This window comes from Rhizobium chutanense (assembly GCF_002531935.1).
Lineage (GTDB): Bacteria > Pseudomonadota > Alphaproteobacteria > Rhizobiales > Rhizobiaceae > Rhizobium > Rhizobium chutanense.
Genome location: NZ_NWSV01000005.1, coordinates 1 through 57,421, shown reverse-complemented (window position 1 = coordinate 57,421; position 57,421 = coordinate 1). Strand labels below are relative to the sequence as shown.

50 protein-coding genes, 1 pseudogene and 1 riboswitch (1 of these 52 cut by a window edge) are annotated in these 57,421 nt (G+C 61.3%); of the genes and pseudogenes, 27 read left to right on the top strand and 24 right to left on the bottom strand.

Annotated elements, in window-relative coordinates; all coding sequences use genetic code 11:
• From CO666_RS09780 to CO666_RS35145, 4 genes are all read left to right on the top strand, one after another.
• Positions 1-499 carry the 3' portion of an efflux transporter outer membrane subunit gene (locus CO666_RS09780; protein ID WP_097611882.1) on the top strand. Its footprint begins 956 nt before the window's first position, so 499 of the gene's 1,455 nt are visible here — the last part of the coding sequence; its start codon lies off the left edge, out of view; it ends in the stop codon at positions 497-499.
• Between the two features lie 153 nt (positions 500-652).
• Positions 653-1,495 carry a DUF3313 domain-containing protein gene (locus tag CO666_RS09775; RefSeq protein WP_097611881.1) on the top strand — a complete coding sequence of 281 codons (843 nt, stop codon included), beginning with the start codon at positions 653-655 and terminating at the stop codon, positions 1,493-1,495.
• Between the two features lie 62 nt (positions 1,496-1,557).
• Positions 1,558-1,914: a hypothetical protein gene (locus CO666_RS09770; protein ID WP_097612215.1), complete on the top strand. Its 357-nt coding sequence runs from the start codon at positions 1,558-1,560 to the stop codon at positions 1,912-1,914.
• A 28-nt stretch (positions 1,915-1,942) separates the two neighbouring features.
• Positions 1,943-2,239, top strand: a complete 297-nt coding sequence (locus tag CO666_RS35145) for a BA14K family protein (RefSeq protein WP_097611880.1) — start codon at positions 1,943-1,945, stop codon at positions 2,237-2,239.
• Positions 2,240-2,261: 22 nt separating this feature from the next.
• On the opposite strand, the gene CO666_RS09760 is transcribed toward CO666_RS35145, so the two are convergent.
• From CO666_RS09760 to CO666_RS09735, 6 genes are all read right to left on the bottom strand, one after another.
• On the bottom strand, positions 2,262-3,098 hold the full coding sequence (locus CO666_RS09760; protein ID WP_097611879.1) for an HpcH/HpaI aldolase/citrate lyase family protein: 837 nt from the start codon (positions 3,096-3,098) through the stop codon (positions 2,262-2,264).
• The gene (locus CO666_RS09755) at positions 3,095-3,547 is read right to left on the bottom strand and encodes a MaoC family dehydratase (protein WP_097611878.1); all 453 of its coding nucleotides are present in this window, start codon (positions 3,545-3,547) and stop codon (positions 3,095-3,097) included. The genes CO666_RS09760 and CO666_RS09755 overlap by 4 nt, the downstream gene beginning before the upstream one ends.
• Positions 3,547-5,412, bottom strand: a complete 1,866-nt coding sequence (locus tag CO666_RS09750; protein ID WP_097611877.1) for an acetyl/propionyl/methylcrotonyl-CoA carboxylase subunit alpha — start codon at positions 5,410-5,412, stop codon at positions 3,547-3,549. The genes CO666_RS09755 and CO666_RS09750 overlap by 1 nt, the downstream gene beginning before the upstream one ends.
• Before the next feature lie 7 nt (positions 5,413-5,419).
• Positions 5,420-7,030, bottom strand: coding sequence for a carboxyl transferase domain-containing protein (locus tag CO666_RS09745; protein ID WP_097611876.1), 1,611 nt, complete (start codon positions 7,028-7,030; stop codon positions 5,420-5,422).
• On the bottom strand, positions 7,027-8,172 hold the full coding sequence (locus tag CO666_RS09740; RefSeq protein ID WP_097611875.1) for an isovaleryl-CoA dehydrogenase: 1,146 nt from the start codon (positions 8,170-8,172) through the stop codon (positions 7,027-7,029). The genes CO666_RS09745 and CO666_RS09740 overlap by 4 nt, the downstream gene beginning before the upstream one ends.
• Before the next feature lie 448 nt (positions 8,173-8,620).
• Positions 8,621-9,634: an AraC family transcriptional regulator gene (locus CO666_RS09735; RefSeq protein ID WP_097611874.1), complete on the bottom strand. Its 1,014-nt coding sequence runs from the start codon at positions 9,632-9,634 to the stop codon at positions 8,621-8,623.
• Between the two features lie 132 nt (positions 9,635-9,766).
• On the opposite strand from CO666_RS09735, the gene CO666_RS09730 reads away from it, so the two are divergent.
• The 7 genes from CO666_RS09730 (at position 9,767) to lpdA (ending at position 17,849) form a co-directional block, all read left to right on the top strand.
• Complete coding sequence (locus CO666_RS09730) at positions 9,767-10,534, top strand: 3-hydroxyacyl-CoA dehydrogenase (RefSeq protein WP_097611873.1); 768 nt, start codon at positions 9,767-9,769, stop codon at positions 10,532-10,534.
• Between the two features lie 23 nt (positions 10,535-10,557).
• On the top strand, positions 10,558-11,745 hold the full coding sequence (locus tag CO666_RS09725; protein ID WP_097611872.1) for an acetyl-CoA C-acyltransferase: 1,188 nt from the start codon (positions 10,558-10,560) through the stop codon (positions 11,743-11,745).
• Between the two features lie 17 nt (positions 11,746-11,762).
• Positions 11,763-12,890, top strand: coding sequence for an acyl-CoA dehydrogenase family protein (locus tag CO666_RS09720; RefSeq protein ID WP_097611871.1), 1,128 nt, complete (start codon positions 11,763-11,765; stop codon positions 12,888-12,890).
• Between the two features lie 62 nt (positions 12,891-12,952).
• Positions 12,953-14,185, top strand: a complete 1,233-nt coding sequence (locus CO666_RS09715) for a 3-methyl-2-oxobutanoate dehydrogenase (2-methylpropanoyl-transferring) subunit alpha (RefSeq protein ID WP_097611870.1) — start codon at positions 12,953-12,955, stop codon at positions 14,183-14,185.
• 1 nt (position 14,186) lies between these two features.
• On the top strand, positions 14,187-15,200 hold the full coding sequence (locus tag CO666_RS09710; RefSeq protein ID WP_097611869.1) for an alpha-ketoacid dehydrogenase subunit beta: 1,014 nt from the start codon (positions 14,187-14,189) through the stop codon (positions 15,198-15,200).
• Positions 15,201-15,203: 3 nt separating this feature from the next.
• Positions 15,204-16,448 carry a dihydrolipoamide acetyltransferase family protein gene (locus CO666_RS09705; RefSeq protein WP_097611868.1) on the top strand — a complete coding sequence of 415 codons (1,245 nt, stop codon included), beginning with the start codon at positions 15,204-15,206 and terminating at the stop codon, positions 16,446-16,448.
• Between the two features lie 3 nt (positions 16,449-16,451).
• Positions 16,452-17,849 (top strand): dihydrolipoyl dehydrogenase, encoded by a 1,398-nt coding sequence (lpdA, locus tag CO666_RS09700; protein WP_097611867.1) that lies wholly within the window; start codon positions 16,452-16,454, stop codon positions 17,847-17,849.
• A 169-nt stretch (positions 17,850-18,018) separates the two neighbouring features.
• On the opposite strand, the gene CO666_RS09695 is transcribed toward lpdA, so the two are convergent.
• From CO666_RS09695 to CO666_RS09685, 3 genes are read right to left on the bottom strand one after another with little or no spacing between them, the layout of a single operon-like run.
• Positions 18,019-19,014 (bottom strand): HupE/UreJ family protein, encoded by a 996-nt coding sequence (locus CO666_RS09695; protein WP_097611866.1) that lies wholly within the window; start codon positions 19,012-19,014, stop codon positions 18,019-18,021.
• Positions 19,011-19,940 carry a peptidyl-prolyl cis-trans isomerase gene (locus CO666_RS09690; RefSeq protein ID WP_179869649.1) on the bottom strand — a complete coding sequence of 310 codons (930 nt, stop codon included), beginning with the start codon at positions 19,938-19,940 and terminating at the stop codon, positions 19,011-19,013. Before CO666_RS09690 ends, CO666_RS09695 begins: the two co-directional genes overlap by 4 nt.
• Positions 19,937-21,877, bottom strand: a complete 1,941-nt coding sequence (locus tag CO666_RS09685) for a DUF3604 domain-containing protein (RefSeq protein ID WP_097611865.1) — start codon at positions 21,875-21,877, stop codon at positions 19,937-19,939. Before CO666_RS09685 ends, CO666_RS09690 begins: the two co-directional genes overlap by 4 nt.
• 352 nt (positions 21,878-22,229) lie before the next feature.
• On the opposite strand from CO666_RS09685, the gene CO666_RS09680 reads away from it, so the two are divergent.
• Positions 22,230-22,664, top strand: a complete 435-nt coding sequence (locus CO666_RS09680) for a hypothetical protein (RefSeq protein WP_097611864.1) — start codon at positions 22,230-22,232, stop codon at positions 22,662-22,664.
• Between the two features lie 235 nt (positions 22,665-22,899).
• On the opposite strand, the gene CO666_RS09675 is transcribed toward CO666_RS09680, so the two are convergent.
• The 5 genes from CO666_RS09675 to thiC are packed head-to-tail and all read right to left on the bottom strand — an operon-like array spanning position 22,900 to position 27,283.
• On the bottom strand, positions 22,900-23,514 hold the full coding sequence (locus CO666_RS09675; protein ID WP_097611863.1) for a thiamine phosphate synthase: 615 nt from the start codon (positions 23,512-23,514) through the stop codon (positions 22,900-22,902).
• Positions 23,511-24,284, bottom strand: coding sequence for a thiazole synthase (locus CO666_RS09670; protein ID WP_097611862.1), 774 nt, complete (start codon positions 24,282-24,284; stop codon positions 23,511-23,513). Before CO666_RS09670 ends, CO666_RS09675 begins: the two co-directional genes overlap by 4 nt.
• Positions 24,285-24,286: 2 nt before the next feature.
• The gene (thiS, locus tag CO666_RS09665) at positions 24,287-24,484 is read right to left on the bottom strand and encodes a sulfur carrier protein ThiS (RefSeq protein ID WP_097611861.1); all 198 of its coding nucleotides are present in this window, start codon (positions 24,482-24,484) and stop codon (positions 24,287-24,289) included.
• Positions 24,485-24,503: 19 nt separating this feature from the next.
• The gene (thiO, locus tag CO666_RS09660; RefSeq protein WP_097611860.1) at positions 24,504-25,454 is read right to left on the bottom strand and encodes a glycine oxidase ThiO; all 951 of its coding nucleotides are present in this window, start codon (positions 25,452-25,454) and stop codon (positions 24,504-24,506) included.
• Between the two features lie 2 nt (positions 25,455-25,456).
• Positions 25,457-27,283 carry a phosphomethylpyrimidine synthase ThiC gene (thiC, locus tag CO666_RS09655; RefSeq protein ID WP_097612212.1) on the bottom strand — a complete coding sequence of 609 codons (1,827 nt, stop codon included), beginning with the start codon at positions 27,281-27,283 and terminating at the stop codon, positions 25,457-25,459.
• Positions 27,284-27,375: 92 nt separating this feature from the next.
• Positions 27,376-27,507, bottom strand: a riboswitch (TPP riboswitch).
• Between the two features lie 494 nt (positions 27,508-28,001).
• Here thiC and CO666_RS09650 point away from each other — a divergent pair.
• The 3 genes from CO666_RS09650 to CO666_RS09640 all read left to right on the top strand — a co-directional run bounded on the left by CO666_RS09650 (position 28,002) and on the right by CO666_RS09640 (position 31,771).
• Positions 28,002-29,645, top strand: coding sequence for an arylsulfatase (locus tag CO666_RS09650; RefSeq protein ID WP_097611859.1), 1,644 nt, complete (start codon positions 28,002-28,004; stop codon positions 29,643-29,645).
• Between the two features lie 141 nt (positions 29,646-29,786).
• Positions 29,787-30,767 (top strand): formylglycine-generating enzyme family protein, encoded by a 981-nt coding sequence (locus CO666_RS09645; protein WP_097611858.1) that lies wholly within the window; start codon positions 29,787-29,789, stop codon positions 30,765-30,767.
• 14 nt (positions 30,768-30,781) lie between these two features.
• The gene (locus CO666_RS09640) at positions 30,782-31,771 is read left to right on the top strand and encodes an HAD family hydrolase (RefSeq protein WP_097612211.1); all 990 of its coding nucleotides are present in this window, start codon (positions 30,782-30,784) and stop codon (positions 31,769-31,771) included.
• 34 nt (positions 31,772-31,805) lie between these two features.
• Here CO666_RS09640 and CO666_RS09635 read toward each other — a convergent pair whose 3' ends face one another.
• The 3 genes from CO666_RS09635 to CO666_RS09625 form a co-directional block, all read right to left on the bottom strand.
• Positions 31,806-32,588, bottom strand: coding sequence for a hypothetical protein (locus CO666_RS09635; RefSeq protein WP_097611857.1), 783 nt, complete (start codon positions 32,586-32,588; stop codon positions 31,806-31,808).
• A 154-nt stretch (positions 32,589-32,742) separates the two neighbouring features.
• Positions 32,743-34,476 carry a tetratricopeptide repeat protein gene (locus CO666_RS09630; protein WP_097611856.1) on the bottom strand — a complete coding sequence of 578 codons (1,734 nt, stop codon included), beginning with the start codon at positions 34,474-34,476 and terminating at the stop codon, positions 32,743-32,745.
• Positions 34,477-34,602: 126 nt separating this feature from the next.
• Complete coding sequence (locus tag CO666_RS09625; RefSeq protein WP_097611855.1) at positions 34,603-34,902, bottom strand: hypothetical protein; 300 nt, start codon at positions 34,900-34,902, stop codon at positions 34,603-34,605.
• Between the two features lie 289 nt (positions 34,903-35,191).
• Here CO666_RS09625 and CO666_RS09620 point away from each other — a divergent pair.
• Positions 35,192-35,416, top strand: a pseudogene (locus tag CO666_RS09620) (helix-turn-helix domain-containing protein); the annotation flags it as partial.
• A 158-nt stretch (positions 35,417-35,574) separates the two neighbouring features.
• Here CO666_RS09620 and CO666_RS09615 read toward each other — a convergent pair.
• The 5 genes from CO666_RS09615 to CO666_RS09595 form a co-directional block, all read right to left on the bottom strand.
• Entirely contained in the window at positions 35,575-35,823 is a 249-nt protein-coding gene (locus tag CO666_RS09615; RefSeq protein WP_143540280.1) for a hypothetical protein, read from the bottom strand.
• Positions 35,824-36,001: 178 nt separating this feature from the next.
• Positions 36,002-36,871, bottom strand: a complete 870-nt coding sequence (locus tag CO666_RS09610) for a carbohydrate ABC transporter permease (protein ID WP_097611853.1) — start codon at positions 36,869-36,871, stop codon at positions 36,002-36,004.
• A 47-nt stretch (positions 36,872-36,918) separates the two neighbouring features.
• Entirely contained in the window at positions 36,919-37,878 is a 960-nt protein-coding gene (locus CO666_RS09605) for a carbohydrate ABC transporter permease (protein WP_097611852.1), read from the bottom strand.
• Positions 37,875-39,311, bottom strand: coding sequence for an extracellular solute-binding protein (locus CO666_RS09600; protein ID WP_097611851.1), 1,437 nt, complete (start codon positions 39,309-39,311; stop codon positions 37,875-37,877). The genes CO666_RS09605 and CO666_RS09600 overlap by 4 nt, the downstream gene beginning before the upstream one ends.
• A gap of 34 nt (positions 39,312-39,345) precedes the next feature.
• Positions 39,346-40,458: an ABC transporter ATP-binding protein gene (locus tag CO666_RS09595; protein ID WP_097611850.1), complete on the bottom strand. Its 1,113-nt coding sequence runs from the start codon at positions 40,456-40,458 to the stop codon at positions 39,346-39,348.
• 678 nt (positions 40,459-41,136) lie between these two features.
• On the opposite strand from CO666_RS09595, the gene gloA reads away from it, so the two are divergent.
• From gloA to CO666_RS09580, 3 genes are all read left to right on the top strand, one after another.
• Entirely contained in the window at positions 41,137-41,547 is a 411-nt protein-coding gene (gene gloA / locus CO666_RS09590) for a lactoylglutathione lyase (protein WP_097611849.1), read from the top strand.
• A 64-nt stretch (positions 41,548-41,611) separates the two neighbouring features.
• Positions 41,612-42,565, top strand: a complete 954-nt coding sequence (locus CO666_RS09585; protein WP_097611848.1) for a C-terminal binding protein — start codon at positions 41,612-41,614, stop codon at positions 42,563-42,565.
• Between the two features lie 198 nt (positions 42,566-42,763).
• Positions 42,764-44,173: an FAD-binding oxidoreductase gene (locus tag CO666_RS09580; protein ID WP_097611847.1), complete on the top strand. Its 1,410-nt coding sequence runs from the start codon at positions 42,764-42,766 to the stop codon at positions 44,171-44,173.
• Positions 44,174-44,317: 144 nt separating this feature from the next.
• Here CO666_RS09580 and CO666_RS09575 read toward each other — a convergent pair whose 3' ends face one another.
• On the bottom strand, positions 44,318-44,743 hold the full coding sequence (locus tag CO666_RS09575) for a hypothetical protein (protein WP_097611846.1): 426 nt from the start codon (positions 44,741-44,743) through the stop codon (positions 44,318-44,320).
• Positions 44,744-44,746: 3 nt separating this feature from the next.
• Positions 44,747-46,405: a GMC family oxidoreductase gene (locus CO666_RS09570; RefSeq protein ID WP_097611845.1), complete on the bottom strand. Its 1,659-nt coding sequence runs from the start codon at positions 46,403-46,405 to the stop codon at positions 44,747-44,749.
• Between the two features lie 532 nt (positions 46,406-46,937).
• On the opposite strand from CO666_RS09570, the gene CO666_RS09560 reads away from it, so the two are divergent.
• The 8 genes from CO666_RS09560 to CO666_RS09525 form a co-directional block, all read left to right on the top strand.
• Complete coding sequence (locus tag CO666_RS09560; protein WP_097611843.1) at positions 46,938-48,305, top strand: aspartate aminotransferase family protein; 1,368 nt, start codon at positions 46,938-46,940, stop codon at positions 48,303-48,305.
• A 53-nt stretch (positions 48,306-48,358) separates the two neighbouring features.
• On the top strand, positions 48,359-50,449 hold the full coding sequence (locus tag CO666_RS09555; protein ID WP_245436763.1) for a hydantoinase/oxoprolinase family protein: 2,091 nt from the start codon (positions 48,359-48,361) through the stop codon (positions 50,447-50,449).
• Between the two features lie 100 nt (positions 50,450-50,549).
• Positions 50,550-52,289, top strand: coding sequence for a hydantoinase B/oxoprolinase family protein (locus CO666_RS09550; protein WP_097611842.1), 1,740 nt, complete (start codon positions 50,550-50,552; stop codon positions 52,287-52,289).
• 56 nt (positions 52,290-52,345) lie between these two features.
• On the top strand, positions 52,346-52,765 hold the full coding sequence (locus CO666_RS09545; RefSeq protein WP_097611841.1) for a nuclear transport factor 2 family protein: 420 nt from the start codon (positions 52,346-52,348) through the stop codon (positions 52,763-52,765).
• 77 nt (positions 52,766-52,842) lie between these two features.
• Positions 52,843-54,429, top strand: a complete 1,587-nt coding sequence (locus CO666_RS09540) for a GMC family oxidoreductase (RefSeq protein WP_097611840.1) — start codon at positions 52,843-52,845, stop codon at positions 54,427-54,429.
• Positions 54,430-54,564: 135 nt separating this feature from the next.
• Positions 54,565-55,443 carry a fumarylacetoacetate hydrolase family protein gene (locus tag CO666_RS09535; protein ID WP_097611839.1) on the top strand — a complete coding sequence of 293 codons (879 nt, stop codon included), beginning with the start codon at positions 54,565-54,567 and terminating at the stop codon, positions 55,441-55,443.
• A gap of 131 nt (positions 55,444-55,574) precedes the next feature.
• A complete protein-coding gene (locus tag CO666_RS09530) occupies positions 55,575-56,558 on the top strand; it encodes a MurR/RpiR family transcriptional regulator (RefSeq protein ID WP_245436762.1) in 984 nt (327 codons plus the stop codon).
• Positions 56,559-56,897: 339 nt separating this feature from the next.
• A partial coding sequence (locus tag CO666_RS09525; protein WP_097611838.1) for an electron transfer flavoprotein subunit beta/FixA family protein occupies positions 56,898-57,421 on the top strand: 524 nt, incomplete at its 3' end.

Below are 57,421 nucleotides of genomic sequence, written 5' to 3'. Positions count from 1 at the left end.
GCTCTCCGGCTCGATTTCGCCGAGTTGGGTCAAATCGTCAGGCGCCCGCGGCGCGAGCCTGACAAGCTGGTCCTTCGGACCGACGCTCAACCTGCCGATCTTCGATGGCGGCAAATTGCGGGCGAATGTCGATATCGAGAAATCCGATGCCAGAACACAGTATCTGGCCTGGAAAGCGGCGGTGCTGAACGGGGTCGAAGAGGTCGAAAACGCGCTGTCGGCGGTTCGCCACGACACCCAGACGCTGGAGCCGCTGCGCAGGCAGGTGCAGACGGCGCAGGAATCGCTGGCACTGTCGACCACCAGCTACAAGAACGGCGCCTCGTCGCTGCTCGATGTCCTCGACGCGCAGCGCTCCGTCTCGGATGCTGAGGCAAGCCTTGCCGCCACCGTGCAGCAGGTCGCCAAGGATTATGTTGATCTCTACGTCGCCGTCGGCGCCGGTTACCTCACGGGAGAAGAGCCGATCGCCTCGAAACAAGGGGCGAAACCGGGCTGATCGGCCGCCCGGCTATCTGCGGCGGCGCTGGTCAAACGGTGCCCGCGGGCCTTATATTTCAAGATTTTACCCAACTTTACACTGGCTTTACCGCCATTAACGCTGGTCTCGCTAAAAGCTGAACCCATGATCTCTGGTTCAGAAGACTCGCCGATGACCCCCAACGTTCAACCCGTGAAAATGCCAACGCAGGCAGCACTCTGTGCCGTCCTCCTCGCTTTGCTCTCCTCCTGCACGAACGTACCTCTGCAGCAGGGCAGTTCGCTTGGCTCCTATGCGGGAATGACGGCGTCGGGCGGCTCTCTGACCAAGGCAAAATTGCGGGTGAATTCGCCAGCCGTCCTTGCCGCGCAGACGGTACACATTGCTCCGACGAGGGTGGAGAATGCCGGCGGCGGTTCTTTCGAACCGAAAGACCTGGCGCTCCTGACCAACGCCATCGACCGATCGCTGTGCAGGGGGCTCAGCGACCGTTTCAAGGTCGTGGGTCCAGACCAGCCGGCAGATCTCGTTATACACGCGACCGTTACCGACATCGTCGCCACGAACCGTGCGGTTGCCGCGACCTCCACTGTCGCCACGCTCGGCGCTTCGGTGGCGATGGTTCCAATCCCCCGGATTCCGATCGGTCTCGGCGGCTTGTCGGCGGAAGCCGAAGCCGTCGGCCCAGACGGCTCGCAGCAGGCGGCGATGATCTGGTCGCGCGGCGCAAACATGCTGACGACAAAGGCGCGGATATCCTCGGTCGGAGATGCCTATTCGCTCTCATCCGCATTCGGCGCCGATTTCAGCCGGATGCTGGTCAAGGGGCAGGACCCGTTCAAGGCAAGGTCGTCCATCCAACTGGCAAAGACGATCAAGGCGTCCTTCGGCAGCGATCCGGAAGACGACGCCTGCAAGGCATTCGGACCCGCTCCCGGCATCAAAGGGGCGGTCGCCGGTCAGCTCGGCCTGCCGCCGAGCTGGAGTGACAAGGGCGCGGCAGCCTCTCAATGAGTTCTCAACCGCGCGCCGTGTGGCGGCTGCGGCATTTCAAAACCAAGAGAAAGGACATCGACATGAAGACATATATACGGCTTGCGGGGGCAGTGATCGCAGCGCTTGCGGGAAGCCCGGCATTCTCAGCGCAGGAACCGTTTCTGCCGGCCGAAAAAGCGGCCGCAATCCTCGCCGATGGGGCGCCGTGGTCGGCGCTGGCACCCGATGGCAAGGCCCTCAAAGTCACCCTGGCGAAGGACGGCACCGGAAGCATTCGCGGTCCGATGCCGTTTGCGCTCTCCATCAGCTGGACGGTCAAGAACGATGCGATGTGCATATCCGGCAAGATGGGTACGCACTGCCTTCGATTCCGCTCGGTTCCCGGAGGACTGCAGGGCTGGGACGGCGACAAGCCGGATCTGAAGTTCAGCCGTTGACGATGCGCCGCAACATGAGGAGTTCCCGATGAAATATTTGCTGACCTTCGCCACGGTCTTGTTGCTTCTGGCAGCGCAATCGGCTGCCATGGCGCAAGTTCCGCCGCCCATCCCCTTGCTTCCCGGCCCTCCGGGGCCGCCTCCCGTCGTTGTGCCACCACCGCCACCGCCCGAGGCTGCTCCGCCGTCGGAGGAATATTCGAATGAATATGACGGGAGACACTATGCCTGGTGCGCGCGCCGGTACCGGTCGTATTCAGCCTATGACAACAGCTTTCAGCCCTCCAGGGGGCCGCGCAGGGAATGTTACTCCCCCTACGATTGAGCGGGCTCGCCGGAGCGGTTGGCTAACGTCCGGCGGCGTTGAGGAGGCGCAGCGCAAGCTTGAGATGCGGCATGTCAAGCATGCGCCCCTCAAGCTGGATGACGCCCGCCTCCGGCCTGGCGGCAAAGGCGGCGGCGACTTTCTTGGCCCAGGCAATCTCTGAAGCGTCCGGCGTGAAGGCGTGGTTGATCGTTTCGACCTGGCTCGGATGGATGGCCATCATGCCGGAAAAGCCGTCGCGCCGGGCGCGGCCGACATAGGCCCTGAGACCATTGAGATCGCGAAAATCGGGATAGACGGTGTCGATGGCCGGAATGGCGGCGGCGTGCGCCGCAAATAGCGTCAGCGAGCGGGCAAGTTCGTACGGCGGCGTGTAACGACCATCCGTCCTGCGCGCCGTCGCAGCCCCCATCGCGGCGGACAGATCCTCGGCACCCCAGGTCAGGCCGCAGAGGCTCGCTGCGACCTCCCGGTAGCTGCCGATCTCGAAGATCGCGGCTGGTGTTTCGGTTGCGATCGGCAGGATGGGGATTTCAGATGCAAGCAGGCCCGCAAGCTTCAGCACCGAAGCCGCGCCCTCGGCCTTCGGCAGCATGATCGCGAAAGGGTGAAGGCCGTTCAATGCGGCCAGGTCGTCATCGAATTCGGGCGAGGCAAGGGGATTGATGCGGATCAGCAGAGCGTTCTCACCGGCATGGCGCAGGGCGAATTCGTGCACGGCCTCGTGGGCGCGCGGTTTGTTGGCCGGCGCAACCGAATCCTCCAGATCGAGAATGACGGCATCGGCGCCGGAGGCGAGCGCCTTGTCGAAGCGCTCCGGCCGGTCGCCGGGTACGAAGAGCAGCGAGCGCAGCCTCATGACGGCTTCACCTTCAGCATCGCCATGCGCAGGCACTGGCAGACGATCTCGTCACGCTGGTTCAGCGTCACGTGCCGGAAGGTGACGATGCCGGTATCGGGGCGGGAGTTCGAGCGGCGGAGTTCCGTCACCTCCGTTTCCACCCGCAGCGTATCGCCGATGAAGACCGGCTTCGGCATCGTCACCTTGTCGTAGCCGAGATTGGCGATGAGCGTGCCGAGCGTGGTGTCGCCGACCGAAAGGCCGACGGTCAGCGCAAAGGTGAAGGTGCCGTTGACGACGATCCGGCCGAATTCGGTGCCGGCCGCATAATCGGCATCGAGATGCAGCGGCTGCGGATTGTGGGACAGCGTCGTAAACAGCAGGTTGTCGGTCTCGGTGACCGTGCGGCGGATTTCGTGGGCGATGCGGTCGCCGACCGTCCATTCGTCGAAATAACGGCCAGCCATCACGCCTCCTCCTTGATGACGGTAACGACCAGCTGGTTTTCCGAGACCCTGGCGCCGGCGGAAACCTGCAGCTTTCCGACGATGCCGTCGAAGGGCGCGCGCAGCGCATGTTCCATCTTCATCGCTTCCACAGTCAGCAGACGGTCCCCCTTGGTGACATGATCGCCTTCGGCGACCTCCACCGAAATGACGAGGCCGGGCATAGGCGACAGGATCGCACCGTCGCCCGGCCCATGGTTTGCTTCGATTTCGCTTGCGGCGGGTAGGCCGACCGGCCAGGCATTGCCGACATCGAAAAGCACCGTCGTTTCACCTGTTGTGACGGTATTTGCCTCAAGCTCCGGACGTGATTGCCCCCAATAGAGGTGACCGTCGATGCGCACGCGCACCCGGCCGTCACTTGGTCCGGCGATGCGAAAACCGGAAAGCGCCGACCAGGGATCATCGCCGGTTTTCTTCGAAAGAACCGTGGCGGCTCGGTCGATTGCCGTTTGATCCGGTTCCTTCGTCACAAGGCTATCGCCGTGGCGGTCGAGGAAGCCGGTATCGATCCGGACCGCGCGGAAATCCGGGTCGGCGGCGATGCGGGCGAGAAGGCCGGCATTGGAGTGGACCGGCCAGACCTCGATCTCCGCACAGGCGGCTGCGAGCTTCGAAAGTGCAGCCGTGCGGTCCGGCCCATGGGCGATGATCTTGGCGATCATCGGATCGTAGAAGGCGGTGATCTCATCGCCCTGTTCGACGCCGCTGTCGACGCGGACGGTTTGCGGCAGGCTGAGATGGTCGAGCCGGCCGATCGAGGGCAGGTAGCCGGCGGCGGGATTTTCGGCATAGAGCCGGGCTTCGAAGGCCCAACCCTTCATGGCGATCTCGTCCTGGCTTTTCGGCAGCGGCTCGCCGCTCGCGACCTCCAACTGCCAGAGCACCAGATCCTCGCCGGTAATTGCTTCGGTGACGGGGTGTTCCACCTGCAGCCGCGTATTCATCTCCATGAACCAGATGCGGTCGGGATGAAGGCCTTGCGAGGCATCGGCGATGAATTCGATGGTGCCGGCGCCGACATAGCTGACCGCTCTTGCAGCCTTCACCGCCGCATCGCAGATCGCCGCCCGGGTGGCGGCATCGAGGCCGGGAGCAGGGGCCTCCTCGATGACCTTCTGGTGGCGGCGCTGCAGCGAGCAGTCGCGTTCGAAGAGGTGGACGCAGTTCCCGAACTGATCGGCGAAGATCTGCACCTCGATATGGCGCGGATTGGCGATATAGCGTTCGATCAGAACGCGGTCGTCGCCGAAGGCGGCGGACGCCTCGCGGCGGCAGGAAGCGAGAAGTTCGGCGAAATCCTCACGCCGGTCGACACGGCGCATGCCCTTGCCGCCACCGCCGGCAACGGCCTTGATGAGGACGGGATAGCCGATGGCATCAGCCTCGGCCAGAAGCCTTGCTTCGCTCTGGTCCGGCCCGAGATAGCCGGGGGTCACAGGCACGCCTGATGCCTGCATCAATTCCTTGGCGGCGTCCTTGAGCCCCATCGCCCGGATGGCCGCCGGTGGCGCGCCCACCCAGAGGATGCCGGCTTTCTCCACCGCTTCTGCGAATTCGGCATTTTCCGAGAGGAAACCGTAGCCCGGATGGATCGCAGCGGCTCCGCTATTGCGGGCCGCCTCCAGGATACGCTCCGGCGAGAGATAGCTTTCGCGGGCCGGCGGCGGGCCGATGGCGACCGCTTCGTCCGCCTCCCGCACGAAGGGCAGGCCGGCATCGGCTTCGGAATAGACGGCGATCGTGCGGATGCTGAGCGACTTTGCGGTGCGGATGATGCGGCGGGCGATTTCGCCCCGGTTGGCGATGAGAAGGCTTTCCATCATCGCCGCCTCACATCCGGAACAGGCCGAAGCGCGTCCCTTTCGGGATCGGCGCGTTCAGGCAGGTGGAAAAGGCAAGGCCGAGCACATCGCGTGTCTGGCGAGGGTCGATGATGCCGTCGTCCCAGAGGCGGGCGGTGGCATAATAGGGATTGCCTTCGGTCTCGTAGCCGGCGCGGATCGGCGCTTTGAAGGCCTCCTCCTCATCGACAGGCCAGTCCTCGCCGCGCGCCTCCAGCGCGTCGCGGCGGATGGTGGCGAGCACCGAGGCCGCTTGTTCGCCGCCCATGACGCTGATGCGGCTGTTCGGCCAGGTGAAGAGGAAACGTGGACGATAGGCGCGGCCGCACATGCCGTAATTGCCGGCGCCGAAGCTGCCGCCGATAATGACGGTGACCTTCGGCACGGTGGCGGTCGCGACCGCCGTCACCAGCTTTGCCCCGTCCTTGGCGATGCCGCCGGCCTCATAACGGCCGCCGACCATGAAGCCGGAGATATTCTGCAGGAAGAGCAGCGGCACGCGGCGCTGGCAGGCAAGCTCGATGAAATGCGCGCCCTTCAGCGCGCTTTCGGAGAAGAGCACGCCATTGTTGGCGATGACGGCGACCGGCATGCCCCAGATGCGAGCGAAGCCGCAGATGAGTGTAGTGCCGTAGAGAGGCTTGAACTCATGCAGTTCGGAGCCGTCGACAATGCGGCCGATGACCTCGCGCACGTCATAGGGCGAGCGCACGTCCTCAGGGATAATGCCGCAGAGATCTTCCGGATCAAGTTTCGGCGGTCGTGGAGGCTGGATGTCGATATCGACCGATTTGACGCTGTTGAGGCTGGCGACGATATCGCGCACGAGCAGCAGCGCATGTTCATCATTTTCCGCGACATGATCGACGACGCCGGAGCGGCGGCCATGGGTCTCGGCGCCGCCGAGCTCTTCGGCCGAGATGATCTCGCCTGTGGCGGCCTTTACCAGCGGCGGGCCGGCGAGGAAGATCGTGCCCTGATTGCGCACGATCACCGTCTCGTCGGACATGGCGGGCACATAGGCGCCGCCGGCGGTGCAGCTTCCCATCACGCAGGCGATCTGTGGAATTCCCTCGGCCGACATTTGCGCCTGATTGTAGAAGATCCCGCCGAAATGATCGCGGTCGGGAAAGACCTCAGCCTGATGCGGCAGATTGGCGCCGCCGCTATCGACCAGGTAGACGCAGGGCAGGCGGTTTTGCAGGGCGATCTCCTGCGCCCTGAGATGCTTCTTCACCGTCAGGGGATAGTAGGCGCCGCCCTTCACCGTCGCGTCATTGGCGACGATCATCACCTCTCGGCCGGAAACCCGGCCGATGCCGGATATGATGCCCGCTCCCGGCGCCTCGTCGCCATACATGCCGTTCGCCGCCAATGCACCGATCTCCAGGAAGGGGCTGCCGGCATCGAGCAGAAGCTGAATGCGGTCGCGTGGCAGCAGTTTGCCCTTGCCGATGTGGCGTTCGCGCGCTGCTTGCGAACCGCCTTCGCGGGTCTTTGCCGAGCGCTCATAGAGCTCGTCGATGAGCGCTCTGTTCTTGCTGGCATTGGCCTTGAAAATCTCGCTGTCGCGATCGATCGCCGAGGAAATCACCGTCATGATGCGATGAGCTCCCGGCCGATCAGGTAGCGGCGGATCTCGTTGGTGCCGGCGCCGATATCGTAGAGCTTGGCGTCACGCAGGAAGCGTTCGACCGGCCATTCCTTGGTATAGCCTGCGCCGCCGAGCGCCTGGATCGCCTCCAGCGAAACCTTCACGGCATTCTCGCTGGCAAAGAGGATCGCGGCCGCCGCATCGGTGCGCGTCGCGCGCCCGGCATCGCAGGCCCGGGCGACGGAATAGACATAGGCGCGGGCCGAATTCAGCGCGACATACATGTCGGCGATTTTGCCCTGCATCAGCTGGAAGTCGCCGATCGGCTTACCGAACTGCTTGCGGTCCCTAACATAGGGCAGCACCACATCGAGGCAGGCCTGCATGATGCCGAGCGGCCCGGCGGCGAGCACCGCACGCTCGTAATCGAGGCCGGACATCAGGATTTTCACGCCTTCGCCTTCCTGGCCCATCAGCGCCTCAGCCGGCACCTCGCAATCCTGAAAAACCAGTTCGGCCGTATCGCTTCCGCGCATGCCGAGCTTGGAGAGTTTCTTGGAGACGCTGAAGCCGGGCAGGCTCTTTTCGATGATGAAGGCGGAAATGCCTTTCGGGCCGGCTGCAGGATCGGTCTTGGCATAGACGACGAGCACGTCGGCATGCGGCGCGTTGGTGATCCAGAATTTGGTGCCGTTCAGGATGTAGCGATCGCCCTTTTTCTCGGCACGTAAGCGCATCGAGACGACATCGGAACCGGAGCCCACTTCGGACATCGCAAGCGCGCCGACATGTTCGCCGGAGATCAGCTTCGGCAGATGGCGGTGCTTCTGCTCCGGCGAGGCCCAGCGGCGGATCTGGTTGACGCATAGATTGGAATGGGCGCCGTAGCTCAGGCCGACCGAGGCCGAGGCGCGCGAAATCTCCTCCATGGCGACGACATGCTCGAGATAACCGAGACCGGCGCCGCCGAATTCTTCTTCGACGGTGATACCATGCAGGCCGAGCGCACCCATCTCAGGCCAGAGCTGGCGCGGAAATGTATTGCTTTCGTCGATCTCCGCGGCGAGCGGAGCAATATGACCGGCGGCAAATCGCGCCGTCGTTTCGCGGATCGCATCCGCGGTTTCGCCGAGCGAGAAATCAAACATGGCACTCCTCCCGCTAAAATATGTAGCGCGGGTTGCGGCAGGTTCAAATAGGCACGTCCATGTCTCCCATGCCTGTGACAAGCACAGGCGTGAGGGAGGTGAGATGATGCCTACCAGCTTGATGGAGCGCCCGACGCGCTGGCGGCGAGTTCGGTTGGAACGCCAACCCCACTCTCCGTCATCCCGGGCCCCCGAGCCTGGGATCCATGCCGCAGGTGCTGATGGATGCGGTGTGGATGCTCGGCTCAAGGCCGAGCAGGACGGAGTATGGGTTGGCTGAAAGAGCCAATCAGGGCACAGATGCGCGTGTCAGAAGCACCACCCGCCAGCGAAAACAGACAATGCCGGCCGCAGGCTGAGCTGACTCAATTGTGAGGGAAGGTGTTGAACGACCAGCGCCAAATAGCAGCGTGAAGTCTATGACACTGCTGATGATCGCGGGTCTTGGCTACGGCTCGCGGTCTTCCCCATCTCCCTCCCGCCGGAAAGCCTCGGGGCTCTTGCCCATCCATTTCCGAAAGGCGCGGAAGAAGGCACTCGGTTCGGAATAGCCGAGCTGAACGGCAATCTCGCCGATGGTCTTCGTCGTGTTCAGTAACAGCTCGACGGCGAGATCCCGGCGGATGTCGTCCTTGATGGCGGCATAACTTTGTCCCTCGTCGTGCAGCCGGTGGCGCAGCGTGGAGGGCGGCATGCGCATGTCGGCGGCGAACTCGGCGAAGCTCCGCCATAGGGCGGGCGTTGCCTGGCTCAAGCGCCGGCGCACGGCGGCGGCGATGCCGGCATCGTAGCGATATCGCACCAGAATATTGGCCGGCGCTCCGCGCAGGAACTGTTTGAGCGCCTGATCGCTGCGCGAAATCGGAAGGTCGAGCAGGGCGCTGTCGAAACCCAGCCGGCTGATGGCTTGCGAGAAACGCACCGGTGCACCGAAGAACAGCCGGTAGTCGGCGCCTTGTTTGGGCTCGGCGCAGCGGAAATCGACGAGCCGGATCGGGATGCGCCGGCCGACCAGCCAGCAGATGATGCCGTGCAGGATGATCCAGTAGGTCCGGTAGGCGAAGGCCGAACGCGGGCCGCCGGCATCCCTGAGCTCGACCTCGGCGAGACCGTCGCAGATGACGAGCTGTCCCCTGGGGTCATCCAGCACGACATCGAGGAAGCGCAGCGCCCGGCGAAGCGCGTGACCCAGCGTCGGCGCGTGCAGCACAGAGTGGCAGAGCAGCGTGAAGCTGCCGCTGCGCATCGGCCGCCCACCCATGCCGAAGAATTCATCGTCGAGTTCGGCGGCGATGGCAAGCCACAGCGCACCATAGGTCTCGGCCGACACCGGTTGATCGACCCGCGGCGGCAGCCCGACGCTCGTAAGAATAGCCTCTGTCGGCTTATCCAGCCGCCGCAGGCTGTCGAGGGCTTCCTCGACAAAGGCCGGCGCAATCATCCGTCGCTCGATTTCGGCCATCGCACTCTCTATGGCAAAACTGGCCGAAATAATGGAGCAGTTCTGTCATCGCTTGCAATAGGTGGAGCGCATAGAATCGTATCCGTCGGTTGCGCTTGGAGGAGGATGCGGCCGGCAGGGAGGAACCGATTCATGTTGATCCATGGAGCAAGCTTCATCGTAACCGGCGGCGGCTCCGGTCTCGGGGCTGCGACGGTGCGCATGCTCGTCGAGGCCGGCGGGCGCGTGACGATCGCCGATTTGAATGCCGAAGCGGGCGGACATATTGCCCGGGAGTTCGGCAGCGATGTGCAGTTCGTCAAGGCCGACGTGACGGATGGCAACGACGGAGCTGCGGTGATTGCAGCAGCCGTCGAAGCCTTCGGCGGCTTGCGGGGATTGGTCAATTGCGCCGGCGTGGCGCCGGCCGAAAAGGTGATCGGCCGCGACGGGCCGCACCGTTTGGAGAGTTTCGCGCGCACGATTTCCATCAATCTCATTGGCACGTTCAACATGATCCGGCTTGCCGCCGCGGCGATCGAGAAGACGGAGCCGGACGGCGAAGGCGAGCGCGGCGTGATCATCAATACGGCCTCGGTCGCCGCCTTCGACGGCCAGATCGGCCAGGCCGCCTATGCCGCCTCCAAGGGCGGTGTGGCGGCGATGACGCTGCCGATTGCCCGCGAGCTCGCCCGCCACGGCATTCGCGTCGTCGCGATCGCGCCCGGCATTTTCGAGACACCGATGATGGCCGGCATGCCGACGGAGGTGCGGGAAGCGCTTGGCAAGAGCGTGCCGTTTCCGCCGCGGCTCGGACGTCCGGCGGAATTTGCCGGGCTGGTGCGCCATATCTTTGAAAACAACATGCTGAACGGCGAGGTGATCCGCCTCGACGGCGCATTGCGGATGGGCGCGCGGTAAACGCGTCGCCCTAAGGAGGAAAGATGGTTTTGCAGGATCCCATCGTCATCGTCGGTGCGGCGCGCACCCCGATCGGCAGCTTTCAAGGCGAGCTGAAGGACGCCGCCGCACCCGAGCTTGGAGCGGCGGCAATCCGCGCAGCACTTGAGCGCAGCCGCGTCGAGGTCGAGGCGATCGAGGAGGTCGTCTTCGGCTGCGTGCTGCCGGCGGGCCAAGGCCAGGCGCCGGCGCGACAGGCGGCGATCCATGCCGGCTTGCCGTTTGCGACCGGGGCCAGCACCGTCAACAAGATGTGCGGCTCGGGCATGAAGGCTGTTATGATGGCCCATGACCAGATCGCCGCCGGCAGCGCTTCGATCGCGATCGCAGGCGGCATGGAAAGCATGACCAATGCGCCCTATCTCCTGGACAAGGCCCGCGGCGGCTACAGGCTCGGCCATGGGCGTGTCGTGGATCACATGTTCCTCGACGGGCTGGAGGATGCTTATGACAAGGGGCGCTTGATGGGCAGCTTCGCGGAGGATTGCGCCGAGGCCTATCAGTTCACGCGCGAGGCGCAGGATGCCTACGCCATCGCCTCGCTGACGCGGGCGCAGAAGGCGATCGCTGAAGGCTGTTTCGACAGCGAGATCGTCCCGGTTACGGTCAAATCAGGCAAATCAGAGCAGGTGGCGAGCCGCGACGAACAGCCGGGCAGGGCGAAGCCCGACAAAATTCCGACGCTGAAGCCCGCCTTCCGTGACGGCGGCACGGTGACCGCCGCCAATTCCAGCTCGATTTCCGATGGCGCAGCAGCGCTCGTGCTGATGCGTCGCTCGGAGGCGGAGCATCGCGGCCTCACCCCGCTCGCCACCATCCTCGGCCATGCCACCCATTCGCAGGCACCCAATCTCTTCGCCACCGCGCCAATCGGCGCATTGCAGAAACTGTCCGATCGCACCGGCCTGCCGCTTTCGGATGTCGATCTCTTCGAAATCAACGAGGCTTTCGCCGTCGTCGCCATGGCCGCGATGCGCGATCTCAACCTGCCGCATGAAAAGGTGAATGTGCATGGCGGCGCCTGCGCGCTCGGCCACCCGATCGGCGCTTCGGGAGCGCGGATTCTGGTGACGCTGCTTGCGGCGCTGGAACGCTACAACCTCAAGCGCGGCATGGCCGCGCTCTGCATCGGCGGCGGCGAGGCGACGGCCGTCGCCATTGAGCGGCACTAGGAGGAGGGAGAGAACAGATGATCCTTTCCGAACTCCAGCAGCAGATCTCGGATCTCGCCCGCGACTTTGCCCGCGATCGGCTGGCGCCGGGGGCGGCCAAGCGCGACCGCGAGCATCTCTTCCCGCGCGAGGAGCTGAAGGAAATGGGCGAACTCGGGCTGCTCGGCATGCTGGTGCCGGAAGCCTATGGTGGCTCGGATACCGGCGTGGTCGCCTATGCCGCGGCACTCGAGGAGATTGCCGCCGGCGACGGGCCCTGTTCGACGATCATGAGCGTGCACAGCTCCGTCGGCTGCGTGCCGATCCTGAAATTCGGCACCGAAGAGCAGCGGCAGCGCTTCCTGCCGAAGCTTGCCAGCGGCGAATGGATCGGCGGCTTTGCGCTGACCGAGCCGCAGGCCGGTTCCGACGCTTCGAACCTGAAGACAAGGGCGCGGCGTGATGGCGACCACTATGTGATCGACGGCGCCAAGCAGTTCATCACCTCGGGAAAGAACGGCAATGTCATCATCGTCTTTGCCGTCACCGATCCCGACGCCGGCAAGAAGGGCATCACCGCCTTCATCGTGCCGACGGAGACGCCGGGTTACGAGGTGATCCGCGTCGAGGAAAAGCTTGGGCTGCATTCCACCGATACGTGCCAGATCGCCTTCAACGCCATGCGCATTCCGGCGGATTTGAGGCTGGGTGCCGAAGGCGAAGGCTATCGCATCGCGCTCGCCAATCTCGAGGGCGGGCGGATCGGCATTGCGGCGCAGGCGGTCGGCATGGCGCGAGCAGCTTTCGAGGCGGCGCGCGACTACGCCAAGGAGCGTACCGCCTTCGGCAAGCCGATCTTCGAACATCAGGCCGTTGCCTTCCGCCTTGCGGATATGGCGGTTCGGATCGAAGCGGCGCGCCAGCTCGTCTTTCACGCCGCTTCGCTGCGGGAAGCAGAGCTTCCCTGCCTGTCGGAAGCTTCGATGGCCAAGCTCTTTGCCTCGGAGATGGCCGAGAGCGTCTGCTCCGATGCGATCCAGATCCATGGCGGCTACGGCTACATGGCCGATTATCCGGTCGAGCGCATCTATCGCGATGTGCGCATCTGCCAGATCTACGAAGGCACGAGTGACGTGCAGCGCATGGTGATCGCCCGCAATCTATAAGAACGACATCCGGCCCGCTTCCGGGGAGGGAGGCAGGGCCGGCAAAGGGAGGAAAGAAAAATATGGTGGATTCCGCTCGTTTGAGCCTGCATGTCCCCGAACCCGCCGTCCGCCCGGGCGGCCAGCCCGATTTTTCCAACGTCAAGATCGCCAAGGCCGGCGCGGTGCCGCGGCCGGAAGTGGATGTCGCATCAGAAGACATCCGCGATCTCGCCTATTCGATCATCCGGGTGTTGAACCGCGACGGCGAGGCAGTCGGCCCCTGGGCAGGGTCGCTCTCCGATGAGGAGCTGCTGACCGGGCTTCGCAACATGATGAAGCTGCGCGCCTTCGACGCCCGCATGCTGATGGCTCAGCGCCAGGGCAAGACCTCCTTCTACATGCAGCATCTCGGCGAAGAAGCCGTCAGCTGCGCCTTCCGCAAGGCACTTGCGAAGGGCGACATGAATTTCCCGACCTATCGCCAGGCAGGCCTCTTGATTGCCGACGACTACCCGATGGTCGAGATGATGAACCAGATCTATTCGAACGAGAGCGATCCGCTGCACGGCCGGCAGCTGCCGATCATGTATTCCTCCAAGGAACATGGCTTCTTCACCATCTCAGGCAATCTCGCCACCCAATATGTGCAGGCCGTCGGCTGGGCGATGGCCTCGGCGATCAAGAACGACAGCCGCATTGCCGCGGCCTGGATCGGCGATGGATCGACGGCGGAATCGGATTTTCACTCGGCTCTCGTCTTCGCCTCGACCTACAAGGCGCCCGTCATCCTCAACATCGTCAACAATCAATGGGCGATCTCGACCTTCCAGGGCATCGCCCGCGGTGGTTCCGGCACGTTTGCTGCCCGCGGCCTCGGCTTCGGCATTCCGGCGTTGCGGGTCGACGGAAACGATTATCTCGCCGTCCATGCCGTCGCCCGCTGGGCGGCCGAGCGCGCGCGGCGCAATCTCGGGCCGACCTTGATCGAACATGTCACCTATCGCGTCGGCGCGCATTCGACCTCCGACGATCCGAGCGCCTACCGCCCGAAGACGGAATCGGAGGCCTGGCCGCTCGGCGATCCCGTGCTGCGGCTGAAGAAACATCTGATCGTCAAGGGCGTCTGGTCGGAGGAGCGGCATGTGCAGGCCGAAGCCGAAATCATGGACGAGGTGATCGAGGCACAGCGACAGGCGGAGACGCACGGCACGCTGCATGCCGGCGGCAAGCCTTCGGTGCGCGACATTTTCGAAGGCGTCTATGCCGAGATGCCGGCGCATATCCGTCGCCAGCGGCAGAAGGCGGGGTACTGACATGGCCAGGATGACGATGATCGAGGCCGTGCGCAGCGCCATGGATGTCTCGATGGCGAAGGACGACAATGTCGTGGTCTTCGGCGAGGATGTCGGCTATTTCGGCGGCGTCTTCCGCTCGACGCAGGGCCTGCAGGCAAAATACGGCAGGACGCGCTGCTTCGACACGCCGATCAGCGAATCCGGCATCGTCGGCACAGCGATCGGGATGGCGGCCTATGGGCTGAAGCCTTGTGTCGAGATCCAGTTCGCCGATTATATGTACCCGGCCTATGACCAGCTGACACAGGAGGCGGCGCGCATCCGCTACCGGTCCAACGGCGATTTCACCTGCCCGATCGTCGTGCGCATGCCGACAGGCGGCGGCATCTTCGGTGGCCAGACGCACAGCCAGAGCCCGGAGGCGCTGTTTACCCATGTCTGCGGGCTGAAGGTGATCGTGCCGTCCAATCCCTATGACGCCAAGGGCCTGCTGATCGCGGCGATCGAGGACCCCGATCCCGTCATGTTCCTGGAACCGAAGCGGCTCTATAACGGCCCCTTCGACGGTCATCACGAGCGGCCGGTGACGCCCTGGTCGAAACATGATCTCGGCGAAGTGCCCGACGGCCATTACACCATCCCGATCGGCAAGGCCGAGGTGCGGCGCGTGGGATCGGCGGTCACGGTGATCGCCTACGGTACCATGGTGCATGTTGCGCTGGCCGCGGCCGAAGATGCCGGCATCGACGCTGAGGTGATCGATCTCCGAAGCCTGCTGCCGCTCGATCTCGATACGATCGTCCAATCGGTATCGAAGACCGGGCGCTGCGTCGTGGTTCATGAGGCGACGCTAACCTCGGGCTTCGGCGCCGAGGTCGTGTCGCTGGTGCAGGAACATTGCTTCTATCATCTCGAAGCGCCGGTCGTGCGCGTTGCCGGCTGGGACACGCCCTATCCGCATGCGCAGGAGTGGGATTATTTCCCCGGTCCCGGCCGGGTCGGGCGGGCGCTTGCCGAAGTCATGGAGGCCTGAGCCATGGGCGAATTCATCATCAAGATGCCCGATGTCGGGGAAGGGGTCGCCGAGGCCGAACTGGTGGAATGGCACGTGAAGCCGGGAGATCCCGTCCGTGAGGACATGGTGATCGCCGCCGTGATGACCGACAAGGCGACGGTGGAAATTCCCTCTCCCGTCGAAGGCACCGTCATCTGGCTCGCCGGCGAGATCGGAGACCGTATCGCGGTCAAGGCGCCGCTGGTGCGGATCGAAACGGCCGGAGGTGCCAGCGAGGCCCAGCCGATGCAGACCTCGCAGGCGCCGGTTGCCGAAGTGGTCAAAGCGGAAATCGCCAAGCCCGCCCCGGCAGCGCCGGTCTCCACGGCGCCGGCTGCTGCCGCGCCGCCCACCGAAAAACCGCTTGCCGCCCCTTCCGTTCGGCTCTTTGCCAGGGAAAGCGGCGTTGATTTGAGGCAGGTGCAGGGGAGTGGACCGGCCGGGCGCATCCTGCGCGAGGATATCGAGCAGTTCCTCGCCCAAGGCACCGCTCCTACGACGGCAAAGAACGGTCTCGCCAGGAAGACGGCGACGGAGGAGATCAAGCTGACCGGCTTGCGCCGCCGCATCGCCGAAAAGATGGTGCTGTCCACCTCGCGCATTCCCCACATCACCTATGTGGAGGAGGTGGATATGACCGCGCTCGAGGAGTTGCGCGCCACGATGAACAGCGACCGCAGGCCGGGTCACCCGAAGCTGACCGTCCTGCCGTTCCTGATGCGGGCGCTGGTGAAAGCCATTGCCGGGCAGCCGGAGGTCAATGCCACCTTCGACGACGATGCCGGCATCATCACCCGCCATAGCGCCGTCCATATCGGCATCGCCACGCAGACGCCGGCCGGGCTCACCGTGCCTGTGGTGCGGCATGCGGAAGCGCGCGGCATCTGGGATTGCGCCGCCGAAATCGGCCGGCTGGCGGAAGCGGCGCGCTCGGGCACGGCGACGCGCGACGAGCTATCCGGCTCCACCATCACCATCAGTTCGCTCGGCGCACTCGGCGGCATCGTTTCGACGCCCGTGATCAATCATCCCGAAGTGGCGATCATCGGCGTCAACAAGATCGCCACGCGGCCGGTCTGGGACGGCACGCAGTTCGTGCCGCGCAAGATGATGAACCTCTCCTCCAGTTTCGATCATCGCATCATCGACGGCTGGGATGCGGCGACCTTCGTCCAGCGCATCCGCACGCTCCTCGAAACACCGGCGCTTATTTTCATCGAAGGCTGATCCATGAAAGAGATTGTCTGCAAGCTCCTCGTCATCGGCGCCGGCCCGGGCGGTTATGTCTGCGCCATCCGCGCCGGCCAGCTCGGCATCGATACCGTCATCGTCGAGGCCGGTAAGCCAGGCGGCACCTGCCTGACGGTCGGCTGCATTCCTTCCAAGGCGTTGATTCACGCGGCCGAAGAATTCGACGCCACGCAGAAGATGCTCGCCGGCAAGAACCCGATGGGCATCCGCGTCGAAGGCGCGTCGATCGATTTCGCAAGGACGATCGCCTGGAAGGACGGCATTGTCGGCCGGCTGACGGGCGGCGTCTCAGGGCTGCTGCAGAAAGCGCGGGTCAAGATCGTCCACGGCCGGGCCCGCTTCCGCGATGGCAAGACGGTGGAGGTCGAGACCGAAACCGGCCAGCAGATCATCCGTGCCGAAACCGTTGTCATTGCCACGGGTTCCGATCCGGTGGAGCTCGCCAGCCTCCCCTTCGGCGGTCGTGTTATCTCCTCGACGGAGGCGCTGTCGCTGACGGCACTGCCGAAGAAGCTCGTCGTGGTCGGCGGCGGTTACATCGGGCTGGAACTCGGGATGGCTTTTTCAAAGATGGGCTCCGAGGTGACTGTCGTCGAGGCGACGCTGCAGGTGTTGCCGCTTTATGATGCAGAGCTGGTGCGACCCGTCATGCGAAAGCTGACCGAGAGCGGCATCCGGGTCTTGACGGGCGCGAAGGCGATAGGCCTCGCCGACAATGGCGAGGCATTGATCGTCGAAACGTCGGATAGCCGGCGTGAAACCCTGCCGGCCGACCGCATCCTCGTCACCGTCGGCCGCCGCCCGCGAACGGCAGGCTCCGGTCTCGAAGAACTCGACCTCGATCGCGCCGGGCCCTATCTCAGGATCGACGACCGATGCCGCACGTCGATGCGCGGTATCTACGCGATCGGCGACGTGACCGGCGAACCGATGCTGGCCCATCGGGCCATGGCACAAGGGGAGATGGTGGCGGAAATCATCGCCGGAAAGAAGCGCGCCTGGGACAAGCGCTGCATCCCCGCCATCTGCTTTACCGATCCGGAAATCGTCAGCGCCGGCCTGTCGCCGGCGGAGGCGCGGGCTCAGGGCTATGAAATCCGCACCGGCCAGTTTCCCTTCAGCGCCAACGGACGGGCGATGACGATGCTGTCGGAAGAGGGCTTCGTGCGGGTCGTCGCCCGCGCCGACACCAATCTCGTCCTCGGTCTGCAGGCGGTCGGAGCCGGCGTCTCCGAACTGTCGGCGGCATTTGTGCTGGCCATCGAGATGGGTGCGCGCCTCGAAGACATCGCCGGCACGATCCATGCACATCCCACGCGTAGCGAAGCGGTGATGGAGGCGGCGCTGAAAGCTTTGGGAAGCGCGTTGCACGTTTGAGCTGAGGCGGATTCTAGGTAAGGCATTCAATTTACGGGATAAATGCGAAAATTCGGGAGAATCATCACTTCGCGACGCCGCTATTTCGCTCAAGCTTCTCCAGATGCTCGGAGTTCAGCTGATGTCCGATATGGCTGAACCACCCTGCTGCCTCACCAGATCGGGGTGCTCACGCGACCAATCCTGCGATGCGCGGAATAAGCCATAACATCGCGGCGGTTCCGATCATGTAGGCGCCGGCCTTGCGCGCTTGAGCGAGTGGGACCGTCACCAGTGCCCCCGCCACCCTCAGCAAGACCGAGGCCGCGGCGACGAAGATCAGCTGTCCTGCCTCGACGCCGAGGTTGAAAGTCAGCAGACCCAGAGGCACGTCGGATTGCGGCAATCCAATTTCCTTCAGGGCGCCCGCAAAGCCGAAACCGTGCAGGAGCCCAAATGCGAAGGCCACGACCCATGGGACGCTTTCGGAAAGCCGCATCTCGCCCGGCTTCATCCGAACCAGTTCGCTCGCCACGAAAGCAATGCTGAGAGCAATCGTCGCTTCGACCGGCTTTTGCGGCAGACTGAAATATCCGAGCGAGGCTCCCGCCAAGGTGATGCTGTGGGCGATCGTGAAGGCCGTGATGGTCTTGATCAGCATTCGGCGATCTCGAATGAGCAGCAGAAGGGCGAGAACGAAGAGCAAGTGATCGAATCCCGAGAGTATGTGGTCGACGCCCAGCAGGAAATAGGTGCGTGCAACGTCGAGGAAGCTCTTCGCGCCCGCGACGGTGAAAGAGGGGGCGTCCGGCATGACGCGTACGACCTCTGTGTCCCCGCTTCGATATTCGATGCGAACGAGCGCTTCCGTCAGGGTCGACCTGAGGCCCTCAATGGTGATCTCGCCGCCTGTCAGTCCGCCCGGGCAGCCGACCGTCCACTGCTCCAGATAGGCGCTGCCGTCGATCGATCTTGCTCGTCCGGCTTTTTCGACGCATGGCGCCGGCAGAACTGCATTGAGACTGAGGCGCATATCGCCCTGCGCCGGCACTTTCCAGATGACCGCGAATTCATCGCGCGTCGTTTCGCGCAAGTCGAGATAGGCAGGCCTGATCTCATGAGCCCTGCCTGATGTGGCTGGGAATAGCGGGATAAGCACCGCCAGCAATGCGCCGTACCGCATCATGGGCCGGCTTCCGCGCTGGCCGGGAATTCGATGCTGACCGTATAGTGCTTGAACAGCTCGGCAAATCGCTGGCCTTCCAGCTCCTCGCGCTTGGTGTTCGTCCATTCGCGCGCGACGGCGCTCCGCACCTCCTCGAGCGCCGGCACCCGGCCAGGCACTCGCTTCGACACTCGGATCAAATGGAGGCCGAAACCGCTGGCGATAGGCCCCGTCCATCGATCCAGGGGTGTCTTGTCAAGCTCCTCGGTGAACTCGGCGCCGAAGGTTTGCCCGATCGATGTCTTGCTCGCAAGCGGCAGGTCGGGCGGAAGCAGGGTGGGGTCGCCCAAAAAGGCGAGATTCGCGGCGGGATCGGCCTGCAGCGCCTCGAGGGCGGAGCCCGCGTCCCGAGCGGTTGCGTCGCCGTGCCGTTGGGGGTTGAAAAACACTTGCTGGAAGGCAAGCATCGGATCAATTTCGAACATGGCTGCATTGACCTGCAGATAGGCTTGGAGATCCGCATCGGTCGGCGTCAGAACTTCAGCGGCGGCGGCGTCGAGAAATTCCATTTTCTGGCGCAAGCGGCGACGAACGACCGTGTCGTCTCTATCGAGCCCGAGCGCCAGCGCCCCGCGCACAAGGACTTCTTCTTTCACATAGTCGTCGATCAGGGCTTTCAGCTCCTCCGCGGTCGGTGGGCGCTGCCGGCTCTTCGTGAATACGGTCGCCATCTGCTCGATCTTCGGCGCCGTAACGACAATGTTGCCCGGCTTGTCTCCTAAACCGGCGCCCAGGACCCTGTAACCGACGAAGATCGCCAATGCGAGCAGCAGAAAATGAACCAGCGGCTCGCTCAGCACGCGCTTCAAGACAATCACGCTCGTTTGTCGGCGGGACGATGGACCCGACGGTACGGCGGCCGGTTCAGCCACCTGCGAGGCGATCATGGCGTGTACCAGATCGGCGAGGTATAAGCGCGTTCGGTCACGGTCATCCGCGTACCTTCAAGCGGCTTCGTTCCGTACCGCTTGGCATCGTAGGCGGTCCACCGCGGTGTCGGTATTTCGATGACGCGCCCATAATAGAATGCCCTCTGCTTGGGATCGAAGCCGGGATCTTTCCAGACCGCGATCAGTTCCGGAGCGCCGATCGTGTTGGTCCACGTGGCGTCCTGAAGGTTCACAGTGCTGCCGACCGGCGGCAGCTTGCCATCGGCGCCCGGCTTGCGGTCGCCGCTCCAGGCGACGTCGTAGACCTGCTCGTGGGTTTCGCCCTTGTCGTCCAGCCAGCCCTTGACGATCTGGTAGCGGTCGAGGTTGGCTCCGATCGGGTCCCGTAGGGCCGCGACGAGGAACGATGGTGCCTTTCCTTCCGGCGCTGCTCTGAGATCGCCACCCATCGGAACGCCTTTGGCGTAGCCGATTGCGCCGGGGTTGCGGGTCTCGGCATCGGCCGGTTCGAAATTCCAGCCGCCGAAGAAGCGTACGCCCATGCGCGACCCCGTCGTGGCATAGGTCTCCTTGCGTTGCATGGCGTCCCATATCGACTCGCGCGTATTTTCAACCGCCCAGACGGCCGCGTAGCCCGACGCACCGACTTCCCAGTCCATCACCGTAATGCCGGTCTTGTCGTCTTTGACAAAGGTTGCCGTCAGACGCTCGGGGCTCGGCTCCTGTGGCGTGGTCTTGCCAAAGAAATTTTCCTCCTCCATCGCCGAAAGGCCCGTGTGTGCGTCGGAGCTGCCGACCAATCCGAACTTGTAAGGGTTCGTACCGAGCTCGGCTTCGAGTTTGAGGCCGTTCTTCAATGCAGACCGTGCATATTCGAACTCGAGCATGGCAGGCGTCTTGCGTTCGCTGGCATCGAGATTGCCAAAATCCCAGATCTCGAAATCGGCAAACTCGTCGTTCGGCGACAGGAAGGGGTGTGCCTCTCCGGTTCCCTTCGTCTGAGTCGTTTCGTAGAGACGTTCCCACCTGGAGCGCTGCTCGACATAGGTCTTATCGACCGGCTTGCCGGTGAAGGATTCGATCAGCGGGAACATGCGGCCGTTGGAGAGATTGCCGTTATGCGCAATCGCCAGCACGTTGCCGCCGGTCTTGTCCTCATAGGCCTGCATCCATTGCCATAGGTCGCGCGGGTTGTCGCTGCCCAATGGTTTCAGCGTCGTATAAGGCACGACCTGAGCGGCCTTATCGGCGTTGTCCCGGTAGATGACGTTGCGATGGAGGTTGTTGCCTGCCGTATTCGACGTCCATTCATAGCCGATGAAGGCCGTGAACCGCCCGGGTTCGTTATATTCCTCGGCAGCCTTTATCGTGTCCTGCCACGCATTCTTGTAGGGAAGCGTGTCCGGCCCGTAGATCATGCTCTGCGGAAGCGTTCCTTTGCCGAAACTGAAGATGATCTGAAGCGCCGCGGTAGCGCCCTGGCCTGACTTGATCATATCGTACCAGGTCTTGGCCTGCGGATCGGCGATCACTTCCGCCTTGCCGGCGAAGAGATCGGGGAACATGCCCATATTGTCGGAGTGATCGGCAACGACCAGAAAATCGAGCGGCCGTGACAGCTTGGCAGGTTGGCCGCTTGAGGCCATGACCTCCTCACCGCGGGCGAAGCGGTAAGCGTCGCGTGGCGTCAACCTCGCGCCGAACGCGCCGGCGTCGAAGGAGGCTCCCGTATGTAAATGCGTGTCGCCAAAAAGCGGGCGGGTTGGAAAATTTCGTCCCGCATAGGGCGAATAGAGAGGTTTGCTGGCGAATACCCTTCCAGCCGCGCCGCTGTCCAGAGTGCCGATATCGGTGGCCTGCTGAGCCACGGTCGGCAAGGCGAAGCCCAAGCTTACGAGCCCGGCAATCATCATTGTCGCAGTTGTCGTTTTCATCGCCGTCCCCCTCGCGGCAAGAACATTACAGGACAGATGCGGACCGCGCGTTGATTCGCATCAATGGCTGCAAGTCCTTTTCTCCGCGGCACTCTGCCCTGATCGTCTTCCGGGGATGGGAGACAGTAGGAAAACAACGTGCGCGCCCGTCAGTAGAGTATAGCGTGAGCAAGCCGTTCGTTACGAGCATCAGTCGGCCTGAAATTACTGGTGTGGAGGCGGTGCCTCCGACCGTCGCGTTGCCCGTGGCCTGAAGAGATGTCGTTCTCAATCGTGATTGGACATCGGCTGCAGCCTGAGCGAGGCTATTTCTGGGAGCGGACCATCTATTTTCTTAAGATAGGAGGCCGAAATGGAACAGCATGCACTTGAGCAGTTGAAAGCCATCGCAAAGGTCAGCCCGACCTACGCACACCTTGAAATGACGCGGCGCGAGCGGCTTGAACGGTGGGCTGAAATTCTCGATCGCAGTCCCAGGCAGTTTCTGAGGACGCTTCACGAAACCGAATACCAGCCGATAACAGAGCGGATGGCGATGCGGGGCGACGACAGTCCGATTTCCGTTGCATTCGCCGATCCAGTCCTGCGGGCGGCGGGAATGGAAAACGACAGCTACGGAGAAGCCAAACGGTTCTTCGAGCTGAGCGACCATCAACTGCATGATATCGTCTGCTTCTGCCATTTTGGTGAACATGTCAGCGCGGCAGTGGTCGCCCGCCGGTTGCGGTCGATCGCAGATCACAAGCCAGGCGGCTTTTTTTCCCGGCTGCGTGCGTTCTTTGGCTGATTGCAGATCATAGGCCAGGATCGGCTTGTCGCACCCCCGCGGGGGTGCAGGCAAGATAATGGCATCGGAGGAAGGCGGTTCCCTTCATGAACGGCCACCTTGCCCTCCTATGTTGTCGCGATTTGGCTGTAAGACAAAAGCGTGCTCAATGATGGGCCGGACACCCGCACCTGTGGGACGGTGAGCGTCGGCTAAGGTCTCCGGCAGGACAGTTTCTATAGAGACAGGTTCTTGTTCAACCCTCTCGGTGAAAGGTGCGGACTGCTGCAATCCATTCGCGGGTTCGTCGCTCGGGATCGGAATTGCGCGTGATATCGGTCACGACTGCAGTACTGTCGGCCCCATTCTCGAATACGCCGGCAATGCGTTCCACCGTCAGCCCGCCGATCGCGACAAGCGGTATGTCGCCGATGCGGGCCTTCCATGCGCCGATGCGTTCGAGGCCCTGCGGCGCCCAGGGCATCGCCTTGAGGATGGTGGGATAGATCGGACCGAGCGCGATATAATCCGGATGTGCGGCAAGCGCGACCGCCAGTTCGGTCTCGTCATGCGTCGAAAGCCCGAGCTTCAAGCCTGCCTCACGGATGGCGCCAAGATCGGCGGTGGCCAGATCCTCCTGGCCGAGATGGATGAAATCGCAGCCTTCCTCGATGGCAACCTGCCAATAGTCGTTGACGATCAACTGGCATGCATGGGCTTTGCAGATCGCCGCCGCCTCGCGGATCTCCGCACGTATTTCCGGCAGAGCGCGATCCTTGATGCGCAGCTGCACGGTTTTGACCCCGAGCGGCACGAGCCTTCGGATCCAGCTGGTGCTGTCGACGATCAGATAGAAAGGATCGAGCGTCATGCGAAAACCGCCTTTCCGATCACAGGCGTCGAAGGCACGGCCATGTCGCGCGGCTCCAGCATGCCTGCGCCGAACGCCTGCCTGCCGGCATCGATTGCCTTAGCAAAGGCTTCCGCCATTGCCGCCGGGTCGCCGGCGCCGGCAACGGCAGTGTTCAGCAGCACGGCATCGAAGCCCAGCTCCATGACGATTGTCGCATGCGAAGGCCGGCCGATGCCGGCATCGACGATCAGCGGCACGTCGGGAAAGTGCGCCCTCATCGATCGAAGTGCGGCAAGATTATGTGGTCCCGCCGCCGATCCGATCGGCGCACACCAGGGCATCAGCACCTGGCATCCGGCGTCAATGAGACGCTCGGCAACGACCAGATCGTCCGTCGTATAAGGAAAGACCTGAAAACCTTCGCCGGTCAGGATGCGCGCGGCTTCCACGAGCGCGAAAACATCCGGCTGCAAGGTGTCATGATTGCCGATCACCTCCAGCTTGATCCAATCGGTGCGAAACACTTCACGGGCCATCTTCGCCGTCAGCACCGCCTCGGACACGCCGTGGCAGCCGGCGGTGTTGGGGAGAACGTGAACGCCGAGCGCACGGATCATGTCGAAGAAAGCGCCGCCATTGCGCCCGCCCGCCATTTCGCGGCGCAGCGATACGGTGACGATCTCCGTTGCGGATCGTGTGATGGCTTCGGCGAGGATCGCCGGCGAGGGGTAACGCGCGGTGCCGAGAAGAAGGCGCGATCCGATTGGGCTTCCGTAAAGATCAAGCATGCTCAGCCTCCCTGCATCGGGGTCAGGATTTCGATCCTGTCGTTATCGTTCAGCATGTGTTCGTCGCGATCCTCGCGGTGAACCAGTTCGCCATTGACGGCGGTCGCCAGCCAGTCGCCTTCGTAGTCGAGTGCGGCCAGAAGCTGCGAAAGCGTCGTGGCGGCGGTTGTCTGAGCTTCGCCATTGATGATCAGCTGCATTGGATTTCCTTTGCTTCGGCTATTTGGAAAAAACGAGATCGGCGGCCTCAGCCGCCATAGTGGGCGCCAGCAGAAAACCGTGGCGATAAAGGCCATTGAAAACGATGACCTTTCCTTCCCGCACGACGCGCGGAAAATTGTCGGGGAGGGCAGGGCGGATGCCGGCGCCGGTTTCGACCACGGCGGCGTCGGCAAAGGCCGGGTGCAGCGCATAGGCCGTGTTCAGCAGCTCCATCAGCGAGCGTGCCGTGATCGGACCGTCGGATTCGGTCTCGATCATCGTCGCACCGATCATGAAAAACCCGTTGCCGCGGGGCACGACATAGAGGGGAAAGCGTGGATGCAGCAGGCGGACGGGCCGGGCGAGCGTGACCTCATCGGTATGGAGATAGAGCATTTCGCCGCGCACGCCGCGCAGATCGCGATCTCGTCCGATGCGGGCAGCACCGGTACAGTCGACGATATCGGAGAAATCGCCGTCGCTCGCAGCCGTGTCGGTAAAGGCGACGCCCTCTGCCGACAATTGCTCTTTTAAGCCGCGCAGCGCCTGACGAGGGTCCAGATGCGCTTCGCCCTGGAAGAACAGGCCATGCCTGAAACGGCCGGCGAGCATGGGCTCGAGCGTCGCAATATCCTGCTCTTCCACCCATCGATAGCCGGTCGTGCGGCTGGAAAATCGCTTCAGCTCACCATGGTCGCGCGTCGAGGCGACGACGAGCGTGCCGTTGCGCACGACGTTGCCCGGCAGGATCGCCTCCCATCGATCGGCGGCATCGAGGCCGCGTGTGAGCACGGCCTCGCCGGCGCTCTCCCGCTCGCACCAGGGCGCCAGCATGCCGCCGGCGAGCCAGGAAGCCGCATGAGCGAAGTTCGGGTGCGGGTCGAAGACCGTCACATCGGCACCACGGGCATGCAACTCGCGGGCGACGGTGAGGCCGGCAACGCCGGCCCCTTTGACCAGGACACGCATTTTCACTCCGCTCCTTGGGAACGCGTATCGATCGGCATGTAGAGATCGCCGCCCTCGCGGTATTTCGCGGCCATCGCGTCCAGCCCCTCCTTTTGCGCTTCGGCGCGAATGTCATGCGATATGCGCATGGAGCAGAATTTCGGGCCGCACATCGAGCAGAAATGCGCCACCTTGTGCGCTTCCTTCGGGAGGGTCTCGTCATGGAAGCTGCGGGCGGTGTCGGGATCGAGCGACAGGTTGAACTGGTCTTCCCACCGAAATTCGAAACGCGCCCGCGACAAGGCATCGTCGCGCAGGCGAGCGGCCGGATGTCCTTTGGCAAGGTCAGCCGCATGGGCGGCGATCTTGTAGGTGATGACACCGGTCTTGACGTCGTTGCGATCCGGCAGGCCAAGATGCTCCTTCGGGGTAACGTAGCAGAGCATGGCCGTGCCGAACCAGCCGATCATCGCCGCGCCGATGCCGGAGGTAATATGGTCGTAGCCCGGCGCAATATCGGTGGTCAGCGGTCCCAGCGTGTAAAAGGGCGCCTCGCCGCAGACGGCGAGCTGCTTGTCCATGTTTTCCTTGATCTTGTGCATCGGCACATGGCCGGGTCCCTCGATCATCACCTGGCAATCCTTGGCCCAGGCGATTTTTGTCAGTTCGCCAAGCGTTTCGAGTTCGGCAAATTGCGCGGCATCATTGGCATCGGCGATCGAGCCGGGGCGAAGGCCGTCGCCGAGCGAGAAGGAGACGTCATAGGCGCGGCAGATATCGCAGATCTCCTCGAAATGCTCGTAAAGGAAGCTTTCGCGGTGATGATGCAGACACCACTTGGCCATGATCGAGCCACCGCGCGAAACGATGCCGGTCACACGATTGACGGTGAGCGGGATATAGTGCAGCCGAACGCCGGCATGGATGGTGAAATAGTCGACGCCCTGTTCGGCCTGCTCGATCAGCGTATCGCGGTAAATCTCCCAGGTGAGGTCCTCGGCAATGCCGCCGACTTTTTCCAACGCCTGATAGAGCGGCACCGTGCCGATCGGCAGCGGCGAATTGCGGATGATCCATTCCCGGATATTGTGGATATTGCGGCCGGTCGAAAGATCCATGACGGTATCGGCGCCCCAGCGGGCGGCCCAGACCATCTTCTCGACTTCTTCGGCCATCGATGACGTGACGGCGGAGTTGCCGATATTGGCGTTGATCTTCACCAGAAAATTCCGGCCGATGATCATTGGTTCGCTTTCGGGGTGGTTGATATTGGCGGGGATGATCGCCCGGCCGGCGGCGACTTCCCGGCGGACGAATTCCGGCGTCACATGATCCGGAATATGGGCGCCGAAGCTTTCGCCGTCGCGTAGCAGCGCTTCTGTCTTGGCTTTGCGGCCGAGATTCTCGCGAATGGCGATGAACTCCATCTCCGGCGTAACGATACCGGCCCGTGCGTAGGCGAGCTGGGTAACGGCCTTGCCGTCCTTGGCACGCAGCGGCCGGCGCCGCCCCGGAAATTCCGGCGTCAACCGGTCGCCACTGACAAAGCCGTTGTCTTCGGGGCGGATATGGCGACCGTCATAGGGTTCGACATCGCCGCGGGCCAGCACCCAGTCGCGGCGCAGTGGGGGCAGGCCCTGTTCGATGCGGATCTCGGCGCCTTCGATCGTGTAAGGACCGGAGGAATCATAGACGACGACGGGCGGCTCGCCAGATGTCGGATGGACGCTGATCTCGCGCATCGGCACGCGGATGTCGCTATGGATTTCTCCGGGGATGTAGATCTTCCGCGAGGCCGGCAGCGGGCCGGTCGTAACGGTCGGGGTGAGATTTTTTGCGGCAAGGGTCATGGTTTGAGGCTCCAAATTGCAGTTGGAGACCCAGTCAGTCAGCCGGAATGATGAAAAGACGCCGGCATGGATTCCACGCGTGAATCCGAAGCCATCGAGCGCTTGCACCGTCCCTACGCCAGTATGAACTGGATCAGGTTCAACGGGTCACTGCGCCACAACAGGCAAAGCCATATTGTCCAGCAGTATCTCAGCCCCTTGCCGGGACCCCCCTGGTGAATGCTGCGAGGCTACGTCCTCGGTCGAGTTCATGTCAACCCTGAAACTGCAAGTAACCCGGTTTTCCGGCCTCCGTCATCCAGCCGCGCAATGGCCGCCAGCGTCGGCCCAAAATCCGCGTAGCGTTCGCGAACCACCGTCACCGCGTAATCGTGAACACCGTCGAGAAGTAGCGCTAATTCGGGAAGTTCGCGATCGTGGAATGTATTGTACCTGATCTCGCGATAGATCGTCGAGCGGTGCCGCCCGAGCTGGCGCGACCGAGGTCGGCGAAACGCTGCAGACGGATCTGCAATCCAAGCCGTTGACGCATAAACCCAGGCGTTCAGCTTGAGCGTTTACGCCCAGTTACACGCGCATTTACCGTTACGTACTTCCGCTCGTCTCCATAAAGAACAAGTCTCCTCCGGCGTCGTCTGACGACGATTGAGATCCGGCGGCAGCGCCGCCCGGCAAGGGAGACTGCCATGTTGAACGATCTATCAGAGGGGATGGCGTCATGACGATATCCTTCCCCCAGAAGCTGTTTTCGGCGACGGTCGCAGTCGCGATGACGTTGGCATCGACGACCTTCCTCTCCTCCGCGGTGGCCCAGCAGGCTACCCCCGCAGCACCCGCTCCGGCCGCCGAACCCGCAACGCCCCAGGATACCTCGAAGCCCAATATTCTCGTCATCTTCGGCGACGATGTAGGCCAGACGAATATCAGCGCCTATTCCTTCGGCCTGGTGGGCTATCGCACGCCGAATATCGACCGCATTGCCAAGGAAGGCATGATGTTCACGGACTACTATGCCGAGAACAGTTGCACGGCCGGGCGCTCCACCTTCATCACCGGCCAGGTCTGCCTGCGCACCGGCCTCTGCAAGGTCGGCATTCCCGGCGCGACCGTCGGCCTGCAATCGCGTGACATCACGATCGCCCAAGCGCTGAAGCCGCTCGGCTATGCGACGGGCCAGTTCGGCAAGAACCATCTCGGCGACCGCGACGAATATCTCCCGATCAAGCATGGCTTCGACGAATTCTACGGCAATCTCTACCACCTGAATGCCGAGGAGGAGCCGGAGCGGCCCTATTATCCCAAGGACGATCAGGAATTCGTCCGCACCAGTTCGCCGCGCGGCGTGTTGAAGGCGTCGGCCGATGGCAAGATCGAGGATACGGGTGCGCTGAACACAAAGCGCATGGAAACGATCGACGACGAGACGACGGCAGCCGCGATCGATTTCATGGGCCGGCAGGCAAAGGCCGGAAAACCCTTCTTCACCTGGATGAATACGACGCGCATGCATGTTTACACGCATGTGCGGGAACAGATGAAAGGCCAGAGCGGCATGCCCGGCAACGAATATGCCGATGGCATGATCGAACATGACGGCGACGTGGGCAAATTGCTGAAGGCGCTTGATGACCTCAATATCGCCGACAACACCATCGTCGTCTATACCACAGACAACGGCCCGAACCAGTGGTCCTGGCCCGATGCCGCCACGACATCGTTCCGCAGCGAAAAGGATACGAACTGGGAGGGTGCTTTCCGCGTTCCGGCAATGGTGCGCTGGCCGGGGCAGATCAAGGCCGGCGAGGTTTCCAACCAGATGATATCGGGGCTGGACTGGTTCCCGACGCTGGTGGCGGCGGCCGGCGATCCCGGCATCAAGGAAAAACTGGCAAAGGGCACGACGATCGGCGGCAACCAGTTCAAGGTGCATCTCGACGGCTATAACCAGCTGCCTTACCTCACAGGTAAAGGGGATAAGTCCGCGCGCGATGAGTTTTTCTACTTCAACGATGACGGCGAGCTGGTCGCCTATCGCTATACCAACTGGAAGATCGTCTTCTGCGAGCAGCGTCAACCGGGCGGCTTCACGGTATGGGCCGACCCCTTCGTCTGCCTGCGCGCTCCGAAGGTCTTCAACCTGAGAATGGACCCCTATGAACGTGCGGACGTCGTGTCGGACCAGTACTACGATTGGCTCGCCAAAAACGCCTATCTCATCCAGTACGGCGTCTGGCGTGTGGCGCCCTTCCTTCAGAGCTTCCGGGAATATCCGCCGAGCCAGCGCCCCGCGAGCTTCAGCGTCGACCAGATGGTCGAGGCGCTGATGCGGTCGCTGGACCAGAGCCCGGCCAACGCACAGTAGCGGCCCGAGTTCTGCAGGGAAGGGGCGCGGCGGCCGGCATTTACACCCCGCTAACGTAAATGCCGGCGCTATTTACCGTTGCGTACTTACCCCACGGCGGGTGGCGGGCGAACATGCCGGCGCAGGAAACCGGAGGCGGCGATGGCTTTGGCATTCGACGAGGTTGCAACGCCCGGCGGGGCGCAGGGCGGCATGATCTGGGTTCCCGGGGGCACGTTCGTCATGGGGTCGGACCATCACTATCCCGAGGAAGCGCCCGCCCACTCCGTGAAGGTCGACGGCTTCTGGATCGACGAGACGCCGGTGACCAATCGCAAATTCGCGGAATTCGTCAAGGCGACGGGCCATGTCACGATGGCGGAGAAGACACCCGACCCCAAGGACTATCCGGGCGCGCTTCCGGAAATGTTGCGGGCCGGCTCGCTGCTTTTCGTTCAGCCGAAAGCGGTCAGCGGGCCTGATATTTCGCAATGGTGGACTTTCAAATTCGGCGCCAGCTGGCGCCGGCCGCTCGGCGGCCTGAGCGACCTGCGCGGCAAGCTCGACCATCCGGTCGTGCACGTCGCCTGGTCTGATGCAAGGGCCTATGCCGATTGGGCCGGGCTCGATCTGCCGACGGAGGCCGAATGGGAGTTCGCCGCCCGCGGCGGGCTCGACGACGCCGAGTTCGCCTGGGGCGACGCGTTGACGCCGGACGGCAAGCTCATGGCCAACACCTGGCAGGGAAGGTTTCCGACGCATTCGACCAAGCCGAAAGGCCACGAGCGGACATCGCCGGTGCGATCGTTTCCGCCGAACGGCCACGGCCTCTACGACATGATCGGCAATGTCTGGGAATGGACCGGCGACTATTGGACCACCCGGCATCCCGAACCGGCGGCCAAGAGCTGCTGCATTCCGAACAATCCCCGGGGCGGCGATGCCGAGGCGAGCTATGACCCCCGCCAGCCCGAGATCCGGATTGCACGGCGCGTGCTCAAGGGCGGCTCGCATCTCTGCGCCCCCAATTATTGCCGGCGCTACCGGCCGGCGGCACGCCACGCCGAGCCGGAAGACACCTCGACGAGCCATGTCGGCTTTCGCTGCGTCAAAAGAGTTGAGGTTCGAGGAGACGCCGGATGAACGAGGCGCTTCACATGGTTGCCAAGATCCTCGCTTCGCTGACGGCCGTCCTCACCCTCGTCGCGGCCCAGCCCGTTTTCGCGCAGGATCTCCTTCCCTCATGGAACGACACGGCTGCCAGAAGCCGCATCATCGATTTCGTCAAGGCGACCGTAACGGAGGGCGGCGCGGGCTATGTCGCAAGGGAAGACCGGATCGCCGTCTTCGACAATGACGGAACGCTCTGGTGCGAACAGCCCTATTATATCCAGCTCGGCTTCATGCTCGACCGCGTGAAGACGCTTGCCCCGCAGCATCCCGAATGGAAGACGAAAGAACCGTTCAAGAGCATTCTCGACGACGACCTGAAGGGAATAGCAAGGGGCGGCGAGATGGGGGTCGTCGAACTCGGCATGGCAACCCATGCCGGAATGACGACGGATGAGTTCAACAGGATCGTCAGCGACTGGTTTTCTGCCGCAAAGCATCCGAAGACCGGCAGGCTCTATACCGACATGACCTATCTCCCGATGCGGGAACTGCTGGACTACTTGCGCGCCAACGATTTCACCACCTACATCGTCTCGGGCGGCGGTGTCGAGTTCATGCGGCCGGTGATGGAGAAGCTTTACGGCATCCCGCCCCAGCAGGTGGTCGGCAGCACGATCGTAACGCAATACGCTCTTGTCGGCGAGGTGCCGGTACTGAAGCGGCTGCCGAAGGTCGACTTCGTCGACGACGGCCCGGGCAAGCCGGCTGGCATCAACAAGTTCATCGGCCGGAAGCCGATCTTCGCTGCGGGAAATTCGGACGGCGACTACGAGATGCTGCGCTGGACGACAGCAGCCAACGGACCGGGCTTCGCGATGATTGTCCACCATACCGATGGCGACCGCGAATATGCCTATGACCGGCAATCATCCATCGGCAAGCTGGACACGGCGCTCGACGAAGCCGAGCGGCGCAACTGGCTGGTCGTCGACATGAAGAACGACTGGAAGACGATCTTCGCCTTCGAGCCGTGATGCCGTCGATGCGCCTGGCGCATCACCGCAAGCGTCAGAAATGGAAGACGGCGCCCAGGATCGGGCCGTGCTCGACGATGTCGTTGGTCAAGCTGTCATTACTGTAGTTCACGCCGAGCGCACGGTATCCGAGGAAGGCTGATATGGAATCGTTCCATTTATAGCCGATGCCGCCCATGACGTCCCAGTCGAGGTCGGCTCCGCCGGCGCCGATCAACCCCCATCCCGTGAGATAGACGGTCGGCGTGATCGAATACACGCCGCGCAAGCCGACCATAGCGTCCACCCAGGTCGCGTCATCCCGGTTCGAGACGTCATCAAGCGGCCCGCCGTTGAAAGAGATCGTCGTTTCCACCGACCACAGCTTGACGCCACCGATGACATCGAGCCTGCCCTTCTCGTCCTCGAGAACCGAATAGCCGACGCCAAGCATTGCCGTGAAGGTTTCGGACTTGAGGTCGACTTCATCTGCCAGTATGCCCTTCGGCGTCGCCGAGTCCGCCGTGATCCTGGCGTAGGTAATATCGCCAACGATACTGTAGGGCCCGTAGCGGGCATCACCGGCCATCATGAAGCCAAAGTCGATGCCTCTCAGAACATCGCCGAAGCTCTCGTTCGTATGAACCTCGGGCAGTCCGAAGACGCCGCTGTCACCGGTGATCCCGGCAGCCCAGAAATATGGCGATACGGAAAAGCTCCAGCGGTCGGCTTCTTCGGACTTCGGCTGCGGCGCAACCAGCGGCGCGATATCGGCGGCCTTCACCGCTGAAGAGACGACAAGCAGCAACAGTGACAGGCAGACTGCAGTCGATCGCATCGCAGATGTTCCTTTCCTCTGCAGTCTCATGGTGCCGCGCTTGCATAGGAACATCGCCGGAGGCCGGCCGGGAAGTACGTTACAGTAAACGACGCCGTAAATTACGCTGTTCCGGCAAGCCTTTACCGACGGCGGCAGTGCGTCTGCCATCGCTCTACGGCTTCGCCATACTGGGGCCTGCGCCCGGATCGACCTGCGCGCCGGCCTTGACCAGGCCAACCTCCAGTTCCGCGGCGATATCCGGCTGCAGGCGCCAGGACGCCACCCTGTCATGAAAGGTCCGCTCGAATTCCGGGTCCTTGTTCTTGATTTCCAGGAGCCGTTCATGCGCCTCCGGCGAACTCAGCTGGCCAAGGGCGGCAGCCCTGAGCGTCGCCACCATGAAATCCGTGCAGTTGATCTGCTCCGCCAGCAGCGACGCCTCTGAGTAGCGTCCTGTCCGATAGGCGTCGAGCGCAAGCACCAGCATGGCGTCGCGCGGCGCCGTTTCCGCGAAGCGGCCCGCATCGCGCGCCATCTCGACGCCGGCATCCTTGTAACCCGAGAGATAGAGCACCAAAGCGAGTTTTGCCGCCGCATCGCTATTGTTCGGATTGAGTTCCACGGCACGGTTCCCGGCCTGGACGGCCGCCTGCGTGCGTCCGGCGGAAAACTGCGCCGTCATCAGAGCGACCTGCGCTCTGTCCGACATCGGGGCCGACGAGACCGCACGCTTGGCAAGTTCCAGTGCGCGCGATCTGACAGCGGGATCAAGCGAAGCGTCTTTCCCGGCAAGCAGCACGCGCGAGAGGAGCGCCGTTGCATCGGAATCGCCCGGAGCCGCCGCCAGGCTCCGCTCCAGGCAATCCCGGTTCCTCAACACTCGGTCCGCACCGCCTTCATCGAGCGCGTACTCCGCCCTGAGGACACAGGCATTGCCAAGTGCATCTTCCGGGCTGTCATGGATCTCGATATTGTTGATGACGCCTCGCGTGGCCGCAAAATGCTGCGCCAGTCCTGCGGCCATTTCCTCCCGCGCCGAAGCCGGGCTCTTACCGCCGACATCCACTTTCTCGAGGCCGGATTTGAGGCGATCGCCCGTTTCGCTGTCGGCGATCTGCCACCAGATGCTCCGGTCGTCGGCATCCGCATAGTATTTCATATCGATTTCGTAGCTTCTGCCGAACCGGGCGCTCGAACGGACGCGGGAATAACCGGGTTTGGCGACGGTCAGCGTCGCGAATTGCGTCAGTGCCGTCATCAATGTGTCGCGCGTCTGGCTCGCTTCACCCTGCCTCCCGGCCTCGGCCGCCGTCATCATGACATAGACGGTCGGCTTCTTCGTCATGGCAGGCCGTTGGACGAACAGTTTAATGCCCACAGCAGCGCCGATCGCAAGGGCCAGCCCAGTTGCAACGGCGGTCAGGCGAATTCCACTGCGCGGGCGCACGGGCTGAACGGGAGCTTCGGGCATCAAGACCGGCGGCTGGCTTTCAACGGCGGTTTCCAAACCGGCATGGGCCTCGTCGTCCGGTTCGTGCGGGATCAGACTCCCCGGGAAGAGGGCGATATACATGCCCTTCGGAATGTGGATGGTGACCTTGTCGGCCGCCCGGAATGCCTGGTAATAGGCGTCAAGCGCCGATCGCAGGCGGCTGATCTCGATACGGACGATCGGATCGGTCGAGGCATCGAAGCCGCTCGGCCGCCCGAGAACATCGAGCGCCACGGAATAGGCCTTCACCCCCTCTTGGCAGCCGTTGAAACGGCGCTCGGCCAAATATCTGAGGATGTCCTTCTGGCGCTCCGTGGCCCGAAAGCGGCTGTCGGCAAGCAACCTTTCGAGTTCGGCTCTGGCTTCGTCGGTGGAAACTTCACAAGCCTTCAAGTCGTGTACTTCAGCATTCATGGCAGCCCCCGCACACCTTGTTTAAGCTAAAGTAGAATAAGCTAATTTATGGCCGAGATGGCAATGAGTTGCAACATGGAGCGCTCATGAAGCCTGGGCTCGATCGACTTCGGCGCGAATGGCGTGTCAATGCGGCACGTTCAAAGGGTGCTGGAGAACATAGTGGATGACATCAGATTCAATCTCGGCGCATACGGATTCGTATTCCTCCATAAGCGGGCATTCGTCCCTGGTGCGCCCCTGCGACATCCGATCCAGAGTGGCGCTGGCCTCCTCATAGGCCTCGAAGAGATCGTCCAGCGAGGATGATTTTGCCGCCAGAAGCTGAAGCCGTCCGCGCATGGCGGGCAGCTTCAGCATGAGCCGCCACAGCCCCCTCTGGGCGGCCCCGGAACCGTGCCTGTCGGTGCCGCTCTGCTTGTCCATCGGACCGTCCGGCCTCCCGATCAACGTTGATCGATCGATTATGCCGATACCGCCAAGCCGGGGAAGTACGTTACCGTAAATCTCAGCTCATTTACGCCTGAGCCGGGCCTGCGTTTCAAGTCACGCACTCCCGCGTGAGGCAGCGCTATCGCCGCAATCGCCTGGGAGTTCGAAATGCCGACCGCCACGACTGTTGTCTCCCGCCGCACGCGGATCGGACTGACCGTCCGCTGCTCGGACGCGAGCGCTCCAACTTTGCAGAAACAGGACACTTCAGCTTTGCGGTTGCGAGGAGAAGGGCCTGATCGTCTTCCCGTCGAACGCGCAGCTGTCGCTGCGTGCCCGGGGAATGACGCCGGCCACGCTCCGGCGGCATCTTGCCGTGCTGGTCGAGGCCGGCCTGATCTTGCGCAAGGACAGCCCGAACGGAAAGCGCTATGCGCGCCGCAACAGGGCAGGGGCCATCGGAGAAGCCTTTGGCTTCAGTATTGCGCCGCTGCTGGCGCGCGCGGTCCTTTGCAACTGCGGCGCGTGCTCAGCGAACGGTCGTGTTTCTGCGACCGTTAAGGGGATAATCCGCGTTTCGCACTCTCGTCGTTCCAATTTGTGATCGCCTTTCCACGGATGAGCAACGGGAATATGTTGGCTTTCGTTCATCGTAATCGCTGAACCTTATAAGACTCCTGCCCCAACCCCTAAACCTGAAAAGGCCGTGAAACCGCCATCGGTTCGCGTGGCGATCGGCCCGTAGCCGTCGTCGATACTGACGATCGACCGAGCGAAGGCCTTTCCAAGCGCATGCAAAAGAACCACGGCGGCGAGAAACCCGAGGACATAAATCACGCTGACGGGTGGCGCGGCGACACCGGCTAATCCCAGGCCACCGCCGAGAACCACGATGCCGCGAAAAATCGACCGCATGAACCAAACGTAGGGTGCGCTGAGCTGGAGGGCGAGTAGGCTAGCAAGCAATATCACGAGTTCCTGATCTAGCCTCGACCTTCAACGAATGGGTCATGTCGAGGACCTCTGTGCCATGAAAAACGGCGGCGATTGTAGCTTGACTTCACCATCAATCGTTTTGCTTGACAGCGCGCTGTCACTTTACCGCGCCTCCGAGGGCAAAGCCCGCCTTGAATTGCCGTGACATTCCCAGGAACAGAACGATCACCGGCAACGAATATACAATGGAATAGGCAGCTATGGCGCCGTAATCGATCGAGTTCGATCCCATGAATCCGAAAAGATGAACAGGCGCAGGCTGGTCAGCCAAGCTGTTGATCAAAATCACCGGCAACAGGAAATTGCCCCACGCGTTGACAAAACCAAAGATCGCCGACGACGCCAGACCAGGTTTTGTCAGTGGGAGTATCACACGCAACAAGATCTGCAGGGTGCTGGCTTGTTCCAGCGCCGCCGCTTCCTCAAGCTCGGGTGGCACGGCGTCGATGAAGTTCTTCAACTGATAGATTTGAAAAGGAATTGCTGTCACGCCCAGCAAGACACCCGTCGGAATGATGGACAACCAGCCAAGTGTCGCGAACATCTTGTAGACCGGCACGATCAATATCGATATCGGAACGCCCGAGAGAAAGAGGATCGTGAGCAAGATAGGGTTTTTGTAGGGAACGTTGTGCTTGGAGAACACGTATGCGGCGACAAACGCTGCCGCCGTCCCGATGACGGTCGCGATCACGGAGAGCAAAAGGCTGTTGCCAAGCGCGACGAGATTATCCGCCTGGATCGCGACCCAGTAGTGCTCCGCCGTTAGCTCGGGAGCTTTCAGCTGATTGGTCGCGCCATGATCGATCGATGCGAGCACCATCCATAACATCGGCAAGGCAAAGAACGCCGCCAGGATGAGCGCGGAGGAATTGCTGACAATCCTCTCCGTTGTGATCTTGCTTGGCCGGTTTGGCGTTAGCCCCGGTGGCGGGCTTGGCATGCGCTCAACTGGAATCGTCTGCATTGAGGTCGCCTTCTCTCTTTTAGAACATGGGCAGGATGACGGAATGTTCACCGACGCGTCTTGGTTGCCCAAACAAACATGCCTCCAAGCAGTGCGGAAAGCAGCACCATGACATTGCCGAGCAAAGCCGCGTAGCCAAGGTTATGGAATTTGAAGCCCTGTTGGTACGTATATACCGGCAGAATATTCGTATCGTTACCTGGTCCACCGCCGGTCATGAGGTAGATCAGTGTAAAATTGCCGAAGGTCATCAGCATCATCAGCAGTGCGCAGGTGACAATCGTTGGTTTTAGCAGCGGAAGTGTTATGCGCATCAGCGACTGGAGCGGTGAGGAGCCCTCCAATTGGGCGGCCTCTATCAGATCGCCGGGGATATTGCGAAGCGCCGCCGAGAACATCGTCATCGCGAGACCGGCCAGTGACCAGGCATTCGCCGTCGAGACTATAAGCATCGCGTTCTGATAAAGAAGGTCGAGGCGTGTATTGCCGGCGAGGATGGCGATCAGGCCAGATTGTGTGCTTGTCGCCATCCACAGGAAGGCAATCGTCGTCGGAGGTAGTGTCCAAGCCAAGATCGCGGCGGCACTGGCGACCCAGCGGATCGGAGCGATGCAGTTCTGCAGCGACAACGCGAGGATTAGTCCCAACAGGGTGGTCGCGATCGCGCCCGATCCGACCACGAAAACAATTGTCAACCAGAGCGACTTGTAGAAGACGGCGTCGCTCAGCAGGAACGCGATATTCGTGACACCGGTGAATCGGTAGTTGACGGCATGGATTCCGATCAGCTGCAGATTGGTGAAACCGAGATAGATCGCGTAGAGCACCGGCCCAAGGAAAAACGTGCACAGTAGCACCGCGGCCGGGGAAAGAAGGACAAAACTAATCGGGTTGACGCGGGGCTGGTCGAGCCGCGCCCGGGCCGGCCCATCGCGGCTGGCGACGCTCTGAGGGCCAGTTTGATAAACTGGCCCTCCGTCGGCTCTTATTGAGCGCTTTTGGTTCACGGCAAGGTCTCCAGGTTTTCCTCGCCCACCTGCGTGGCCATGTAGGATCGCAGGATCTTAACACCCTCGTCGATCGTCGTCTCGGGCTTCAACACCATGGCCTGGGTTGCCTGCTGAAACGCATTCCCCCAAATCGGGAACTCAGCCTGCGAGGGCATGCTTCTCGAGGTTGAGCTCAGATCGGCGAATGCTTTCTGGAACGGCTCCCGTGTCAGGGAGAGATAAGACTTGTCCGTCTTGAGCGAGGCCGTTGCGGGAACGACCGGAACCCAAGCCGCAATGTTCAGCAGATTTTCCTTTGCCTGCATGATTTCGATCGCGGACCAAGCAAGATCGGCATTGGACGGGTTTTTGGAGATCGACAGCACGACGCCATTGAAACTCGCCGCGATTCCCGGCTGCTGACCCTCCGCGGTCGGAATTTCGCTAAAGCCGATTGTCTCTTCCTTGTCGTCCCAGCAAGGCGCGCAGATGTCCTTGCTCCAGAAGATCGGGATCCAGTTGCCAGCGAAAGTGATCCCGAATTTGTGATCGTGCAGCGCCTCGGCCGGATGGGTCGCGCCGTTCGGATCCATGATTTGCGAGGATGGCGCCAGGAGCCCTTCGGAGGCGGCCGTCTTGTAGAAGTTCAAGACCTCGCGAATCCCCTTGCTATCGACCACCCATTTATTCGTGGCGGGATCAAAAATCGTCGGGTTGCTTGAGGCGGAAAGAAGGAGGCCGGGGCCGGCCACGACGCCGAACGTGCCTTGCGCGGTCCCGGTGATCACGTAGAGCGGCGAGGCATCCGGGGACGTCTTCTTGATCGCCCGAGCGCCGTCGAGGATGTCCTTCCAGTTCTTAGGCTTCCAATCCTTTGGCAACCCGGCCTTTTCGGTCAGCGTCCGGTCAAAGAGGATGCCATAGGTGTTTATTCCCTGCGCTACTGAGTAGACCTTGCCGTCGTATTTACCCGCTTCTTGGACGGGGACGGGGGTGTCCTTCCACCACGCGGCGTCGGCAACCTTGTCGTCGAGCGACGAAAGCAGGTCGCTCCCCGCAAACTGGCCGACATTGATGTCGAAGTACTGGACGATATCAGGCTTGGTGTCCGGCGAATTGTAAAGCAGGCTGAGCTTGGTGATGAAGTCGTCATAGGTCCCGGGGACCGGGATCAACTCCAGCGTATCGCCGGGATGCTTGGCCTCGAACTCGGTCTTGACGTTGCCAAACCATTTTTGCGCGAGCTTGGGATCAGCGAAGGTCCAGTTTAGGCTGAACGCGACCTTGACAGTCGCGGCCTGGGCGGCATTCACCGACGCTGTCGACAGGCCGGCCGTGGCGAGAAGTCCCGCCAGCACAACATTGCGCAGTGCCCGGTCAACAGGGCTGGTGACCGTCGATCGGTCAATTTCTTTCCTGCGGGAAGTATATGCAATTATGCTTTTGAACATCAACGTTATCTCCCAGTTCAGATTTCGTTCCAGTTTAGTTGTGAATGGCCGACGTCGCCTTTAAGCTCTCTCCAGTTTCCGCATCGAAAAAATGCAGGTCTGCAGGATCAAAGACCAACTCGACCGCGTCCCCGCGCCTCACAGGAGCAAAGCTCGGAAATTTGGAATTGACTTCCGTTCCCTCGACATTGACCAGGACGAACGTGTCCGACCCGGTCGTTTCAAGCGAGGTCACAACGCCGGTGATTTTCTCGGTGCATCTTGATGGCGCATCCTTCACCCATTGAATCTCGTCCGGCCGAATACCCAACTCGATCTTGTCCGAGAGCCGGTCCCTGGTGAAGGTTCGACCCTGCATCGAAAAGGTCGTGCCGAAGCAACGCACGTTTACCCTATCGCCCTCGACATTCACCGTTGCTGGAAGGATATTCATGCGGGGGGATCCGATGAACCTGCCGACAACCTTGTTGGCCGGCGCCCTATAAAGCTCGGCGGGGGTCGCGACCTGGAGAATGCGACCGTGATCGAACACCGCGATCCGGTGCCCCATCGTCATCGCCTCGACCTGGTCGTGGGTGACATAGACGGCCGTGACACCCAACTGGCGTTGCAATTCGGCGATCTCGGTTCGCATGTGGGTGCGCAGGCTCGCGTCAAGATTCGACAGCGGTTCGTCGAGCAGAAAGATGCGTGGCCGACGGATCATCGAGCGCGCCAGAGCCACACGCTGGCGCTGTCCGCCCGAAAGCTCGCTAGGGTGCCGGTTCAACAGTGTCTCAAGTCCGACAAGCTTCGCGACCTTATCGATGCTGGCGGCGATCTCGGACTTGTTCTCGTGCCGGATCTGTGGGCCGAAAGCCAGATTCTGACGAACGGTCATGTGCGGATAAAGCGCGTAACTTTGGAAGACCATGGAAATGTTGCGGCGTCCGGGCGACGTCAGCGTGACATCATCACGACCAAGCAGGATCTTTCCGTAGGTTGGAGTTTCCAAGCCCGCCAGCATTCTAAGCGTCGTCGTCTTTCCGCATCCGGACGGGCCGACGAACACCATGAACTCGCCATCCCTGATTTCGAGATTGAGGTCCTCGATAGCGGTGTGCGTGCCAAATTGCTTCCAGACATTCGCGAAAGTGACCGAAGTCATAAGCTCTCCTCCAGAGGGTTGGCTTGTTGGTGAACTTGACTTTGCCGAAGAGCAAATCCGCCTTCGGTGCGTTTGAGGGGACGTGCCCCGCAAACTTGCAAACAAGGCGCAAGACCCAACTTTTCCCGCCCTCATTCCCCTTCATATTGTTGGATCAAGTGAACACTATGATCCAGATATCTGTCAAGAGGATCATGTGATCCACGCGGCACATTTGTCGTCCGTCCAGGAATCGCTCAGCGTCAGGAACGCCATTTTCCCGCGAAATCGGCCAATGGGGTTTGGGGAGCGCCGCCTTCCACCGCGACGCCTGACGAGCGTTTCAGCGATCTTGCCAAGCGGAAAAAAGATAATGGATCACATGATCCTATTGACAGTTTGTTGGATCATTGTATTCATTGACCCTATGCGATGGATTGGCGTGGACGCGACGTCGGACCGCGCCGGACGCCTCGGGGATTGGCGCGCGTCGTGGGGTAGTGAGAACCTATGGCCCGCATTTCGCATACCAATGCCATGGGGATAGCACGGCGGCCCCGCGCCCCCATGACATCAACGCGCATCGCGACCATTGTCGTGACCGAAGTGTCGCCAAGCAGCAATTGAGACGCCTATGGGCAACAGTCGTCAACGTATCGCGGCATGATAGCCAGACAGGCAATAGAGAAGGAAAGTTGAATGAGCGAGCCAAAATTCCGGGTCCTGCACACGATGGTGCGTGTCAGGGATCTCGATAAGTCGATTGATTTCTACACGCGCCTACTTGGAATGACGTTGCTGCGCAGACTCGATTATCCAGAAGGCAAGTTCACTATCGCCTTCGTTGGCTACGGTCCCGAGGAATCCAATGCCGTTGTCGAGCTCACGCACAATTGGGAGCAGGAAGCCGCCTATGACCTAGGCACGGGTTACGGACATATCGCGCTCGGTGTCAGGAAAATTTACGCCGTCTGCGATGAACTGGCGGCGAGTGGCGCCAAAATCCCGCGCCCCGCGGGGCCCATGAAGCACGGAACGACCGTGATCGCCTTCGTGGAGGATCCCGACGGCTACAAGATCGAGTTGATCGACCTCGATACTCTCGGCTGACATTCGTCAGTATCACACCAATTCTGGCGCCTGGATGCCAGCCTCGACCGCGGAGATAATCAGGATGACCATCGAAAACGAAACGGGAATTATTCTTGTCGCCCCCCATCGGTTCCCGAATGTCGATCGGGAACGCGCCCTCGCCGAACGCTTGCGCCGTGAGATTGTCGTGGCCGAGGATCAGGCATCATTCCGCGCCCATATGGCCGAGGCGGAGGTTGTCATGATGACCCCCTACGCCAAGATGACCGCGGAGGAATTCGGGTTATTGCGGCGCTGCAAGGCGGTCGTGCGATACGGTGTCGGCTATGACAATATTGATGTCGCGGCCGCCAATAGGCTCGGTGTGCCTGTGACAATCGTGCCGGATACGGCTTCCGAGGAAGTGGCCTCGCATGCCCTGGCGATGGGGCTAGCGCTGGCACGGCGTATTCCGCAGGGCCATGCGGCTATCGGGGCCGGCGAATGGGCCGGGGTGATCGGTCTTGATGCACCAAAGCTGTCCAACCTGCGGGTTGGCGTTGTGGGAACTGGCCGCATCGGACGGTTGGTCGCGACATGGTGGGCGGCCATCGGCGCCAAGGTCCATGCGTTTGACCCGATCTCGACGTTCAAGGACGTCACGGCCGCCTCATTGAAGCAGGTGCTGGAGGAGTCGGATGTTGTTTCGCTGCATTTGCCACTCACAGACGAGACGCGCCACCTGATATCGGCTGAGGTACTGAAACGTATGCGCCGCAACGCGGTTATCATCAACGTGTCCCGGGGAGGGCTCATCGATGAGGAGGCGCTCGCCGCCGCCCTGCGCGCGGGAACCATCGCCGGTGCCGGGCTCGACACATTCGCCCAGGAGCCTTTGCCTGCCGGCCACCCCTTGCGTGATGCGCCCAATACCCTCTTCACGCCGCATGTGGCTTGGCGATCGACGACGTCACTCGACGCGCTGCAGGAACAGGCTGTTGAAAGAGCGAGGCGAGCGCTACAAGGTGAACCCCTGCCGGATCTTGTCACGCGGTGACAGGGTCGCGATGTCATCGGTCCTGATTTCCGCCTCCTCGCAGTGGTACACGGCCCAAATATCACGGAACCGACAATGTATGGGTCAAGAAAGATGAGGCCGCCACGGTTAAATGTGATTGGAACGGCGGCGTCATACTTCCAGGTGATTGGCGGCAGGGCTTGAACGTCAGATGTCGACAACCGGAACAACAACGCGATGCAAAATATCGACAACGCGCTTTTGGAACTGCCTGCCGAGTTAGTAACAAGGGATCAGGATATCCTGTCGTCCTACCTTACGGATTTTCGTCGGCAGTATACGGGAGCAACAACGGCGTTGCTGCGCCCACGCCACACGGCTGACGTTCAGACGATCATCCGTGTGTGCGCGAAACATCGGGTTGGTATCGTGCCGCAAGGCGGAAATACCAGCTATTGCACGGCCGCCACGCCAAACGCCGATGGGCGGGAATTGCTGATCAGCCTTGAGAAAATGAACCGGCTGCGCGACCTCGACAAGGAAAATCTCTCGGTCACCGCCGATGCCGGAATGATACTTGCCGATTTGCAGCGCGCGGCCGACGAGGCGGGCCTGCTGCTGCCCCTTGCCTTGGGCTCGCAGCAATCCTGCCGTCTCGGTGGCAATCTGTCGACCAACGCGGGGGGAATCAACGTCGTGCGATACGGAATGACGCGCGACCTGGTGCTCGGGCTCGAGGCGGTATTGCCTGATGGTTCAATATATAGCGAACTAAACCCGCTACGCAAAAATAACTCCGGCTATGACGTGAAACAGCTTTTTATCGGAGCTGAGGGGACACTGGGCATCATCACCGGCGTTTCCCTTAAACTGATGAGAAAATCGTGCCAGACGATCACTGCCTTCCTGGCGGTTCGCGATATCTCCTCGCTCAGTGCCATTCTCAATGCCGCCCAGATCCAAAGCGGAGAAGCGATCACGTCATTCGAATATATCTCGAGCGCGTCCTTGAACCTGCTTCTGACCGCCAAAAAGCACCTTCGCCATCCACTGCCGGATGAAAGCGAGCACTATGTCGTTCTGGAGGCCGCGACGGTCTCTCCCATTCTGAACCTCGAGGAATGCATGAACGCGCTTCTTGCCGAGCTCCTTGAAAGCGGAATGATCGGTGACGGCACAATAGCCGCGAGCCAACAACAGCGGGCTGCCCTTTGGTATTTGCGCGAGAGCATTCCTGAAGCGGAAGTCCACCACGGCGGATCCGTCAAGCACGACATCGCGGTTCGAACCTCCCGCCTTTCGGCCTTTATCGAATCGGCGTCCCGCCTTGTCAAAAAACATCGGGACGATGCCATTCTCTCGATCTACGGCCATGTTGGCGACGGTAACGTCCACTTTAACATTGTCCCGCCCATTGGGATCGACCAGAACGCCTTCAAGGACCGGGTTGAACGGGAAATCTCTCCTGAAATTTATCAGCTGGCTTTTGAGATGGGCGGCACATTCAGCGCCGAATACGGGATTGGACGCGTTAAGCTCGACCTGCTTAGGCGCTACGGCGCCGAGGGCAAAACACATATCATGGAGCGGATCAAGACCGCTATCGATCCGCGTGGAATTTTGAATCCCGGAAAAGTTATCCCCTGATGGGATGCGTGTCATCGGTCCGTCAACACCGGTAGCGCTTGCTCGATCATTGCACTATCCGTCTCAATCTGTGGCGAGGCGGCCATATGACAATGGCCGCCTCGGTGCCTTGAAAGTGTGTCGCGGCCAGAAGCAATCAGCGCCTCACGGCGCTTCCGGCACATCGAGATAAACAGCGCCTCTTGCTTGCACGCGCTCGATCGTGTCCATGATCTCGTCGTAATCCGGCGTCTCGTGCATCGCCTCTTGCCCTGGATATCGCAGTTTTCCTGTGATCGCCTCGTCAAGGAAGTAGGCGCCGGCGATCAGGAAACTAATCACATGGAAGTCTTCGCCGCCAAGGGCGCGGATCACCTCCAGAGCATTGTCCGGACGATTTTCCGGCAGACGCGACAACGCCTTGAGGAATGACGGCGCCATATCGTCGCGCTCCTTCAGGGCGCGAGGCAACAGATGATCGATAATGCCAGCCTCCGTCGCCGAGGGCATCGCGTATTTCGGATCCGAAGGGATAAGGGCATCGGCGACCCATTCGATTTTGGCTCGCAGGGGAAGAATGTCGTAAGTCATGGCTTAATGTCCAACCTTTCGCGCTTCGGCGGCCTGACTGACCGGCTGGGAGCGCCGGTTAGCAATAATCGATTCCGCGTTTCGCAAGGCAAGCGCGGTCACGGTTCCCGTGGGATTAACCGCACCCGACGTTGGCATGACGCTGCCATCCATGACAAAGAGATTTGGAACATCATGGGAGCGGCCGAAAGCGTCGACCACCGAGTTCCCGGGATCCTTGCCCATGCGCACCGTTCCGAGTATGTGCCAGCCGGTTTCGCGCATTAGAGGCGTGCCCGCGACCTCGTAGGCGCCCGCTTCCCTCATCGATTCCGAGGCCCGTGTCACATTGTAGTTCAAGAGGTCCACGGTGTTTTGGGACGCCTTGTACGTCACCTTGACGGCCGCCATGCCTTGAGCATCCGTCACATCGGGGTCGAGGGTGACCATGTTTTCCTCATTCGGCAAATCCTCAGCCATGATCCCCCAATACGCGGAGCGGCCGAAGCGCTTATGCACGGTGTCGTGGAAGTTCTCGCCCCAGACGTCGTCACTGCTGCCCCATGGCCAACTGCCCACCGAGGCCAGCGGTCCACCCATTCCCATGAGTTGCCACTTCGCGCCGCGATAGAAATTCGTATCCTTGCGTGTCTCGGCGAATTCCAGTGAATAGGCCCGTTGCCCATAAGGGCCCTGCCAGTTCTCGAAGAAATCGTCAAAGAGGCCGGTCACCGTCCCGTAGGGGTGCATCATCAGTCGCTTGCCGACCAGGCCGGACGAATTTCCCAACCCGTCTGGATGTCGGTTCGACGCGGAATTCAACAAAAGCCTTGGTGTGCCGATCCCGTTGGCCGAGACGATGACGGCGCGCCCCGGCTGGAAATGTGTGGCTCCGCTCTCGCGATCGACATACGTGACGCCGGTAGCAAGGCCATCGGCTCCGGTTTCGACGCGCAGCACCCGCGCATTCTGGACAAGTTTCACACCGAGTTTGATGCAGGCTGGCCAGTGCGTGCGGTCGACTGAGGCCTTGGCCCCATCAAAGCATCCCCAGGTGCACGCGCCACGCCGCACGCAGGGCAACAGACCGTTGTGCTTGACGGTCGCGATCGAGTTGCTGCCGGGCCACCAGTGCCAGCCAAGCCGATCATGCGCGGAGGCGAATTTCCGTTCCATCGCCCCCATCGGGAAAGGAGGCAGGGGGATGTCAAAACCTGGCGGGTAGGCGGGGTCCCCGCCAACCCCGGAAACCGCGAAGTCATTTTCGACCCGGGCGTAGAATGGTTCGAGTTCCGCGTAGCTCAGGGGCCAGTCGTCCGCAATTCCATCAACTGACCGAACTCGGAAGTCACTGGGCTTGAGCCGATGCCAGGCCGCCGCATACAAAACCGAGCTGCCGCCGACACCGTTCCACATCAGCGGCTCAATGTCCGAGTCACTGACGTCGATTGGATAGTCGGAAGGGGCCCTGCGGCGGTTTGGGTTGGTGGCGAAATGCTGTTGCTTCGTCAGTTCGAATTCAAGACCGGAGTGCCGGAGCTTGGTGTAATCCGGGTAGCCGCCCTGCTCAAGACAGATGACCGACATTCCTTCTTCCGCCAGGCGTTTGGCTGCGACCGCGCCAGACGGGCCGGCGCCCACGATCACGACATCATAAACAGTCGCTTGGCTCTCATTGGTCATCTGATTACCTCCTTATAAACAACGCGCAACTCCTCGAGCCGCGGTCTGGACGCTTGCCGCCCCCTCGCCAAGGCCGCGATACCGACGCCTCCGCCGAGATCTGGCCCGTGAGGTTGTCTGTCATCCAGCGGCCCGGGGTCCGCTCCAAGCTCGGCGTGTTCGGCTCGTTCGCGCGATGTCCGCCCGCCGGTCAACATATCGTCACTTCTTCCTGGTCCCATCAACGAGTTCCCGAGCAAGTGACGCGATTTTCTCACGCCGACCGTTAACTCTCCAGGCGCGAGTTTCGTGACCGCAGTCAACATCATGATCCAGAGTTATGTCAAGAGGATCAACTGATCCAAAAGAAATTTTCGTGTCGCCGGCCGCCTTGGAGCTCGTCCTTGCCGCCTTGTCCGTTGTTGCGCCGGCCCGGATTATGTGGTGGGCCGCTGAAAAGCTTGCCCAAATGATTTGGATCACATGATCCTGTTGACATTATCTTGGATCATAGTGTTTATTGCATCCAGCTCAGGTGTGGATGGAGAACAGTATGAAACTCGATCAGGTACACAGCAGTGAATCACGTTCGGCTGTTGGCGATAGCTCCAAATCCGCGTATGCGCGGGAACGGAAGGTGGTGCCAGGGGGCTCGATGCGCGCGGCATCGTGGTTTCAACCCAATCCGCCCTATGCGGCCCGCGGCGAGGGTTGCTGGGTCATCGACATTGATGGGCGACGGCTCCTTGATTGCGCGAATAACTTCTTCTCGCTTATTCATGGGCACGCATACGCGCCTGTCCTGGACGCGGTACGCGGAGCAATGACGAAGGGGACCGCGTTCGGCATGCCGACGGAGAGCGAGATTCTTCTCGCGGAAGCTCTGGCCGCGAGAAATCCGCGCATGGAACAGACCCGTTTCTGCAACTCGGGAACCGAGGCGGTGCTGGCCGCGATCAAGGGGGCGCGGGGTCTGACCGGACGCCATAGGATCGCGAAGTTCGAGGGGTGCTACCACGGTGCCTACGATTGGGTCGAGGTGAGCCTTGATCCAACGCCCGCCAATTGGGATGACGAGAACGGCAACCCGGCGTCTGTCCGCTGCAACGCGGGAACGCCCGACACAGTCCTGAGGGACGTGGTGGTGCTCCCTTATGATGATCCGCAGCGCTGTGCCGACATCCTTCGTCGGGAAGGGACCTCACTCGCGGCGGTGATCGTCGATCCGCATGCCTCGCGTGCCGGCACGGTGCCCATGTCTCGAGAAACTGCCTCGGTCATCCAAGAGGCTTGCCGTCGCGATGGCATCATTCTTATCGCCGACGAGGTGATCAGCTTTCGCCTGTCGTACGAAGGGGCGTCGCCGCTTTTTGGTCTCGAGCCGGATCTGATCACAACCGCGAAAATCATTGGCGGCGGACTGCCGATCGGCGCCGTATCCGGACGCGCGAACTTGATGGCCGTCTTCGATCATTCCGCTGGCAAGCCGAAAGTGTCGATGGGCGGCACGTTCAGCGCCAATCCGCTCAGTATGGCCGCGGGCCTGACCTCGCTCGAGCATTACTCCCGGCCCGTGGTGGATCGTCTCAACTCGCTTGGCGACCTGTTGCGCACGAGGATCGGCAAGGGGTTCGCCGATGCTGGCGTTGCCGCGACAGTCACGGGAATGGGATCACTTTTCCGCGTTCATGTCGGTCCGGGTAAGGTGACCGGCTATCGAAGCGCGTTCCCGACATCCGAGGCTGGCAATCTTATCCGCCGTATCCAATTGGCGATGTTGGACGAGAACGTCCTTCTCACGCCAAATTGCTCCGGCGCGCTCTCAAGTCCAATGACTGAGGTCGAGGTCTCCGCGATCGCCGACAAGCTGGTGCGCGTCGTTAGAAGAGAGCTCGGTGATCACCCGGGCGCCACCACCTGAGGCTATATGTTCAGCGGCCTCTGACACACGATATAAAAGATGGTGAAACAACGATGAGTGGACAGCCGATGTTAATTGCACCCTACCGCGTCGGAGTAGATATCGGCGGTACCTTTACCGACCTGGTCATGGTTGATTCCATAGGCGCCGTGCGCGCGTTCAAGGCTCCGTCGGTCCCATCCGATCCCACAGAAGGCGTTCTCTCGGCAATCCGGCTGGCAGCGGCCGCTCTGTCAATCGATGTTGAGACATTCCTCTCCAACACCGAGTTATTCGTTCACGGCTCCACCATCGCGACGAACACGCTCCTTGAGAAGAAGGGGGCGAAAGTCGGGCTGCTGGTGACGGACGGCTTTCGCGACTCGCTGGAGATCCGGCGCTCCATGCGCGAGTTTGTCTGGGATCACCGTAAACCGTTTCCTGAGGTTCTGGTGCCTCGCTATCTTCGCCTGCCGGTCGTCGAGCGCCTGGAGCAGGATGGAACCGTCAGGATACCGTTTGACCCAGAGTCCGTCGCGGCCGCGGCACGTGTTTTCGAGGAGGAGGGTGTCGAGGCGATCGCCATTTGCTTCCTGCATTCCTACGCGAACCCTGTTCATGAAAGGGCTGCCAGGGCAGAGCTGCTGAAGCTTCTTCCCGATGTTTGGGTGACAGCCTCGTCGGAGATCGCCCCGACAATCGGCGAGTATGAGCGCACGTCCACGACCGTCGTCAACGCTTATGTCGCGCGTCGTGTCGTTCCCTATCTCGAGAGCCTATCGCATCGCCTCTCATCGCTTGGCCTGAAACGCAAGCTGCTGATGATTCAGTCGAATGGGGGCGCGATTTCCATCGATGAGATCGGGCATGCGCCCGCCAGCCTGGTGCTGTCCGGACCGGCCGCGGGCGTTGGCTCCTTGAAATTCTTCGGCCAGGATACAGGGTCGGAGCGCCTGATGTCGATCGAGATTGGTGGAACGAGCTGTGACGTCACACTGATGGAACACGGTACGGTGTCAATGACCGACCAGATCGTGGTCGATGGCTACCACTTGAATATTCCGTCCGTTGACATTCACACCGTTGGAGCGGGCGGAGGCACGATCGCCTCTGTGGATGGCGCGGGGCTTCTCAAGGCAGGACCGGAAGGGGCCGGTTCAACCCCCGGCCCGGCGGCTTATGGTCGCGGTGGGACGCGTCCGACCGTGACGGACGCGCAGCTTGTGCTCGGACGGCTGAAGCCTGGTCCCTACGCGGGCGGCGTGATCGCTCTCAGCCTTGAAAAAGCAATCGAGGCCATCGAGACGCATGTGGCAAAGCCGCTTGGTCTGAGTGTCAACGACGCGGCGGCGGGCATCATCCAGCTCGTGGAACAGAATATTCTTCATGCCGTGGAGCAGGCCTCGCTCGAGAAGGGATACAATCCGAGAGCATTTACCCTCGTGGCTTGTGGTGGCGCAGGTCCGCTGCATGGTCCCTCGACCGCTCGGCTGCTTGGCTGCTCAAGCCTATATATCCCACGACTCGCGGGCGTCTTCTGCGCGTTTGGGATGTGTAACTCGGACCTTCGTCACGACTATGTTCGAAGCTGGCTCAAGAATCTCGACCATGCGGAGAACTCAGGACCCAAAGTGCTCGAGGCCGCCTTCCTCGAGCTGCAGGGCGAGGCGAGCGAGGTTCTGGTGCGCGAGGGTTTCACAGGCGACAAAGCTGTCCTCAAACGTGGTTACGACCTTCGCTACTTCGGGCAGCAATGGACGATTCCAGTGGAATGCTCGGCAACCGACGCGGTCACCATCCGCACGGCATTCGAACAGGTTTACCAGAGGCTCTTTGGCTATGTACAGCCGGCCGGCGCCATCGAGATCGTGAATTTGCGGTTGGCTGCGATCGGCAAGCTTGATGCTTTGCAGGTTGCCACGGGGACGGCCGTCGTGGCGGACCCGGTGGCGATTTCGCGTCGTCCGGTCTGGATTAACAAGGAACTGGGGTTTGTTGAAACCCCTGTCTATGATGGCACGGTTCTGGCCCCCCGCCAGCAGCTAACGGGACCCGCTATCATCGAGGAAGCAACGACCACGCTTATTCTCGGGGCTGGCGATAAGCTGACAATGACCGAGGCGGGCAACTATCACGTTGATATCCTGCAGGGCGAGGCAGCATGAATACGCCGATCATTCCTGACCATTATTTGACGATCGCCGCACCTTTGGCGCGGCGGCGGTCAAGCGCTCCGCATTTCGCAAGAATTGACGAGGTCAAACTATGAGCACTGTCTTGTCCCACGAATACGATCCTGTTCTCATCGCAATCCTTCAGCGACAGTTGGACCACATCAGCCTGCAGATGGGCACCATCATGACCAGGACGGCGCGGAGTCCAATCTTCAGCCAGAGCCATGACTTCTCCTGCTTCCTAAGCAACGCGGACGGCGAGACGGTCGCTCAAGCCGATGGTCTTCCCATCCATTCCGGGAGTGGTGGATTCGCGGTGCGCGCGGTCCTGCGTGATTTTACCGGGCGTATCGACCCGGAAGACGTCTTTATCTTGAGCGATCCTTACGCAGCGGGGGGCAACCACCTGCCAGACTGGACGCTTATCCGGCCCGTGTTCGTAGATGGCCAACTGGTCGGCTTCTGCAGCAACCGCGCCCACCAGTCCGATATCGGCGGCGGCGCCGCCGGTACCTACAATGCCAAGGCAACCGAGATTTTCCACGAGGGGATTCGGCTGCCGGTTCTCAAACTGATCGAGAAGGGGCAGCTCAGGGACGACCTTTGGCGCATGTTGCTCCTCAATTCGCGCTGCCCGGATCTACTGGAGGGCGATCTTGGCGCGATGATCGGTTCGACACGCATCGGCGGTCAACGCTTGGCCGACGTTATCGCCCAATTTGGGGTGAGCAAAGGCCGATCCTATCTCGACGCGCTTCTCGACTATGGCGAGCGGCGGATGCGTCAGGCCATCTCCGAGCTTCCAAACGGTGTCTGGCAGGCATCCGATTTCAGCGATACCGACTGCTTCGAGATTGTCGATATCGAGACGCGGATCGCGATGACCATCGACGATGACTCAATCACCTTCGATTTCACAGGGACATCGCCGCAAATCAAGGGTTTCAAGAATAGCGGGATCGCGAATACGCATTCGGCAGTTTATTGCGCCCTATCAGCCTTCCTCGACCCCGCGATCCCTCACAACGAGGGCACTTACCGCTGCGTCAAGATCATCGCGCCCGAGGGAACGGTGGTGAATGCCCTGCCACCGGCACCAATGACCATGAACACCGTCTTTCCGGCGATCGACATCATGAACGCATGCTGGGGAGCATTGGCTCAGGCTGATCCCGAACGCGCCTGCGCTGGTTGGGGCAAGTCGGTATTCGGCATCTCCTCCGGCAAGAAGCCAGACGGCAATGTCTTCGTCCTTTACCATTGGCACGGCAGTTCTGGCGGCGGCGCGGTCAAGGGACGCGATGGATTTCCGACCTCTAGCCACCAGATGACGCTCGGCGGGATGTTTATCCCCAATGTGGAGACCTACGAACAGTCCTATCCGATCCGCGTGCATCGCTACGAGATGCGGTGCGATACCGGCGGCGCGGGTCAATATCGCGGCGGAACCGGCGTCGACTATGTGGTCGATGTGTTGGCGGGCGGCGAACACCTCCTGCGCGGAGAGGGCGCGCGCAAGAAGACGGCGGCCGGCGTGAATGGCGGACATTGGGGAGAAAGGGGATCGATCAAGGCATTCGATCTGGCTACAGGTGACGAGCTTTACTGCCCGCCTTATGGCGTTGAGGAGGTCAAGCCATTCCACTTGGTGATCGAGGCCACGGCTGGGGGTGGCTGGGGGGATCCCCACCGGCGTGCCCCTGAATCGGTCCTGCGTGACGTTCGCGACGGTGTCGTGTCGCGTCAAGCGGCTCGAGATTTATACGGTGTTGAGATCTCCGCCGACGGAAAATCAATTCTGTCGACCGAGGCTAGGCGCCAGACTGCCTAATGGGTCCCTGGGATTCAGCAGGATCTGTTGCCGTACAATCAGCAAGGGGAGTAAAAATGGATAAGAAACGTGCGAAGGATATTCTTCGGGAATATCACGAGGCCTGGTCGAGCGGCGACGTGGAGAAGGGCTGCAGCTATTATGGCGACAATCTTGTCGTCCACATGGGTGGCACGCACCCTGTTCTTTCCCGCGATTTCCACGGCGCGAAGGGTTTCATCGAGGGCTGGGTAAACAAGGTCGCTGCCTATACCGACAAGTGGATCGTTGGAGGCGAGGCCGGGCACGACGAGTTGATCGCGGAATCGGACGAGGCCATTGTGATCATGGTCCATGAAATATGGCGCCGTGGTGACAAAGAGGTGCGCACGGACCGTATCGCGGCCTATCGCTTCGAGAACGAGCTGATTGTTGAATGCTGGTTTTGCGATATGCGCCAGGCGGAAGTGGATGCTTTCTTCGCGGGTATTCAATAACGACGAAACGCGGTGGCGAGCGCCCAGGTAAATTCGCGCGGGCGTTCCCCGAAATTTAATCAGATTAGGATTGTGCGATGCCCGATTTCATCGTGGTGGGGGGAGGCTCGGCTGGATGCGCTATCGCAGGTCGACTGAGCGAGGATCCGGATGTGACCGTGACGCTGTTCGAGGCGGGCCCTCGCGACAGCAACATTTGGATCCGCTTTCCGGTGACGTTCTACAAATCGTTCAAGAGCTCCTTGCTGCATTGGTACAAGGTCGAGAAGCTCAAGCATCAAAACGATACCGAGCCAAAAGTTGGGCAAGCGCGCGTCCTGGGTGGAGGCAGCTCACTCAACGCCATGATTTATATGAGGGGCGCGCCATCGGATTACGATCGTTGGGTTGAGCATGGAGCTGCGGGTTGGGGCTATAAGGATGTCCTTCCCTATTTCCGCAAGGCGGAAAACAACGAAGTCTACTCGAACGACGTCCATGGGCAGGACGGACCCTTAAGCGTCTCGAATCAGCAGTACACGCTGCCGCTGACCAAAGCCTGGGTTAAAGCCTGCCAAGAGGCGGGCATACCCTACAATCCGGATTTCAATTCGGGAGAGCTGCAGGGAGCGGGGCTTTACCAACTGACGACGAGGAATGGTCGTCGGTGCAGTTCGGCCGATGCTTATCTTCGCCCAGCGCGAAAGCGTCGGAACCTGAACATTGTTACCGACAAGCAGGTCGTAAAAATCCTGCTAGAGGGCGGGCGTGCCACCGGCGTGCAGTATGTGGAGAATGGTCGCGTCAAGACGATGCGCGCTGAACGTGAGGTGGTTATCTCGTCGGGCGCGGTGGGTTCTCCCCGACTTCTCCTGCTTTCGGGTATTGGACCCGCGGCGGAGCTCCGGCAGGCCGGCCTCCAAGTGGTTCACGACCTGCCCGGTGTTGGCCAGAACCTTCAAGACCACACCGATTGCTTCCTGATATACGATCTGAAGTCGAGCACCAGTTACGACAAGTATAAGAAGTTACGGTGGCAGCTCGCCGCTGCCGCCCAATACGCGCTTTTTGGATCCGGGCCAATCACATCAAATATCTGCGAGGGCGGTGCCTTCTGGTGGGGTGATAAATCGGATCCGACCCCAGATCTTCAGTATCATTTCCTGGCTGGCGCCGGCATTGAGGAAGGTGTCGAAACCACCGCGAGCGGAAATGGGTGCACCTTGAACGTTTATGCTTGCCGGCCGAAATCGCGGGGCCGGATCGCGCTTCGCTCGTCGGATCCGAGTGTGCCGCCAATCGTCGACCCGAATTATCTCAGTCATCAGTATGATGTGGATCGCCTTGTCGACGGGATTAGGCTCGGACAGGAAATCATGGAACAACCGTCGATAAAGAAGTTTGTCAAGGCGTCGCATTTGCCTGCCAAGCCATTGAAAACCCGCGCCGAACTCGAGGAATTCGTGAGACGGTACACACAAGGGGCCTATCATATGAGCGGCGCGTGCAAGATCGGAACGGACGAGATGGCCGTGGTCGATCCCCAGTTGCGCGTCCATGGCATCGAGGGTCTGCGGGTCGCCGATACGTCCGTCATGCCGTTCGTTTCGTCGAGCAATATGAATGCTCCGGCGATCATGATCGGTGAGCGCGCTGCGGACTTTATGAAAGGGAACCGGATCTAAGGCCACCCCTTTTGTCCTGGACTGGTTTCGCCCTCCGGCATTGGACAGGATTGGGGTGTTGGGGCCTCGCTTGCCGGATTGAATGCCATTTTCTCACTCTTCACTCGAAAGCACCGGCAGGGTGCGGGAGGACCAATGAAACTCGTTACCTTTGAATCGGCTGGCTCTTGGAGAGCAGGTATCGTCATCGATTCGTCGATCTTTGACGTGGATGCGCTTTTGAATGGTGACAGCGCGACGTCGGCGCCGTCGGTGCGCCAATTGCTGGCGGAATACGGTGGCAGGCTGGCGGAGCTATCCGCGCGACTGATAGCGGCGGCGAAAGTGAATCCAAAGGCCGTTGTTGGTCCTGTTGACAAGGTTAGACTGGGGCCGCCCGTTACCGATCCATCGAAAGTTCTTTGCATCGGGCTCAATTACAACGATCATGTCGCTGAGACCGGGCGCGCGCTGCCATCTCATCCCGACATCTTCGCGAAATTCGCAAGCTCTCTCATCGGCCCGTTCGACGAAATAACCTGCTCCAATATCACTCCCAACCTCGACTTCGAAGGCGAACTCGCGATCGTGATCGGCAAGCAGTGCCGCTCCGTCAGTGCCGAGGAAGCCCTGGATTTTGTGGCCGGTGTCACCGTCCTCAATGACATCACGGCGCGCGACCTCCAGTATCGTGGGACGCAATGGCTCGCGGGCAAGGCTGTGGACGGCTCCACACCGGTTGGCCCGGCGTTGGTGACGCTGGACGAGGTCGGTGATATTCAGAACCTCGACATTCGAACCCGAGTCAACGGAGAGCAGGTTCAGTCGTCCAACACGCATCTCATGATTTTTTCGGTTCGCCATTTGGTCAGCTACATTTCCTATTTCCTGGCACTTTCCCCTGGCGACATGATCACAACCGGCACCCCTCAGGGCATCGGCGCGAAACGGCAGCCACCGCTCTGGTTGAAGCCTGGCGATACAGTTGAGGTAGAGCTTCAGAATGTTGGCGTTCTGCGCAACGTAGTGCGCTAACGAACATTTGGTTGCGGTATGACTGTGCCTAATTCATATAGGCTGTCAAAGGAGCGCCCCGCTGGTCTCGCTCGTGATTTCCGGAACTCCTGGAAATCACGGTTAGGCCACCAAATACGGCGGAAAACTGTATGGCGCCCAACCATCAGTCGATGTTCGAGAGAGGACGCATGACCAGGCCAGAGTTGATCGAGCAAATAAAGACGATATGCGTTGAGCTCTCGGGACAGATGGTGGAAGGCGCCCATTACATCATCAATAATGCCGATGAAATTCCCTTCTACTCGATGCGGGAAATCGCGAGGCGGGCAAATGTTCAGCCCGTCAACCTTGTGCGACTGGCTCAAAAGCTGGGTCTCAGCGGCTATGGTGATCTGCGCCAACAATTCATCGACACGACGCCCAAACGCCCTCAGCGGGACCAGCAATCGCTTCACCGTAACGAAGCGAGCGCGCGCACGCTCATTGCTGAAATGGGTAAAAGTTCAGGCCTGAAGGCTTTTGTCGATTCATTTTTCGCGACTGAACAGGCCGTGGTGACACAGGCAAGGGCCCATCTGTCGGAGGAGCAGCTTGAAAACGCCGTTGAGCTGCTGGCGCATGCTCCCAAGGTCTATGTCATGGGTCGGCGCACCGCGTTCACTCCCGCCTACACCCTTGCTTACACGCTTCAAAAGGCGCGTCCAAGCATCTTGCTGCTGGATGGCCCTGGGGGAGCGCCGGAGGGGGCGTTGGACGACATCCGGCCGGGCGATGCCTTCGTCGCGGTAACCTTCGCGCCGTTTAATCGCCTCGTGCATCGAATGGCTGAGAAGGCAGCGCTTTCTGGAGCAAGGCTCATCGCCATCACCGACAGCTTCGCCGCCCCTATCAGCAAATTGGCGGGGCCGTTGCACTTTGTCGCCCAATCATCCGGCCGGGCCTTTCCCGAGTCCACGCTGGGAGCGATCGCGATCGCCAACATCCTTGCCGCATTGACGATCAGCAAGCTCGGGGAGGTGGCGGAGCGTCGAATTCGCGACAACGAGCGCTTCTTGGTCAATTCTGGTGAGTACCTCCTTTCCGGCGCTGCGAAGGCTCCCCGGCGGAGGAAGGTCGTCGACGCTCGGTCGTGACCGTTCGGCGCCAACCGTTGCTGGATAAAGGAGACTAGCGCCGACCGCGAGATGACGATGAGAGTCGGGGCGCGAGCCGCCTGATGTACCTGGCAGGGCCGAGGTAAGTCGCAGCCCAACATTCTGGGAAGATTTGGGATCAAATGATCCTATTGACATCATAGTGGATCATATGTTCTCTTATTCTCGACAACGAGGGGAGGCGGAGGGACGACGAAGCTGTTTCCAGAAATGCGATTTTGCTGCATCTCCAGCCGATCGTTTGAAGCGTGAGGACGTGACTCCTCGGTCGCCAGGCAAAGCGGTGACCGCGATGCTGATAGTGTGGAGGAAAGACCCATGAAGATTCTCGTGCCCGTCAAACGGGTTGTCGACTACAACGTAAAGATCCGGGTTCGTCCGGATGGCACGGGTGTCGAGCTTGCCAATGTGAAGATGTCGATGAACCCGTTCGACGAGATCTCGGTGGAAGAGGCGCTGCGGCTGAAGGAGGCCGGCAAGGCCGAGGAAGTGGTGGTGGTGTCGATCGGCCCTGCCAAGGCCGAGGAGACGCTGAGGACGGCGCTCGCCATGGGCGCCGACCGGGCGATCCTGGTCGAGACCGAGGATCAAGTCGAGCCGCTCGCCGTCGCCAAGATCCTCAAGGGTGTCGCCGATGCCGAACAGCCGGGGCTTGTCATCGTCGGCAAGCAGGCGATCGACGACGATTCGAACCAGACCGGCCAGATGCTGGCGGCCCTGCTGGGCTCGGCCCAGGCGACCTTCGCCTCGAAGATCGAGATCGGGGACGGCAAAGCAACCGTGACCCGCGAAGTCGACGGCGGCCTGCAGACGATCGAGATCAAGCTGCCGGCGGTGGTCAC

What these genes read in the sequence shown, in the direction of transcription:
- CO666_RS09755 (WP_097611878.1), bottom strand. Translation starts at nt 3,547, where the DNA reads ATGGCTGGCCGTTATTTCGACGAATGGACGGTCGGCGACCGCATCGCC.
- CO666_RS09645 (WP_097611858.1), top strand. Translation starts at nt 29,787, where the DNA reads ATGGCTTTGGCATTCGACGAGGTTGCAACGCCCGGCGGGGCGCAGGGC.
- CO666_RS09585 (WP_097611848.1), top strand. Translation starts at nt 41,612, where the DNA reads ATGACCATCGAAAACGAAACGGGAATTATTCTTGTCGCCCCCCATCGG.
- CO666_RS09640 (WP_097612211.1), top strand. Translation starts at nt 30,782, where the DNA reads ATGGTTGCCAAGATCCTCGCTTCGCTGACGGCCGTCCTCACCCTCGTC.
- CO666_RS09715 (WP_097611870.1), top strand. Translation starts at nt 12,953, where the DNA reads ATGGTGGATTCCGCTCGTTTGAGCCTGCATGTCCCCGAACCCGCCGTC.
- CO666_RS09560 (WP_097611843.1), top strand. Translation starts at nt 46,938, where the DNA reads ATGAAACTCGATCAGGTACACAGCAGTGAATCACGTTCGGCTGTTGGC.
- CO666_RS09570 (WP_097611845.1), bottom strand. Translation starts at nt 46,405, where the DNA reads ATGACCAATGAGAGCCAAGCGACTGTTTATGATGTCGTGATCGTGGGC.
- thiS (WP_097611861.1), bottom strand. Translation starts at nt 24,484, where the DNA reads ATGCAGCTGATCATCAATGGCGAAGCTCAGACAACCGCCGCCACGACG.
- CO666_RS09730 (WP_097611873.1), top strand. Translation starts at nt 9,767, where the DNA reads ATGTTGATCCATGGAGCAAGCTTCATCGTAACCGGCGGCGGCTCCGGT.
- CO666_RS09615 (WP_143540280.1), bottom strand. Translation starts at nt 35,823, where the DNA reads ATGCGGTCGATTTTTCGCGGCATCGTGGTTCTCGGCGGTGGCCTGGGA.
- CO666_RS09550 (WP_097611842.1), top strand. Translation starts at nt 50,550, where the DNA reads ATGAGCACTGTCTTGTCCCACGAATACGATCCTGTTCTCATCGCAATC.
- CO666_RS09675 (WP_097611863.1), bottom strand. Translation starts at nt 23,514, where the DNA reads ATGACGCTCGATCCTTTCTATCTGATCGTCGACAGCACCAGCTGGATC.
- CO666_RS09685 (WP_097611865.1), bottom strand. Translation starts at nt 21,877, where the DNA reads ATGAAAACGACAACTGCGACAATGATGATTGCCGGGCTCGTAAGCTTG.
- CO666_RS09680 (WP_097611864.1), top strand. Translation starts at nt 22,230, where the DNA reads ATGGAACAGCATGCACTTGAGCAGTTGAAAGCCATCGCAAAGGTCAGC.
- CO666_RS09555 (WP_245436763.1), top strand. Translation starts at nt 48,359, where the DNA reads ATGAGTGGACAGCCGATGTTAATTGCACCCTACCGCGTCGGAGTAGAT.
- CO666_RS09745 (WP_097611876.1), bottom strand. Translation starts at nt 7,030, where the DNA reads ATGACGGTGATTTCCTCGGCGATCGATCGCGACAGCGAGATTTTCAAG.
- CO666_RS09725 (WP_097611872.1), top strand. Translation starts at nt 10,558, where the DNA reads ATGGTTTTGCAGGATCCCATCGTCATCGTCGGTGCGGCGCGCACCCCG.
- CO666_RS09695 (WP_097611866.1), bottom strand. Translation starts at nt 19,014, where the DNA reads ATGATGCGGTACGGCGCATTGCTGGCGGTGCTTATCCCGCTATTCCCA.
- lpdA (WP_097611867.1), top strand. Translation starts at nt 16,452, where the DNA reads ATGAAAGAGATTGTCTGCAAGCTCCTCGTCATCGGCGCCGGCCCGGGC.
- CO666_RS09670 (WP_097611862.1), bottom strand. Translation starts at nt 24,284, where the DNA reads ATGCTTGATCTTTACGGAAGCCCAATCGGATCGCGCCTTCTTCTCGGC.
- CO666_RS09735 (WP_097611874.1), bottom strand. Translation starts at nt 9,634, where the DNA reads ATGGCCGAAATCGAGCGACGGATGATTGCGCCGGCCTTTGTCGAGGAA.
- CO666_RS09705 (WP_097611868.1), top strand. Translation starts at nt 15,204, where the DNA reads ATGGGCGAATTCATCATCAAGATGCCCGATGTCGGGGAAGGGGTCGCC.
- thiO (WP_097611860.1), bottom strand. Translation starts at nt 25,454, where the DNA reads ATGCGTGTCCTGGTCAAAGGGGCCGGCGTTGCCGGCCTCACCGTCGCC.
- CO666_RS09630 (WP_097611856.1), bottom strand. Translation starts at nt 34,476, where the DNA reads ATGAATGCTGAAGTACACGACTTGAAGGCTTGTGAAGTTTCCACCGAC.
- CO666_RS09545 (WP_097611841.1), top strand. Translation starts at nt 52,346, where the DNA reads ATGGATAAGAAACGTGCGAAGGATATTCTTCGGGAATATCACGAGGCC.
- CO666_RS09625 (WP_097611855.1), bottom strand. Translation starts at nt 34,902, where the DNA reads ATGGACAAGCAGAGCGGCACCGACAGGCACGGTTCCGGGGCCGCCCAG.
- gloA (WP_097611849.1), top strand. Translation starts at nt 41,137, where the DNA reads ATGAGCGAGCCAAAATTCCGGGTCCTGCACACGATGGTGCGTGTCAGG.
- CO666_RS09750 (WP_097611877.1), bottom strand. Translation starts at nt 5,412, where the DNA reads ATGATGGAAAGCCTTCTCATCGCCAACCGGGGCGAAATCGCCCGCCGC.
- CO666_RS09635 (WP_097611857.1), bottom strand. Translation starts at nt 32,588, where the DNA reads ATGCGATCGACTGCAGTCTGCCTGTCACTGTTGCTGCTTGTCGTCTCT.
- CO666_RS09775 (WP_097611881.1), top strand. Translation starts at nt 653, where the DNA reads ATGACCCCCAACGTTCAACCCGTGAAAATGCCAACGCAGGCAGCACTC.
- CO666_RS09610 (WP_097611853.1), bottom strand. Translation starts at nt 36,871, where the DNA reads ATGCAGACGATTCCAGTTGAGCGCATGCCAAGCCCGCCACCGGGGCTA.
- CO666_RS09690 (WP_179869649.1), bottom strand. Translation starts at nt 19,940, where the DNA reads ATGATCGCCTCGCAGGTGGCTGAACCGGCCGCCGTACCGTCGGGTCCA.
- CO666_RS09600 (WP_097611851.1), bottom strand. Translation starts at nt 39,311, where the DNA reads ATGTTCAAAAGCATAATTGCATATACTTCCCGCAGGAAAGAAATTGAC.
- CO666_RS09650 (WP_097611859.1), top strand. Translation starts at nt 28,002, where the DNA reads ATGACGATATCCTTCCCCCAGAAGCTGTTTTCGGCGACGGTCGCAGTC.
- CO666_RS09530 (WP_245436762.1), top strand. Translation starts at nt 55,575, where the DNA reads ATGGCGCCCAACCATCAGTCGATGTTCGAGAGAGGACGCATGACCAGG.
- CO666_RS09540 (WP_097611840.1), top strand. Translation starts at nt 52,843, where the DNA reads ATGCCCGATTTCATCGTGGTGGGGGGAGGCTCGGCTGGATGCGCTATC.
- CO666_RS09770 (WP_097612215.1), top strand. Translation starts at nt 1,558, where the DNA reads ATGAAGACATATATACGGCTTGCGGGGGCAGTGATCGCAGCGCTTGCG.
- CO666_RS09595 (WP_097611850.1), bottom strand. Translation starts at nt 40,458, where the DNA reads ATGACTTCGGTCACTTTCGCGAATGTCTGGAAGCAATTTGGCACGCAC.
- CO666_RS35145 (WP_097611880.1), top strand. Translation starts at nt 1,943, where the DNA reads ATGAAATATTTGCTGACCTTCGCCACGGTCTTGTTGCTTCTGGCAGCG.
- CO666_RS09575 (WP_097611846.1), bottom strand. Translation starts at nt 44,743, where the DNA reads ATGACTTACGACATTCTTCCCCTGCGAGCCAAAATCGAATGGGTCGCC.
- CO666_RS09710 (WP_097611869.1), top strand. Translation starts at nt 14,187, where the DNA reads ATGGCCAGGATGACGATGATCGAGGCCGTGCGCAGCGCCATGGATGTC.
- CO666_RS09535 (WP_097611839.1), top strand. Translation starts at nt 54,565, where the DNA reads ATGAAACTCGTTACCTTTGAATCGGCTGGCTCTTGGAGAGCAGGTATC.
- CO666_RS09720 (WP_097611871.1), top strand. Translation starts at nt 11,763, where the DNA reads ATGATCCTTTCCGAACTCCAGCAGCAGATCTCGGATCTCGCCCGCGAC.
- CO666_RS09760 (WP_097611879.1), bottom strand. Translation starts at nt 3,098, where the DNA reads ATGAGGCTGCGCTCGCTGCTCTTCGTACCCGGCGACCGGCCGGAGCGC.
- CO666_RS09580 (WP_097611847.1), top strand. Translation starts at nt 42,764, where the DNA reads ATGCAAAATATCGACAACGCGCTTTTGGAACTGCCTGCCGAGTTAGTA.
- CO666_RS09740 (WP_097611875.1), bottom strand. Translation starts at nt 8,172, where the DNA reads ATGTTTGATTTCTCGCTCGGCGAAACCGCGGATGCGATCCGCGAAACG.
- thiC (WP_097612212.1), bottom strand. Translation starts at nt 27,283, where the DNA reads ATGACCCTTGCCGCAAAAAATCTCACCCCGACCGTTACGACCGGCCCG.